The following is a 57,671-nucleotide window of genomic DNA, read 5'->3' as shown; positions in this document are numbered from 1 at the left end:
CGCGAAGATCATGAACCCGCCGTAGTTGCCCCACTTCACCGTGGGCCGCCGCAGAATGTGCACCGGGGCGAGCGGCGCGGGCGAGCGCAACTCGATCATCCAGAACGCGCCCAGCAACAGCACACCGACGACCGCCGCCGGAACGCTCCGCTCGATGACCGCGTAGACCACGGCCAGCAGACCGCCGGACACGGTGACCGCTCCGGGCAGGTCCAGCCGCGTCCGACCGGGCGCCTTGCTCTCACCGATCAGGACGGGTGTCGCCACCAGGATGGCCACGGCGACGGGCACGTTCGCGAAGAACGCCGCCCGCCAGCTCAACAGCCCGACCAGAGTGCCGCCGACCAGCGCGCCGACGGTGAAACCACCGGACAACAGCGCCCCGTTCAACCCGAGGACACGCTCACGCAGCGGGCCCTCGGCGAACATGGTGGTGATCAGCGACAGCGTCGCGGGGATCGTCATCGCGGTCGCGAAGCCCTGCAACGCCCGCGCGGTCAGCAGCATCTCCGGATTGACGGCGAAGCCGCCGAGCAGGGACGCCCCGACGAGCAACACCATTCCGGCGAAGAACAGCCTGCGACGGCCGAACAGGTCCGCGAGGCGGCCGAACACCAGCGTGAACCCGGCGGCGGGCAGCGCGTACGCCGACGTGATCCAGGGCAGTCCCTGCACGCCCAACCCGACACCGGCGCCGACCTCCGGCAACGCGACGTTCAGGATCGAGAAGTCGACGGACAGCATGAATCCGGCGCCGAGCAAGACCAGCAGGACGAGCCGATCCCGGACGCTGAACCGGGTCACGACCTGGTTCCGAGGTCGTCGGAGTGTCCGGCCTCCAGCCGGGGCCACTGCGAGGCGGGACGTCCGTTGACGCGGTGGAAGCCGCCGTCGATCGAGCCGTCATGCGGCCAGCCCTCGGGCGATTCCTCCCATTCCTCCTGGCGCCCGTAGACGGTCATGTCCATGAGCGGATAGGTGTTGTCGAGGGCTTCGACGCCACGGCCGGTCGTCCAGTAGGTCTCGAAGACGCGGTCGCCGTCCCGCAGGTAGCAGACCAGGTGGAACATGCCGACCCGGCGTCCGACGAGCAGTGTCTCGACGGAGTCTTCGGCGGAGTACCAGGGCATGTCCCAGCCCATGAAGTCGCGGTACCGGACGCTCTCCTCGTAGGGGCCCTGGCAGAAGGTCGCATACGTGATACCTGCGGCGTGCAGGTAGGACAGCTCGCGGACCTTTCCGTTGAAGTACGTGCAGCCCTCGCACTGTTCCGCGGCCGGGTGGCCCGTGTGCCACATCATGTAGTACGCGATCAGCTGGCGGCGTCCCTCGAAGGCGTCCAGGAGGGTGACCTGGCCGTCTGTGCCGACCAGCGGCGTGGTGGCGTCGACCTCGACCATCGGCAGCCTCCGCCGGGCCGCCGCGATCGCGTCGCCCGCACGCGTGTGCGCCTTCTCCCGGACCCGAAGCTCGTCCAGTTGGGCCTGGAAGGTCTCGCGGTCGGCGATCTCAGGCATGGCGTCCATCGGGTTTCTCCCTTCCTCTCGGTGGACTTTCGCCCCACCGACGAAGGGCACCCTCCCCGGATCGACATCACCCGGAAAAAAAATCTGAAATCCAACCCCCGACGACATCCGGCCCAGGCAGTACCGCTCGGCCTCGGTAGGCCTGAGCTTCAACGCCTCCTCGTACACGAGCCTCACCTCGGCCGCACGCCCGGCCCGGCGGGCGGAACTCACCTGTCGCCGTCCGCGCCCCGAAGCGGGCCATGCGCCTCGGTGGCGCCCTGGAGGCGCGCTCGACTTGGCGGAGAACTCCTGCCGCACCGTCGAGGTGGAACAGCCCGATGCGATGCCAGGCCCTGGACGGCGGTATACAGTACGAGCGCGCCGACTACGCCGTCCCAGCGCCAAGAAGGACATTCCAAGGCCAAGAGGCGGTCGCTCCGGACGAGTGTCGATCTACGCCGCGACCAATGGTGTGGGGTTCGTCCCGGCCATGATGTCACCCGATGAGGGCTTCGTCTCAGCTCTGGTGTCGATGCGGGATCTGCTCGACATTAACGAGATCCACCTGACCGGAGGAGAACCGACCCTGCACCCTCGGTTACCGGAGTTGATCGCAATCGCCCGCTCGCTTGGGCTGACGGTGGCGATGACCTCAAACGGAGAGAACGGTGCACGACTGATCCCGCGGTGTGTCGCGGCTGGGCTGTCACGCGTCAACTTTTCCGTGTTCGGGACGACAGCGGCCGAACTGGCGGAGGTTCAGGGTACTCGCTACACCTCCGAACGGCTGGGGCGGCGGAAGCTGGACGCCCTAGCCGACTCCATCGACACGGCCATCGGTCTAGAAGTATCCACGAGCGCGAACCTCGTGGTTCCCGACTACTCCCACAAGCAGAGGGTGATCAATCTTCTTGAACACTACTCCACGCGTCTGTCGGTCCGGCTGCTCAATTCCCTTGATGGCGGCGTTGCCTCGATCAAGGGTATTTACGGCGTTCTTCAGGACCTTGGCGCTGTCCCGACAGGGCGGCTTCTGATCGCGGGAACGTCCGGCGCTCGGACCACCTACCGTTTGCCTTCCGGGCGGCTGGTCCATTTCAAGCAGATCCGGCCGGTACGTCTACCACGTACCTGCGCCTCCTGCCGGTTCAACAACGACCGCGAATACCAGGAGGGCTATTACGGGCTGCGCCTGTACTGCGACCGCGATGGCCGCTACCAAGTGGGTGTGTGTATCCAGCGCATGGACCTATGTCAGCCGGTTGAGCAGTTCGTCACCGGTGACGCGGCACGCGAAGTCTTGCGTTTCCGGGAGACCGAGTACGCGACCCTGAGGGAGAATCACGGTGAGCGTCCATCCGACACGGGAGACTGATGACCGACATCGAGCACGAGGCGCGCGTCCTGGCGATCGATCCGGCGCGGGTGGCCGGGCTGATCATTGCCAAGGGCGGTAGACGGACCGTGCCGGATCGGTTGATGCGCCGGTATGTCTACGACATCACGCCCGGAGACAACACACGGTGGATACGGCTGCGGGACACCGGTGCGGAGGTCACGCTCACCGTCAAGGAGATCATCGACGACAGCGTCTCCGGTACTCGCGAAACCGAGGTGGCGGTGTCGGATTTTGAGCGGACCAACGCGATCCTCGGCCTCCTCGGTTACCGGCCTAAGAGCTACCAGGAGAACCGGCGGGAGTCCTTCGTCCTCGACAGGGCGCGTCTGGAGATAGACCACTGGCCGCTCATCCCGCCATATTTGGAGATCGAGGCCGACACCGAGGGCGACGTCCTCCGGGTCGCCGCCTTGCTGGGCTTCAACGCGAACGACCTGACCGGCGAGAACACCATCAAGATCTACCGCCGATACGGGTACGACCTGAACGAGATCCCGGAACTGCGTTTCCGTACAGGTCAGGGCGACACCACGCCCGCAGGGACACCAGGTCGTTGAGAACGGCCGCGGCCTCGATGCGCTTCCGACCGAAGGACGCGCGCTCCCCCACCGCGCACCCCCGTGTCACCAAGCGTTGCCCGGATACATCCGGGACTTGAGAAGCCTGTCGATCTCCTCGGCCGCCCCTTCACGTCTCCGTACGGGGACAGGTATCCCTGCCTGCCGCGCTGAGCCTCGTGGTACGCCCACATCTGGTTCGGTACGACCCGAGCGTTCAGGACCGTTTCGACGGGACTGTACGGACCAGGGACGTACACCCACAGGAAAGGCTCCCACAGCACCGGCAGGGCGACCGGGACCGGAAACTCCTAGGTCGGTAGAGCCGGACCGGCCGGTACCCCAGAGGTTTGAGGGCGACACTGAGCGCGTCCAGATACCTCACGGCTGTTGACCGTCCGAGGTGCGTGCGCAGACGAAGTATTGGCCCTTCCGCCCGGACGGTCAGCGGTCGAGCTCTGCCCATACGATTTTTCCTCCTTCGCTGATCGGTCGCACTCCCCAGTCGCGGACGAGCATTGATATCAGGAACAGTCCACGGCCTGATCCGGCGTTCTCCCCGGCTTCGCAGAGGACCGGCATACCTTCACCCTGGTCCCAGATTTCAATGAGCACGGACCTGTTCTCGCTCTCGATCACTCGGACGACGATGTGTCCGGTCTGGACGTGTTCGCAGACATTGGTCACCAGTTCGCTTACTACGGTGCGACCCGGGTAATCGTCTGCGATTCCCAGATCACAGAAACACTTGGCGACGAAGTCTCTTGCGATCTTCGGCGCATGGACAGTGGGCTCGAGGATCAGTGTCGGCACCTCTGGCGCCTGAGCGATTGCGGACATCGATACGACCTTCGAATCGGCTATTCGTTCCCCACATGAAGACACACGGAGGCATACTGAAAAGGACGGAGAAAGGAACTACCCGCGCCCGTCTAACAGTTACTCACCATTCACTCATCACGAAAGGAAGATCCACATGGCTCTCAACAGCGAAAACAAGATGCAGGTCGACCCTGAGCTGGTCGGATTCGCTCGCGAGTTCAAGCGGCGTCGAGAAGCAGCCGGACTCAACCAGGCCGAGCTGGCACGCCAGGTCAACGTGGCACGCTCCTACATCAGCCACGTAGAGCGAGCGCGGACCAGGTGTCGCCGAGACTTCACTATCCGGGTGGACAAGGCACTCAACGCGAACGGGGAACTCGTCAAGACCTGGGACGAACTACTCGAAAAACTCAAGACCATTAAGTACCCGGCATACTTCGTAGACTTCCCCAAAGCAGAAGTCATGGCTGACATGCTGCGCGGGTACGAAACGATGCTCGTCTACGGCCTCTTCCAGACGGACGCGTATGCCCGGTTCCTTCTCCCGAACGAGGAGGACTTTCAAAGCCGGATGCGGAGGCAGGAAATTCTCAAAAGGAACCCCCCACCCGTCTTCTCTGTGGTAATGGACGAAACCGTCCTGTATCGCGAGATCGACAGCCCGAAGACCATGACCGAGCAGCTCGAATACCTCATCGAGCTGTCTCTACGTGAGGAGATCAATATCCAGATCGCGCCCTTGGCCTACTATCGTGGCGTGCGAACGTCGTTCACCGTCGCCACCCTTCCGGACATGTCGATGGTCGTGGTCACGGACAAGGCATACGGAGGCGAGACGTCAACGAGGCCAGAAGACCTCAAGAAGACCACCGAAGCCTTCGTTACACTCCAAGCGGAAGCGCTCAGCGCAAAGGAGTCGCGAGCGTTGATCAGAAAGGTCATAGACGAGCGATGGACCTGAGCACCGCCACATGGCGCAAGGCCACACGCAGCGGCGACGATGGAGGCAACTGCGTCGAAGTCGCCAGCGTTCCGGGCACTGTCGCACTCCGTGACAGCAAGAACCCGCACGGTGGTCACATCCTCGTGAGCCGTAAGGACTTCCGCCACCTCGCCGAGACCATCAAGAACCTCTAGCACACAACAGAGAGCCCCCAGCAACCCGACATCGGGTTCGGGGGGTTCTCTGCGTCGGCAGCCTGCCAAAATAAACCACTGCACATAAGAGAGCCTGACAGGCCGCTACCCACTCGCGTCTCGTCGAGTATGACGAACTTGTGTTAGGTCAACAGTTCATCGAAGCGCGCCCGGTGACCATAGAGTCGCGCGCACGACGGCCGACCGACTAGGCAGACCTCCATGCTCGGCCGCGGATGCTCCTGACCTGCGTGAGTTGGGCACGCGGGACGCCGGGATCGACTAAGGTTCACACACGTGATCACGGGTGAACTGAGAAGCAAGATCGACCGCCTCTGGAACGCCTTCTGGGCTGGGGGGATCGCCAACCCCCTGGAGGTCATCGAACAAATCACCTACCTGATGTTCCTGCGCCGCCTGGAGGACATCCAGACGGCCAAGGAGCGCAAGGCGGTCCGCGTAGGCGGCGATCCAGTGAGCCCGATCTACACCGAGGACACTGACGTCCTACGGTGGGCTCGGCTCAAGGAACTCGAGCCCGAGGCCATGTTCACCATGATGCGCGACGGCGTGTTCCCCTGGTTGCGCGGCCTCGGCGGGGATGACTCCACGTACGCCCACCACATGAAGGACGCCCGTTTCACCATCCCCACGGCGAACCTGCTCACCAAGGCCGTGGACCTCTTGGACGACATCCCGCTTGGCGAGGGCGACACCAAAGGCGATCTCTACGAGTACATGCTCAGCAAGATCGCTACCGCTGGGCAGAACGGCCAGTTCCGTACACCCCGGCACATCATCCAACTCATGGTCGAGATGATGAACCCCGGCCCGGAGGACGACATTTGCGACCCCGCATGCGGCACGGCCGGATTCTTGGTCGCCGCCGCCGAGTACGTCCAACGCGAGCACAGTGACGCCCTGCTGGATGCCACCAGCCAGAAGCATTTCCACTCCAGCATGTTCCACGGCTTCGACTTCGACAGCACCATGCTGCGCATCGCCAGCATGAATATGCTCATGCACGGTATCGAGCAACCGGACATCCGCTATCGCGACTCGCTGGCCGAGAACGTCGCCGCCGAGGCCGAGCAGTACTCCCTGATCCTGGCAAACCCCCCCTTCGCTGGCAGCCTCGACTACGAGACCACCGCCAAGGACCTTCAGCAGATAGTCAAGACCAAGAAGACCGAGCTGCTCTTTCTGGCTCTCTTCCTCCGCCTACTCAAGCCCGGTGGCCGCGCCGCCGTCATCGTCCCCGAGGGCGTCCTCTTCGGCTCCACCAAAGCCCACAAGGGCCTCCGCAAACTTCTCGTCGAAGGCCAGAAACTAGATGCCGTCGTCAAGCTTCCCAGCGGCGTATTTAAGCCCTATGCGGGTGTCTCGACCGCAATCCTCATCTTCACGAAGACCAATAGCGGCGGGACAGACAACGTCTGGTTCTACGACATGACAGCCGACGGCTTCAGCCTGGACGACAAACGAACCCCCCTCCTCCCCGAAACCCAACTCGGACCCACACCAACTTCGCCACTCAATGAGGCCGAGCACACCAAGAACAACCTCCCGGACCTCCTGGCCCGCTGGAACCGTCGCGGAGGAATCGAGCAAGAACGTGCCCGCACAGAACAGAGTTTCTATGTTTCGAAGCAGGAGATCCTGGACCAGGACTACGATCTGAGCATCAAACGCTACAAAGAGGTTGTCCATGAAACAGTGAAACACCGTCCACCCTTGGAAATCATCGAAGAACTAGAGCATATTGAGAGTGACATCCAACGGAGCCTGTCGAACCTTAAAGAAGTACTGGGATGACCAAACGTACTGCCTGGAAAGAAGTTTCACTGGGAGAATTTTGCGAGTTCAAGTACGGTAAGAGTCTCCCCGCAAAAGAAAGGGTCGCCGGCGCCTATCCAGTCTATGGCTCAAATGGCCAGGTGGACACGCATATATCGCCATTGAGCGACGGTCCGACTGTGATTATTGGACGCAAGGGCTCTTTGGGCGAAGTTGCATATTCCACGACCAGTTGCTGGCCTATCGATACGACATATTATGTCGACTCTTCGGCAACTCATGTCGACCTGAGATGGCTCTATTATCGTCTCCGGTCACTTGGGCTAACTGAACTCAACCGTGCGGCAGCGGTTCCGGGCTTGAGCAGAAGTGACGCTTACCGGAAGCGCCTGCTTTTGCCTCCCATCGAGCAGCAACAAGAAATTGTACGGCTACTAGACCGAGTGGATGCACTGCGGGCGAGACGCCGAGCGGCTACTGCTCTCCTCGACGACCTCACCCAGTCCATCTTCCTCGATATGTTCGGCAGCCCGTTTACCAATCCCAAAGAGTGGCCTACGTCACGGCTGGGCGATCTAGGCGAACTTGATCGCGGAGTTTCAAAGCATCGCCCGAGGAACGACCCAAAACTACTCGGAGGCCCGTACCCATTGATTCAAACGGGAGATGTAGCCAACTCTGGAGGCTATATAACGAGCTTCTCAAGTACGTACTCCGAAATGGGCCTACTGCAAAGTAAGATGTGGCCTAGCGGTACGCTGTGCATTACGATCGCCGCAAATATAGCCAAAGTCGGCATCTTGGAGTTCGACGCCTGTTTTCCCGATAGCGTTGTCGGCTTCACGGCCGATAAATCGATGAGCCAGTATGTACGAGTGTGGCTTCTGCTCGTTCAAGAGTCGATCGAAAGACTCGCACCAGAGTCGGCCCAGAAGAATATTAATCTCCAGATTCTTCGTGGACTTCCTGTGCCCCGGCCGCCGGATGAGCTTATCGCTGCTTTCGCGGAGCGTGTTACTGCAACTCGAGTTGTAGCGGAAAGAAGCCAACGTCAGGTGGCCGAGCTGGATGACCTGTTCAGGTCTGTGCAAGACCGGGCGTTTCGGGGGGAGTTGTGGGAGGATCGGGGGGTCTGAGTCTTCGGGTAGGGGTGGCCTGTGAGCAACTTCGGGTTTCTCAAAGGTGAGTGGCCTGATCTGTACGACGAAGCCGTCCGGGCGGAGGGACTGGCGAATGCCGATCCGCGGGCCTCGTGCTTCTATGCGCGGCGGACGCTCGAACTCGCGGTCAACTGGCTGTATCGCGCCGATGGTGCACTGAAGCTTCCCTATCGCGGTGATCTCGCGGCGCTGATCGCGGAACCGACCCTGACGCAGGTGGTCGGGCCGCCGATCCGGACGAAGATGGACGTGATCCGGCGGCAGGGAAACGCGGCCGTTCACCGGCAGGGGCCGGTCAGTGCCGGTGATGCGGTCCGGACGGTCACCGAGCTCTTTCACGTCATGTACTGGATCGCACGGCATTACGCCCGCAGCCCAGGCGGGGCGCCCGTGTCCGCATTGGAGTTCGACACGTCGCTCATCCCCACCCCCGAGTCCTCAGGGGTGCGGAAGAGGAAGCAGACCGAGCTTCGGGAGCTTGCCGAGCGGTACGCGCGGCAGCAAGAGGAACTGGTCAAAGAACGGCGCAGGACGCAGGACCTGGACAAAGAGGTCGCCAAACTGCGCGCCGAGATCAAGGCCGCCAAGGTCGCGAACACCGTCCAGCCGGACACGCACGACTACGACGAGGCCGAGACCCGCGTTCTCATCATCGATCTCCTTCTCAAGGAGGCTGGCTGGCGGCTCGACAAGGACGACGACCGTGAGTTTCCGGTCACTGGTCTGCCATCGAAGTCGGGGAACGGCAAGGTCGATTATGTCCTCTGGGACGACAACGGCAAGCCGCTCGGGCTGGTCGAGGCCAAACGCACCACGAAGGACGCGACGACCGGCAAGCAGCAGGCCAAACTGTACGCCGACGCGCTTGAACGGCAGTTCGGCCAGCGTCCGGTCATCTTCTACACCAACGGCTACCAGACCTTCATCTGGGACGACGTCACCTACCCGCCACGCGAAATCCAGGGTTTCTACACCAAGGACCAGTTACGGACGCTGATCCAGCGACGCACCAGCCGTCAGGCGCTCGCCGGTGTCGGAATCAACGACGAGATCGCGGGCCGCCACTATCAGAGCCGCGCCATCAGGCGTATCGCCGAAGCGTTCGAGCGTGACAGGCAGCGTGAGGCGCTCCTCGTCATGGCGACGGGTTCGGGCAAGACCCGCACGGTCATCGCGCTCGTGGACCTCCTTCAGCGCGCCCACTGGATCAAGCGGGTCCTGTTCCTCGCCGACAGGCAGGCCCTCGTCACCCAGGCCACCAACGCTTTCAAAGCCCACCTGCCGAGCACACCGATCGTGAACCTTCTGGCCGATCGGAGGGAGGACGGTCGGGTCTACATCTCCACCTATCCGACGATGATGGGGTTGATCAACGAGACGGACGGAGACCTGCGCAGGTTCGGCCCCGGCTATTTCGACCTGGTCATCATCGACGAGGCGCACCGGTCCGTCTACCAGAAGTACGGCGCGATCTTCGACTATTTCGACGCCCTCCTGGTCGGCCTGACCGCGACGCCGAAGGACGAGATCGACCGCAACACCTACCGCCTGTTCAACCTGGAGGACGGTGTCCCGACCGACGTGTACGGGCTAGACGAAGCCGTGTCCGAGGGTTATCTCGTCCCGCCGTACGCGGTGAACGTCCCGCTGAAGTTCCCGCAGCGCGGCATCTGCTACGACGACCTGCCGGAGCAGGAAAAGCAGACGTGGGAACTTCTCGACTGGGACGAGGACGACGGCATCCCCGACCAGGTATCCGCCGACGACGTGAACAGGTTCCTGTTCAACGAGGACACCATCGACAAGATGCTCCAGACGCTCATGGAGTACGGCGCCCGGGTCGAAGGCGGGGACCGGCTGGGCAAGACCATCGTCTTCGCCCGCAACAAGAAGCACGCCGAATTCATCGTCGAACGCTTCGACCGGCTTTATCCCGAGCATCGGGGCGACTTCGCCCGGGTCATCACACATGACGCCGCCTATGCGCAGGACCTCATCGACAAGTTCTCGATGCGGAACTCACCGCCGCACATCGCCGTCTCCGTCGACATGCTGGACACCGGTATCGACATCCCCGAGGTCGTCAACCTGGTGTTCGCCAAACTCGTCCGGTCCAAGACGAAGTTCTGGCAGATGATCGGGCGCGGCACCCGCCTGTGCCCCGACCTGTTCGGTCCCAACAACGACAAGCAGGGATTCCTCGTCTTCGACCTGGGCCGCAACGTCGAGTTCTTCAACCAGGACATCACCACGACGGAGGGCCGCGTCCAACCGTCCCTCAGTGAACGCCTGTTCCGGCAGCGCGCCGAACTGCTCTATGGCCTCGATCTGGAGAACCCGGCCCCGGAGCCGTCCACCGATTCGGACGGCACGCAGAGCGAGGCCGGTCTGCGCCGGGATCTCGCCGCCCGCCTCCAGGAAGAGGTGTCGGGCATGAATCCCGGGAACATCGAGGTGCGCCGCCGCCTGGCCGAGGTCGAGCGCTACCAGGACCCGGCGAACTGGCAGCGGATCACCGCCGAGAAACGCGACGAGCTCACCGAGAACCTGGCCGGTCTGCCCACCGAGTTCCGCGAGGACGAGAACGGCGAGGAGGCCAAGCGGTTCGACCTGCTCGCCCTCCGTCTCCAGCTCGCCGTCCTCAACGGCGATCCCGCCTACGACGCGCTGCGCGACCAGGTTCAGGAGATCGCTGAGGCGTTGCTCGACCCGACCACGCTCAACAACCCGATCGTGGCGCGGGAGCGGGAACTGTTGTCGGACGTCACCATGGATGAATGGTGGCAGGACGTCTCGCTTCCGATGTTGGAGCTGATGCGCCGCCGCCTGCGTGTCCTCGCCAAACTCATCCAGAAGGCCAAGAAGGGCGTCCTTTACACCGACTTCGAGGACGAACTCGGCGAACTCACCCAGGCGGAGCTCAGAGGCGTCTCGCTGGGCACCAATCGGACCCGGTTCGAGAGCAAGGTCCGCACCTATCTACGCAGCCACGAGAACGAGTTGCCGGTACAGAAACTGCTGCGCAACCGTCAGATCACGTCTCTCGACATCCGCCACCTCGAGGACGTCTTCATCAACTCCGGGTTCGGCACGTCCGACGACATCGATCAGGTCAAGGAGGAGTACGGGCAACTCGGCCTTTTCCTTCGCTCCATCACCGGCCTGGAGTACGAGGCCGCGACCGCCGCGTTCGACCGTTTCCAGGCGGGCCGGACGTTCTCAGCCGCGCAGCTCCACTTCCTCCAGATCCTCATCGGTTTTCTGGCGAAGAACGGAATCGTCGACATCGGCGACCTCTACGAGCCTCCGTTCACCGGTCTCGCTCCCGGTGGCCCCGAGGACATTTTCACCAACGCGGAGGTAACATCCATCCAACACGTCCTGGAGCATGTCCGCTCCACCGCCGTCCCGACCGGCTCGCAAGCAGGCTGACCGTAGGCGCCCTCCACCCCCCGAGTGGAGGTGGAGGGCTAGGCCGGAGTGCGGCTGCTCGGCGAGGGATATGGCGGGGGGTCAGCCGGTGTTTTGGAGGCCGGCGGCTACGCCGTTGACGGAGAGGAGGAGGAGTGCTTCCAGGTGGGTGCGTTCTTCGTCGTCTGTGACGCCCTTGCGGAGGGACTTGAGGGCTCGGAGTTGTAGGTGGGAGAGGGCGTCCACGTAGGGGTTGCGGAGTTCTACGGCTCGGGAGAGGACGCGGCGGTTCTCCAGTAGGCGGTCGTGGTGTGTGACCGCTAGGACCAGGCGGTGGGTGCGGTCGTATTCGGTGAGGACGGTTTCGGTGAGGTCGGGGCGTTCGCCCAGGGAGAGGTAGCGTTCGGCTATTGCGCGGTCCGTTTTGGCCAGGCTCATCTCGGCGTTGTCCAGGAGCGTGTTGAAGAGGGGCCAGGTTTCGTAGGCGTCGCGGAGTTCGGTGAGGTCGCGGCCGTCGGCGGAGACGGCGGCGAGGCCGCTGCCGAGGCCGTACCAGCCGGGGAGGTTGACGCGGGTCTGCGTCCAGGCGAACACCCAAGGGATGGCGCGCAGGTCTTCTAGGCCGCGGGCCGCCTTGCGGCGGGCCGGGCGGGAGCCGATGCGGAGGTCGGCGATCTCTTCCAGCGGGCTGACCTGGGCGAACCAGGCGGCGAAGTCGGGGGTTTCGACGAGGGAGCGGAAGGCCGCTCGGGCGGCTTCGCTGATCTTGTCGGCGAGGGGACGGAAGCGGGCGGCGGCCTCGCGGGCGTGGTCCTGGACGGTGCTCGTCGAGGCGAGCAGGACGGCGCTCGTGACCTGTTCGACGTGGCGTTTGGCGATCTCGGCGTGGCCGTAGCGGGCGAAGATGACCTCGCCCTGTTCGGTGACCTTGAAGCGGCCCGCGACGGAGCCGGGGGCCTGGGCGAGGATCGCGCGGTTGGCGGGGCCGCCGCCGCGGCCGAGGGAGCCGCCGCGGCCGTGGAAGAGGGTGAGGGCGATGTCGTTGCGGGACGCCCAGGCGGCGAGGGCCTCTTGGGTGTCGTAGAGGCGGAGGGTGGCGGTGGTGGGGCCCAGTTGTTTCGCCGAGTCGGAGTAGCCGAGCATGACCTCCAGGCGGCGGCCGGTTTCGCTGAGGCGGTTCTGGACGGCCGGGATGCGCAGCATTCCGTCCAGGACGTGGGGGGCGCGTTCCAGGTCCTCGCCCGTTTCGAAGAGGGGGATGACATCGAGGGTGGGGGCTCCGTCGCCCAGGGAGGCCGCGAGGGTGTGGACGTTGGCGATGTCATCGGCGGAGCGGGTGAACGACACGATGTAGCGGTGGCAGGCGTGGACGCCGAAACGCTTCTGGATCCAGGCGACTACGCGGAGGGTTTCGAGGATTTCGGTGGTGGTGTCGGAGTGGTCGCCGTCCAGCTCGGCCAAGGCCTTTTCGTGAAGTTCGGAGTGTTGGCGGATTTCTAGTTCTGCCAGGTGGAAGCCGAATGTTTCGACCTGCCAGATGAGGTGTTGGACGCGTCCGTAGGCCTGGCGGGTCGCCCCGGCTGTCGCGAGGGAGTCTTGGACCAGGCGGAGGTCGATGAGGAGTTCGTCCGGGCTCGTGTAGGCCAGGTCGGCGTCGCGTTCGCGGGTGGCGGCTATTCGGGACGCGGCGTAGAGGAGCAGTTGGCGGTGGGGTTCGCCGGGTGAGCGTTTGGCGATCTCGCCGAGGGGGGTGGGGTGGGCGGTGCGGGCGGCTGAAAGGGCGTTCAGGAGGTCGGGCGAGGCGGGGGTGGTCGATTCATGGACGGTCAGTTCGCGGCCGATCCGCCCGCAGGCCGTCTCCAGGGCGCGCAGGACGTGATCGGCCTGGATCATGATGGCGTCGCGGGTGACCTGGGCGGTGACATAGGGGTTGCCGTCGCGGTCGCCGCCGATCCAGCTGCCGAAGCGCAGGTACGGGCGGGCCTTCGGGGGGCGGGTGCCGTCGCCGCCGAGCGCCCGGTCGAGGGAGCGGTAGATCTGCGGGACCACCCGGAAGATCGTCTCGTCGAACGCGGCCATCGCCGTGCGGACCTCGTCTAGCGGGTCCATCTGGGCGGCGCGGCGCAGCGCCGTCCGCCACAGGAGGTCGATCTCCTCGCGGAGGCGCCGTTCGATCTCCTCGCGTTCGGTCACGCCCGGGGTGATGTTCAGGTTCGTGAGGAGGTCGCTGATGCGTTGGATCGCGGTGACCACGGCGCGGCGGCGGGCCTCGGTCGGGTGGGCCGTGAAGACAGGGCGGAATTCCAAGCCGTTGAGGAGGGCGTCCAAGTTGGGGATCTCCTGGACGGCGGCGGCGATCGAGCCGGGGACGGTGTCTCCGGTGTCGCGGTCGCGGAGCGTCCGGATGCGGTGGTGTTCCTCAGCCAGGTTCGTCAGGTGGAAGTACACGGTGAACGCGCGGGCGACCTGCTCGGCACGTTCCAGTGTCCAGCCGTCGACGAGGGACGCGACGTCGTCGACGGCGGTCTCGCCGCGGCGGGCCGCGATCACGGCGTGCCGGAGGCGTTCGACGTCGTCCAGGAGGTCCTGGCCGCCGTACTCCACCAGGCCGTCGCCGAGCATCGCGCCGAGCAGGCGGACGTCGCGGCGAAGCGGCTCGGGCATGTCCTGCCGGAAGGTGTCGCGTGTCTTCGTGGCCATTCGACCCAGCGTAACGAGTCCCCCGCCGACGGCCGTGGGGGCGGTTCCCGGTTAACCTGACCCGCATGGCGACGGAAGCCCCTGAACCCCCGGTGGACTACGACGTCCACACCACGGCCGGGAAGATCGCGGATCTGGAGCGGCGCCGGTACGAGGCCGTGCACGCCGGTTCGGCGCGGGCCGTGGAGAAGCAGCACGCCAAGGGGAAGATGACGGCGCGGGAACGGATCGACGCGCTGCTCGACCCAGGGTCGTTCGTCGAGTTCGACGAGCTGGCCAGGCATCGGTCGACGAACTTCGGGATGGAGAAGAACCGGCCTTACGGTGATGGCGTCGTCACCGGGTACGGGACCGTCGACGGGCGTCCGGTCGCGGTGTTCAGCCAGGACTTCACTGTTTCCGGTGGGTCGCTCGGCGAGGTGTTCGGCGAGAAGATCTGCAAGGTCATGGATCATGCGATGACCACGGGCTGCCCGGTGATCGGGATCAACGACTCCGGTGGCGCGCGGATCCAGGAGGGCGTCGTCGCCCTCGGGCTGTACGCGGAGATCTTCAAGCGGAACGTGCACGCGTCCGGGGTGATCCCGCAGATCTCGCTGGTCATGGGGCCGTGCGCGGGCGGCGCCGTGTACTCGCCGGCGATCACCGACTTCATCGTGATGGTCGATCAGACGTCCCATATGTTCATCACCGGGCCTGATGTGATCAAGACGGTCACCGGTGAAGAGGTGACGATGGAGGAGTTGGGCGGGGCGCACTCGCACAACTCCCGGTCCGGTGTGGCGCACTACCAGGGGTCGGACGAGGACGACGCGATCGAGTACGTCAAGGCGCTGCTGTCGTACCTGCCGTCCAACAACCTGTCGGACGCGCCGGTGTTCGATGTCGCGGTCGATCCGGAGGAACTCGCCGAGGAGCTCGACTCGCTCATCCCTGATTCGCCGAACCAGCCGTACGACATGCACACCGCCATCGAGCACGTGCTGGACGACGGCGAGTTCCTGGAGGTGCAGGAACAGTACGCGCCGAACATCATCGTCGGGTTCGGGCGGGTCGAGGGCCACTCGGTCGGCATCGTCGCGAACCAGCCCATGCAGTTCGCCGGGACGCTCGACATCGCCGCGTCCGAGAAGGCCGCCCGGTTCGTCCGGACGTGCGACGCGTTCAACATCCCGGTGCTGACGTTCGTGGACGTCCCCGGCTTCCTCCCCGGCACCGACCAGGAGTGGAACGGCATCATCCGGCGGGGCGCGAAGCTGCTGTACGCGTACGCGGAGGCGACCGTCCCGCTCGTCACCATCATCACGCGGAAGGCGTACGGCGGCGCGTACGACGTCATGGGGTCCAAGCACCTCGGCGCCGACGTCAACCTGGCGTGGCCGACCGCGCAGATCGCGGTCATGGGCGCGCAGGGCGCGGTGAACATCCTGTACCGGCGGGAGCTCGCCGCCGCCGACGACCCCGACGCCCGCCGCGCCGAGCTGATCACCGAGTACGAGGACACGCTCGCCAACCCCTACATCGCGGCCGAACGCGGCTACGTCGACAATGTGATCAAGCCGTCGGAGACGCGCGGGCAGGTCGTGCGGGCGCTGCGGGCCCTGCGGGACAAGCGCCGGACGCTGCCGCCCAAGAAGCATGGGAACATCCCGCTGTGACCGCGACCCTCCCAACATGTGGGGAGATCTGGTGACCGCATCGGATCAGCCGTTCCTCCGGGTCGTCCGGGGCGACCCGGGCCCGGAGGAGATCGCGGCGCTCGTCGCCGTGCTGACCGCCCGCGCCCGCGCCGCCGAGGCCGCCGGGAACGCGGCGGACGGCGCGCCCCGGCCGTCCCGATGGGCCGACCGGACCCGGCTCGTGCGCGCCACGGCCGCGGACGGACCGCGACCCCGCGGCCCCGGAGCGTGGCGGGCGAGCGCCCTACCGCGCTGACGGACAACGCTGGTTCACGCCCAGCGACGGCCCGGCACGAATAAGGTGGAAGGCCATGGCCACCTCGGAGTTCGTCCCACAGCCCGCGCGCTACGCCATTTTCGTCGACGCGGGATACCTCTACGCGGCCTCCGGTGCCCTGCTGCTCAGCTGCGGCTCCAGGCGTGAATACCGGGTCGCCGCCGAGAAGCTGATCAAGGCTTTGACCGATCACGCCGACGAGCAACGGCGGGGCGAACTGCTGCGGGTGTACTGGTTCGACGCGGCGCCGAAACGGCAGCCGACGGTCGACCAGCGCGTCATCGCGAACCTGCCGCTGGTGAAGCTGCGCCTCGGGAACCTGAACGCGCAGGGCCAGCAGAAGGGTGTGGACGCCCAGCTCCGAGCCGACCTTGAGGCCCTGGCCCGGCATCGCGCGATCACCGACGCGGTGCTGCTGGCCGGTGACGAGGACATGCTGCCCGCCGTCGAGGCGGCCCAGCGCTACGGGGTCCGCGTGCACCTGTGGGGGGTCGAGCCGACGCACGGTTCGAACCAGGCCGAGTGGCTGGTGTGGGAGTCCGACACGGTCGAGGTGCTGCCCGCCGACTTCCTGCGCCCCTACTTCACCAAGGCGAAACTGCTGCCCGGGCCGGGGACGGCCGCCGCCGTCCGGGACGCCGCGTCCGCCGCGCAGCGCACGAGCCCCGTCCCGTCCCCGTCGCAGGTGTTCGCGGGACGGCCCCCGGCAGTCAAGCCGACGCCCGCCACCGTCCGCGCCAGCGTCCCGGCCCCGACCGGCGCGACGCCCGCCACGGTGGCAGCGTCGATGAACTCCGCCGCGACGGACGGCAAGCTCGCCGAAGGCAAGCTCGGGCCGGAACGCGACCACATGCTGGAGATCGGCGAGCATGTCGCACAGAAGTGGATCTTCGAGCGGGGCCGGGACAACATCCGTGACCTGCTGCCCGGCCCCATCCTGCCGCCGGTCATCGACAAGGAACTGCTGATCGAGGCCGAGAAGGAACTCGGTTCCTCGCTGCGCCCCTACCAGGAGGCCCGCACCTGGCTGCGCGACGGCTTCTGGGAGCGCGTCTACCGCGAGTTCGGCATCGGCATCGGCAAATCCGACTAGCTCTCGACGCGCGTCACGTTTCGCGGTTATCCGAGTACTCGGTGTCGTCTCCCGGTAAGGTCCCCGCCGTGACAGGGGAGGGACGGAGAGCGCGGGCCGCCGTGTTCCGGGTCGCCGCGGCCCTTGCGGTGACCTGCGGTGTGCTCGTCGGCTGCGAGTCGCCCGTCCCGTTCTACCGGCCCGGTCAGGGTTCCCCGGACGGCCCGGCGATCGGGCTCGGTGGGCCGGCGCCGTACCTGCCCCCGCGTCCGGAGAGCGTCCCGCCCGCCGTCCCCGTGCCCGCCGGGCGGGTGGCGACGTCGCGGCTGTACGTCGCGCACGGCCGGGTCATCGACGTCCTCGACCCCGGCACGCTCCAGGTCATGGAACGCGTCCGCGCCGGGGCGGCGGCGGCGCGGATCGTGCCGTCTTCGGATTCGCGGCGGTTGTGGGTCGTCGACCGGGCTCACGGTGTTCTTGTCGCGGTCGGGGTGGACGGTGGTGAGCGGGGGCGGCCGGTGCGGGTGAAGGGTGCCGCCGGGTTGTACTTCACGCGGGACGGGCGGGACGCGCTGGTGCTGTCCCCGCGTCGCCTTGGCGTTCGTGACCCGGTGACGATGCGGGCGAGGGCGGCGGTGCCGCTGCCGTGCGCGGCGGGTCATGCCGACTTCACCGCCGACGGGTCGGCGCTGGTCGCGACGTGCCCGTCGGCGGGCACGCTCGTCCGCGTGGATCTCACCGGGCGCCGTGTCACCGGGACGATCCGGCTCCCGCGCGGGGCCCGGCCCGGTGACCTGCGGTCGGCGCCGGGTGGGGCCGTGTTCCATGTCGCCGATCCCGCTGCGGGGGGCCTGTGGGTCGTGGACGCGCGGCGGTTCGTGCCGCTGGGATTCGTTCCGACCGAGCCGGGCGCGCGGAGCCTGGTCGTCGGTGGGGACGGGCGCCGGGTGTTCGTCGTGGGTGGTGATGTTCTCGCCGTCGTCGACGTCGGGGGCGGGCGGGTCGTGTCCCGGTGGCCGTTGCCGGGGCGCGGACCCGCGACGCCGGGCGGGCTGTCGCCGGACGGGTCGGCGCTGTGGCTCGCCGACCCCGGCGGGCTCGTCTACGCCGTGTCGACCCGGACGGGAAGCGTGCTGCGGAAGGTCGATGTCGGGGGGCGTCCGGCGGCGTTGTGCTTGCAGCCGGGTTCTTGAAGCGCGGCTCAGCGTGATCCGACGCCGCGCCAGTCCGGAAGCAGTTCCTCCACCAGCGCTTCTGTTTGGGGTTGGAGCCGGTCGAACAGCGGGTCCCGGGCGATGCGGCCGCGCATCTCGTCCACGATCACCCGGACCTGCGCGACGTCGCCGGTGGCGTGGGTGGCGCGGAGCAGGTCACGCCACAGGCCCTCGTCGTCCGGTGCGAGCCGCAGCCCGGCGCGCGCCGCGCTCACCGCTCCCCGCGCGTCGCCCTCGTCCAGCCGCAGCACGACCAGCCGGTGCGCGACGTCGATGACCCGCGCGGACGCCTCGTACTCCAGCACATGGTCGGCGAGCCACGCGTACCGGCCGCGCGGACGGCCCGCGAGGAGCGGCCCCCGGACGAGGTCCAGCGCGTACGACATGTAGGCGGTCTCGGACGCGGGCTCGGCCGCCGACCGCCACACCAGCCAGCGGAACACGTCGAGGTCGACCCGCACCTCCGAGCCGAGCCTGATCCGGCCGCGCTCGTCGTAGTACAGGTTCGGGCGGCCCCGCGCGTCCCGGCCGAGCCAGTCCGACACGCGCGCCACGCACGCGTCGCGGACGCCCGCGGGGACCCCGCGCGGCCAGATCGCGCCGGACAGCACCGTCGGGTGGACGCCCTCCGGGTGCGCCGCCAGATACACCAGCAGTTCGGTGCACAGGTCGCGGCGGTCCTCGTCCATCGGGCCGGGCGCGTCCACCTCGATCGGGCCGAGCAGGCGGATGTCGACCGAGGACTGCTGCGCGGTCGGCGGCTCCGCGCCCCCGGCGAGGCCGGGAAGCTGGACGGAATCGTTGCGGCTCGCCGTCCTGAACAGGTCGAACACGTTGCGGTAGGCGTCGTCCTCGACGAGTTGCGCCTCGACCTCGAAGCCGAGGACGCCCGCCTGGAGGCGTCCGGCGTCGTCGACGTCCCAGGTCCAGGTGGCGCCCTGCACGTCGCCGGGGACGAGGTAGCCCGCGGCCATCCGGGTGCCGGTGCGGGCGAGCGCGACGAGCCGGTCCGCGTCCTGTTCCGACGGCTGGTCCGCCATGATCAGGTAGTGCGGCATCCACGCCTCGCCGAACACGCCGCGGCACCGTCCGGTGAGGACCGAGTCGACCCCCGACGCGGCGAGCGCCTGCCGCACCTCCTCGCTGCGTCCCTCCAGTTCGGGCAGCGCGTCCGCAAGCGTCGCGACGGACCGGACCCGGTCCGGCGCGATCTCCCGCAGCCCCTCGCCGAGCCCGCCGTCGAACCCGACGAGCGTGATCCGCATGTGGTCGGACCACCGGTTGGTGGCCAGCTCGATCGCGATCGCCGACAGCGCCGCCCGGCGGACGTCCTCGGGGCCGCGCAACGCGATCAGGCCGTGCGCGGCCTCCAGGTCGACGAGGATGCGGCCGTTGTCGTTCGTGCCGATCGAGACCAGGCCGGGGTAGGGCGCGAGGACGTCACCGAGGTCGGACGACTCGAGTCCGGCGAGGGCGTCGCCGGACAGGCGCCACACCTGCCCGTCGTCGAACGCCTGCCACGGCGCGGGCGGGTTCCGGTCGGCGGGCGCGATCCACAGGTCGAGGCTCTGCGCGCCGGCGAGATGCACGCCGTACACGGTCGGCAGCGGACGGCCGCCCGCCGCCATCGACTTGGACAGGTGCCGCAAACCGAGGTCGAGCAGGCGCGCCGCGTCGTCGTCGGCGCCGAGCCGCAGCGCCCGCTCGGCCAGGGCCGCGCCGCCCCGCGGTCGCGCGATCATGGCGCCGGGTTCGCGGTTCCACATCTGGGCGCGGCGGCGCCGGCCGAGGACGACGAGCAGCCCGGAGCCGATCAGCGCACCGGCCGCGAGCCCGTGCGGCCAGCCGATGTCGAGCCGGTCGGTCTCCTCCTGCGACGCCGACGGCCGCGCGTCGGGCAACTGCGACACCGGGGTCTCCGACGTCGGGGGCTTGGGCGCCGGAGCCTTCGAAGCCGGGGGCTTGGACGCCGGGGGCTTTGAGGCCGGGGGCTTGGCGGCGGGCGGCTGCGACGCCGCCGGAGGTTGTGTGGTGGGTGGTGGTGTGGCGGGCGGTTTGCTGGTGGGTGGTGGGGCGGGCTGCTGTGGCTGCGGGGTCGGCGGCGCCGACTCGCGCGGCGGCTCCGGCTGCGCGGGCCGCTCCGGCTCTTGTGGTCGCTGCGGCTTCTCAGGCTTGGCGGGCTTGTCGGGGACGGCGTGACCGTGCTGGAAGTAGTCCTTGAGGTCCTTGGCCGGAATGACCTTCGCGCCCTTGGCGTCCGCGGGCATCTCCAGGATCCAGCCGGGCCGGATCAGGCTGGCGATGGTGAGCCGTGACCCGTCCGGCTGGACGTGGTCGTTGTTGAGTTTGAAGATCTCCTTGTAGCGGCGCCCGTCCCCCAGGCACTTCTCGGCGATCTCCCACAGGCTCTCGTGGTGGCGTCCCTCCGGCGGCCGCACCCGGTAGATCTTGGTGGTGGCCGACTCGTCCACCGGGTTCTGCGCGGCGACCCGCTCGGCGGGGGTGGCCAGGGCCGGGCCCTGCGGCGCGGCGGCCGGGGGCTGCTGGAGCTCCTCCGCGTGCGCCACGGACCGCGTCAGCCCGCCGACCCCCGACAACGCGGGAACCATCACGGACGTGGCGCTGAACAGCAGCAGCGCGGCCACGACGAGCCGGTGCACCAGGGACTGCGCGCCGCCCGCCAGCGGCACCCGCGCGGGGACGCCGACGCCGCGGATCCCCGCGTACACCTCGACGACCACGCAGACCGCGAGCTGGATCCAGGCGAGCCACACCAGCGCGGCCAGGATGTCGATGAGCGCGCCGGGCCCCACCCGTCCCGTCAGGTCGGACGTGGACGGCACCTGGTCGGGCAGCGGCGACCCGAACATGACCAGCAACGCGATCGGGACGCCCACCACCAGCGCGGTCAGCGCGACGATCGAGCCGATCCCGGCCAGCACGTCGCCCGCGCCGCGCCCGACCTTGACCGGTGCCCTGCGATGGGACGGCCCCCCACGCCCGCCGGAGGTGCCGTGGGTTCTCTGTCCGTGCCGCGTCACCATAGCGCCCCTGCCGTTCGCCGGTCCCTGCCTGCACCACGCGTGGACGTCGCCCTCATCGTAGGACGGTTCGCTTTCCGGCTCACGGCCCATCGCCTCCCGTGACGGGACGCGCGGTCGCGCCGGACGTCAACCGGAACTCCCCGAGCCCGGGAATGATCCCGAGCAACTGCGGCCGGACGGTGATCTGGACGGTCACGGCCACCTCCTGCTCGTCGGCGTCGCACCGCGACGCGGTGACCTGGTCGCGGTAGGCGGTGAGCATGTCGCACGCGGCGGCGCGGGCCCGGCCCGGGTCGAGGACGGGTTCGCCGGTCCGCCGGAGCGCGTCGGTGTCGATCTGGTCGGCGCCCGCGCGGGCGGCCTGCTCGGCCATGTCCGCGGCGCGCTGCCGCGCGTGGATGGCGAGGCCGCCGTCCACCAGCAGCCCGGCCAGCAGCAGGACGATCGGTGTGAACAGCACCGTGTACAGGGCGATCGTGCCCCGGTCCCGCTCGCGATGGGTCATGGTTCGTCTCCGGGGTCGGTGCCGCGGAACGTGAACGTGTCGATGGGCGCGATCGCCTCGCCGCGCAGGCGTTTGGTGCCGGGCAGCCCGATGAACGACAGGTCGCCGAGGTCCACATCGCAGGTGATCGTCACACCGACCCGGCCGCCGGGTCGCCAGTCGGACACGTCGGTCTGGACGCTGGGCCCGCCCGCGCACCATGAGGTGTCCCGCAGGCCGGACGCTGCGGTCTCGGCGGCGAGGCTCCGGGCGGACGCGGCGCTGCGGGCGATGGAGGCGGCGCGCACCGCGTCCCGGGCGGCGCCGTCCATCTGGCTCTGCGCGTCGACCATCCGGCCGACCGCCGTGAGGAAGAGTAAGAACACCACGAAGATGGGGGTGACCAGCACCATCTCCAGGGACATCGAGCCGCGGTCGGAACGTCTCACGGGCCCGCCCCTCGCTGGCACGAGGTGCCGTCGCCGACGTCCGGGCGGAAGCACTCGATCGGTCCCTGGGAGCGTTGCGAGACGTGGAACCGCATGAACGGGATGACCGACACGGCGTATCCGCTGACCTCGACCCAGCGTTCGTCGGCGGCCTCGCCGGTGCGGACCTGAAGGCCGTCCAGCAGTTCGGGGCCGATGGCGCGGGCGTCGTCGCGGGCCTTCACGGCCGCCGCGTCCTGCCAGCCGCCGCCGACGGGCGAGGTCCGCGCGACACGGGCGCCCGACTGCGCCGCCGCGAGCGCGACATGGCGGGCGTGGAACACCATGGCGAACTGCACGACGATGAACATGAGCAGGATCAGGACGGGTGTGAGCAGCGCCCACTCCATCGACGAGACCCCGGCGTCGGAGCGGAGCCTCAGCCGGTGTTGATGGTGTTGGCCTTGTCCGTGACCTTCCGGGTGATGATCGCGCCGATGGTGATCGCGAGTAGCGCCAGGATCGCGGTGATGATCGCCCATTCGATCGCGGAGGCGCCCCGGTCGCGTTCCTCGTCGGAGCGCAGCCGGGCGAGCCGCGTGCCGAGCACGGCGCGCAGATAGGCGACGGCGGGATCGTTGAACGGGTTGTGCTGACTCATCGTGGCACCTCCAGTGGGCCGGTTCGGTGGTGTCGTTCGCGTCGACGGTGTCGGGGGTGGACGTCATGAGGCGAGCACCCGCATCAGGGCCGGGTAGGCCAGGAAGATCAGGAATCCGGCGCAGAGGAACAGTTGCGCGACGAGCATCGACTGGGAGCGCTCTCCCGCCTTGCCCTCCAGTTCCGACAGTTCGCGGCTGCGCATGGACGCGGCGCGCGCCGCGAGGGACTTGCGGATCTGCGCGCCGTCGTCCTGGACGAGGGCGAGCGCGCCGGCGAGGTCGCGCAGTTCGGTGATGTCGAGTTCCTCGCCGAGCCGGCCGAGGGACTGCCAGGGCGTCTGACCGGTGATGCGGGCGTTGGACAGGGCGTCCCGGATGCGGTGCATCGCCCAGCCGGCGCCGACGTTCGAGGCGGTCATCAGCGCCTCGGGGACGCCGCGTCCGCCCGCGAGGTTCATCGAGACGAGGTCGAGGAACGCGCCGACGACGTGCCGGAAGTCCTGCCTGCGGGCCTGCGCCTCCTGCCGGAGCTGCATGTCGGGGAAGAAGAAGACGATCACGGCGAACAGCACGCAGACCCAGACCGGGACCGCGACGGACGAGCCGAGCCCGAGCAGCGTGAAGTAGGCGACGATCAGCGGGATGAACAGCAGCGCGGCGGCGGGCAGCAGGAACTTCGTCGCGAGGAACGCCTCCAGGGACCGTTCGGTGATGGCGAGGTCGGCGCGGATCGAACGCAGCCGCCAGCCCCGCGACTCGCAGAACCGCGCCAGCTCCTTCCCGAGCCTGGCGCGGACGCCGCCGACCTTCTCCAGCGTCGGGGACAGCCGTCCGGCCGCCTGCTCCTCCAGATCGCGGCGGCGGGTGGCGTCGAGCGCGGCCATCCGGGCGGCGAGGCCGGGACGCTGCGGGAACAGCGCCCGGACGAGGAGGTACACGCCGAGGCCGATGACGGAGCCGGCGAGCAGCGCGGCGTTCAGGCCGTTCACGACGTCCCACCGCCTCCCTGCCAGCCCGCGACGGTGCTCGGCACCTCGTCGGGCACGCCCGGCTCAGCCGGTTTGCGGGGCTCGCTGAGGAAACGTCCCGGCAGTTCGTACTTCGACAGGCGCCGCAGCCACAGGAACGCCGCTCCGTACAGGGCGACGACGACGCACAGGACGAGCTGCCCGAGGAAGTCGTCGTACGGTTCGACGTAGGAGTGGTTGAACACGGCGAGGGCCAGGGCGGTCCCGACGGAGACGGCGACGACGATGCGGACGCTGCGCCGCGTGGACCGCCGGTCGGCCTCCACCCGGCGCCGCATGTCCAGCTCGGCGCGGGCGGAGGTGGCGAGCGCGCCCAGCATGTCGCGCAGGCCGGGGCCGCGGAGCTTGGCGTTGAGGATCAGCGCGGCGATCACCAGGTCGGCGGACGGGTCGTCCAGGTCGTCGGCGAACCGGCGCAGCGCCTCCGGCATCGGGACGCGGGTGTGCAACCGGTCGACGAGGTTGCGGAGCGGCTGCTGGAGGGCGGGCGCGGCGGCGCGCTGCGAGGCGGGGATGGCCTGTTCGAGGCCGACCGCCCCGGCGATGGTGTCGCGGAGCGACTCCGTCCACGCGGCGAGGCCCTCCAGGCGCGCCATGCCGCGGCGTTCCTCGGACGCGCCGCCCGCGAGGCCGTTCCAGGCGAGGACGAGCGCGCCGGTGCCCGCGGCGGCGATCGGCCACCGCGTCACGACCAGGACGGCCATTCCGGCGACGACGGCGACGGCCGTGCGGGTCGTGAGCGTCCGGACGAGGTCCTCGCGGCGTCGCCCGCGTGGGAGCCGCCGCCCGCCGGGCAGAGATCCCACCGGCAGCCCGCGCAGCGCCGCGACGAGCAGGATCAGCCCGCCGCCCGCCACGGCGCCCGCGACGATCGCGAGCAGGACGTCCGGCGTGTACATCACCAGCCTCCGGCGGACGGGTCGTATCCGTGTTCGGCGAGTTCCGCGACGCACTGGATCGGGGCGGCCGGGACGACCTGTCCGCCGTTCCCGAGCGCGAACACCTCCGACGACAGGACCCGCCCGTCCACGCCCGTGACCTCCCGGACGCTCGACACGAAGCGGCGCAGCCGCCCGCCGGAGGCGTAGTCGTTGCGCTTCTCGATGAACACGACGAAGTCGATCGCGCCCGCGATCAGCATGTGCGTCGCCTCGACCGGCAGCCGCTCCTCCGACTGGATCGCGTACGTGGCGATGCGGTTGAAGACCTCCACCGACGAGTTCGCGTGGATCGTCGACAGCGACCCGTCGTTGCCCTGCGTCATCGCGTTCAGCATCGTCACGATCTCGTCGCCGAGCACCTCGCCGACGATCACGCGGGACGGGTTCATGCGCAGCGACCGGCGCACCAGCTCCGCCATCGAGATCGCGCCCTGCCCCTCGGGGTTCGGCAGCCGCTGCTCGAAGGCGACACAGTTCGGGTGCAGCTCGGGAAAGGCGTCCAGGCCGAGTTCGAGGGCGCGTTCGACGGTGATGAGCCGCTCGTGCGGCGGGATCTCGTTCGCGACGGCGCGCAGCAGCGTCGTCTTCCCCGCGTTGGTCGCCCCCGCGATCATGATGTTCTTGCGGGCGTGGACGGCGGCGCGGAAGAAGTGCCCGAGTTCCTGCGGGAACGTGCCGTTGCCGACCAGGTCGGCGAGGAACACCTTGCCGAGCCGGGCGCGGCGGATCGACAGCGCGGGACGGACCGTCACGTCCATCACCGCCGACAGCCGCGAGCCGTCCGGCAGGCGCAGGTCGAGCTGCGGGTTCGCGGTGTCGAACGGGCGCGACGACAGCCCGCTGTACGCGGCGAGGATCTGGATCAGCTCGACCAGTTCCTCGTCGCTCTCGGCGACCGGTTCGCCCATGACCTCGCGCCCGTCGGCGTAGCCGAGGAACACGCGGTCGCAGCCGTTGACGTCGATGTTCTCGATTTCGGGGTCCTCCAGCAGCGGCTGGAGCCGGCCCACGCCGAACAGCGCCGCGTGCACCCCGGCGGCGAGCGCCTCCTCCTCTTCGGCGTTGGGCGGACGGCGCCCCGAGGTGATCTCGCCGCGGGCGAACTCCTCCAGGACCTGGCCGATGAGCGCGCGGGCGAACTGCCGCTCGTCCTCGCCGGTCATCGACGGCAGGCCGTTGGCGGCGTCCAGGCGGCGCTGCTGCGCCAGCCGGTCGCCGACCTCCTGCCGCAGCCGTTTGACGAGCCCGTGGTCCATCTACCGCCTCCCCTGCGCGGCCGGGGTCTGACCGGACGCCGTGGCAGGTCCGGACGGGGGTGGTGGCGGTGCCGGCGCGCCGGCGGAGGGGAGGCGTCCGACGAGGTCGCCCGCGACCTCGCGGGCGGAGCGGATCAGCAGCGAACGGTCCAGGCGTCCGCCCCAGCGGCCCGACAGCAGCTCGGCGCCCTTCGGGTCGAGGGCCAGGCCGCCGAGGACGGTCACGTCCGGTGCCGGGGGCTCCCGCGCGGCGTCCGGGTCCTGACGTCTGCGGGCCCCGGCCAGGATGCGGGCGACCTCGGCGATCGAGCCGCGGAAGTCGCGCGGGTCGGCGAGGACGAGCACCCCGACGGGCGGGCCGCCGCGCAGGTCGGAGGCCAGCGCGGCGACGCGTTCGCGCAGGTGCGCGACCTGTTCCAGGGTGGCGCGGGTGAGCAGGACGACCAGGTCGGCCTCCCGCATCAGGTCGGTCAGCGGCGAGTCCGGGCCGAGCCGCCCGCAGTCGGCGATCACGTCGACGGGCGCGAGCCCGGCGAACGCGCGGCCGAGGGGACGCCACAGCCAGGTCATCGCCTGCGCCTGCTCGGCGTTGGTGAGCCCGACGAGCACGTCGAGCCCGCCGACGAGCCGCTGGCAGTGCTCGGCGATCTGGTCGGGGCGCAGGCCGCGGCGGGCGGTCGCGGCGAGGCTGAGCAGGCCGCGGGACGGGTTGAGCACGCCGCCGTCCGCGTCGTCCCCGGTCTCGGCCGGGAGCCGGTACACGAGGTCGCCGCCCGCCTGGTCGCACTCCGCGACCAGCACGGGACGCGGCCACACGGCGCCGAGCGCGACGGCCGCGGTCGTGACGCCCGGTGCCCCCTTGTCGGCCGCGAGCGCGATGAGTGCCACGGTCAGTTACCGCCCGTACCTGGTGCCGGTGCACCGCTCCGACCTGGAACGGGCACCGTGCCGTCGGGGTTCCGCGTGCCGCCGGAGCCGGGCGTCTGCCCACCGGGCCCGGGGGGCCTGGCGGGGTCGGGCTCGGCGGGGTCGGGCTCGACGGTTTTGGCGGGCGGCGGGACGGCCACGCTGGCGCCGGGCGGGATGAGCGCGAGCGCGAGCGTCCCGGCGGAGGCCGCCTGTGTCACCTGCGGCGCGTCCGCCGGGGCGACGGCGACGTCCACGCTGGTCTGCTCGGACCGCAGCCGGGGGCCGCCGAGGCCGGCGCCTCCGCCGTCGTCGGCGCCCACGCCGATCACGATCGCGTCGCGGGAGAGCACGGTTCCGGGACGCGGCCCGCCGTTCGTGCCGCCGCCGACCGCGTAGAGCAGGACGTGCCCGCCGATGTCGAGGCCGTCGGACGGGAACTGTCCCGGTTTCAGCGCGAGCCCGACGATGAGACGTCCGCTCGACGGCGCGTCCATCGGGCTGATCATGCCGTTGGTCAGCAACGCGCCCTTGACGAGCGGGACGGCCGCGGTGTGCCGGGGCACCCTCGCCCGCTCCGACCAGTTGAGGAACTCGATTCCGGTGTCGCCGATCTGGACCTCTTCGAGGGCGCTCGCCGGGATCGGCTGCCCGGCCGCGACCGGTCGCGCGATCCGGATCGCCGACACCCGCTCGCCGCTGGCCATCACGAGGTACGCGCTCGCGAGGGCGCCGCCGAGGATCAGCAGGACCGCGAGCGCCGCGAGCGCCGGTTTGCGTTCGCGGGGGGAGGTGGGGAGCCGCTGCCCTCCCGAGGTGCCGAGCCCCGAACGGCCGAGCCCCGCCGAACCGCCGGACGAGCCCGCCGCACCACCGCCGGAGATGGTCGACTGGTTGGACTTCATCGCGCTGCCCACGCGCTCCTTCCCGCCCTCTCACGGACCCCGTTCCCGGGGGTCCGCGCATCACCGAGCGTTCCATGCTTGCGGGGGCGGCAAGGTCACGTCAATGGATTCGGTGGAGTAGAGCGGCCATTATCCGGACCTGGCGCGATGACCTGCATATTCGTTGATCACGTCGCTACTTACCATCAGTCACATTCGTCACTGACCGCTAGCCCTGCCCCTGGAGCCCGATGAGACGGCCGAGCAGCGTCATGCCGTGGTCGAAGTAGGCGGCCCGTTCGTCGATCACGTTGTTGAATTGCCCGAACAATTCGAAACTGACCGTTCCGTACAAACCGGCCCAGGCCGTGAGGGAGCGTGCGATCACGTCGTCGGGGACGTCCAGGCCCACCGCGGCGCGCACGCGGTCCAGCGACGTCACGAGCGTGGGCGGCACCGGCGGCACGTCCGCCTCGCCCGGTCCGACGGCGCCCGCCACGTACGCCTCGGCGATGATCCGCGAGAAGACGACCTTGTCGCGGGTGGCGGGCGGAACGGTGTCGGTGGGCGCCTGGTATCCGGGGACGGGTGACCCGTACAGCAGGGCGTACTCGTGCGGGTGCGCCAGCGCCCATTCCCGGACGGCCCGGCACACGGCGAGCCATCGTCCGGCGAAGTCGTCGGCGCCGCCCCGGGCGCGGGCGTCGGCGTCGGCGCGCTCGACGGCCTCGCCGACCGCGTTGTACCCGTCGATGATCAGCATGGTGAGCAGGTCGTCGCGGCTCGCGACGTACCGGTAGATCGCCGAGGAGACCATGCCCAGCTCGCGGGCGATCGCGCGCAGGGACAGCCCGGTGGCGCCCGCGGTGGCCAGCTGCCGTCTCGCGGCGTCCGTGATCTCGCGGATCAGCTCCGCCCGAACCCGTTCCCGTGCCGTACGCGCAGCGCTCATGGGCCGAGCGTAGCAGAGCAGCGCACAGAAACGAGAGCACCGCTCTTGACATCGCCGCTCTCAGGCGAGAGCATTGCTCTCATTACGGAGCACTGAGCACAACCGGAGGAGTGGACATGCGCAAGCACGTGATCGTCGGCGCCGGACAGGTCGGCGCCCACCTGGCGAGGCGGCTCGTCGAGAGCGGACACGACGTGGTCGTCGTGACCCGGTCGGGCTCCGGGCCGGCCGGCATCGAGAGGGTCGCCGCCGACGCCGCCGACCGGGCCCGGCTGACCAAGATCGCCGCAGGGGCCGACGCGATCTACAACTGCGTCAACCCGCCCTACCACCGCTGGACCCGGGACTGGCCGCCGATGGCGGCGTCCTTCCTCGGCACCGCCGAGGACACCGGGGCAGTGCTGGTGACGCTGGGCAATCTGTACGGGTACGGGCCCGTGGACGGTCCGATGACCGAGGACCTGCCGCTCGCCGCGCCCGGCGTCAAGGGCCGGGTGCGCGCCGCGATGTGGCGGGACCTGCTGGCCGCGCACGAGGCGGGCCGCATCCGGGCGACCGAGCTGCGCGCGTCCGACTACTACGGGCCGGGGAGCACCGACCAGGCGTACCTCGGCGAGACCCGGTTCGTGAAGCCGCTGCTGGCGGGCAAGCGGGTCATGTTCCTCAGCGACCCGTCCGTCCCGCACGCCTGGACGTACCTGCCGGACGTCGCCGAAGCCCTCGCCATCGCCGGGACCGACGAGCGCGCGTGGGGCCGGGCCTGGCACGTCCCGACCGGTCCGGCCATCTCGGCGGTCGACGTCGCCGAGCGGCTGTGCGAGATCGCCGACGCCCCGGCGCCCCGGGTCCACGAGCTGCCACGCCCCCTCTTCAACGCGATCGGGGTCGTGTCGCCGATGGTGAAGGAGTTGCGGGAGACGCGGTACCAGTTCGACAAGCCGTACATCCTGGACTCATCGACCTTTGAATCAACTTTCGGGATGAGCCCGACGCCGCTGGAGGACGCCCTCCGCACGATCGTCGCCGATCATCGGGAGCGGTCGGCGCGGGGTAATTAAGCTGAGCCCGTTCGCGGACATCGGAGGGCACGGATGCGGATCTCTTTCACGGCGCTGACCGGCGAAGGGCCGCGCGACGTCGTGATGGACGTCGACCCCGAGGCCACCGTGGACGGGGTCGCGCGATCGCTCGGCGCGCTTCTCCTCAACGAACAGGGCGAACCGGACGGACGGGGCGTGCGAGACGGGCCGGCACGGCGCGCCCTGTGGATCGACGGGCGGATGCTGGACCCGCAGGCCCTCGCCGTCAAGGAACTGCGGAACGGCGCGGTCGTCGCCGTGGAGCGGCGCGGCGCCGCCGCCACCGTCCTCACCGAGCCGACCGGGCTGGTCGAGGTCCGTGTCGTCGGCGGTCCCGCGGCCGGGTCGGTGCACCGCCTGGGCATCGGGGTCAGCACGATCGGGTCCGGGCGGGACGTGGACGTCGTGCTGGACGATCCGTCCGTGCCGCCCAGGTCGCTGCGACTCACGGTCGGGCGCGAGTCCGTGCAGGTCGAGGCGTCGGCGGAGGGCGCGGTCCTGGACGGACGGCCGCTGGCGGCGCGAACGACGTGGCCCGTCGCCGGGCTGCTGTCGGTGGGGTCCAGCGTCCTGTCACTCGCGCTGAGCACCGCCCCCGACGCGCACCTGGAACCCCTGCCGGACGGCGGTCTGGCCTTCAACCGGCCGCCGCGAACTGACACCGTCCACCATCCGCGAAGCCTGGAGATCCCGCGACCGCCCGAGCGGGGCCCGCTCGACCTGCTGCGACTGCTCGGACGCCGATCCCTGAAGGAGTACCGGCGCAGGTCCGCCGAGTTCGACGCGGAGGTGGAGCGGCTGCGCCGGGAGGACGAGGCGGAACGGCGCGCGCTGCACCCCGACCCGGCCGAGGTGCTGCTCACCGCGACCGGGCCCCGGCGGCGGCTGTGGGAGCGCCGCCGCGCCGACCCCGACGCGCTGCACCTGCGGGTCGGGCTCGCCGACCTGCCCGCCCACATAGAACTCCACGGGGTTACGACCGAGGTTCCGGTTCCGGAGGCGCGTCTCGTGCCGGTGACGTTACCGCTGCGCGACCTCGGCGTCGTCGGGCTGACCGGCCCGCGCCGCGCGTCCCGCGCGCTGGCCCGGTGGATGGTGGCGCAGGCCGCCGCGCTGCACGGCCCCGACGACCTGGCCGTCGTCGTCCTGTCCGACGACCCGGACGCCGGGGACGAGTGGAACTGGGTGCGGTGGCTGCCGCACTGCCGCCCGCGCGAGGGCGAGGACTGCGTCGCCCTCGTCGGCACCGACCCCGAGTCGGCCGCGCACCGCGTCACCGAACTGGCGATCCGGGTGACCGAACGCCGCCGCGCCGCCAAGGCGGAACCGGCCCCCTACGCCATCCTGATCGTGCTGGACGGTGCCCGCGCGCTGCGCCGCCTGCCGGGCATGCCGATGCTGCTGTCGCGGGGCGCCGAGTACGGGCTCTACGCGATCTGCGTGGACGACGCCGGACTTCCGCTTCCCGAGGAGTGCCGCGCCGTGGCCGCGTGGGAGCCGCGGCGCCCCTCGATGATCCGTGTCCACGGCGCGGGCCTCGACGTCGTCGCGCTCGCCGACCAGGTCTCCCCCACCTGGACCGACCGGGTGGCGCGTGCGCTGGCGCCCGTCCGGGAACAGTCGCCCGCGAACTCCGCGGGCCCCGCCGCCCCGGTGCGGCTGCTGGACCTGCTCGACATGCCGGAGCCCACCGCCGAGCACATCCTCCAGTCGTGGACGCGCGACGGAGGCCGCACGACCCGCGTCCCCGTCGGCGTCGCGTCCGGGCGACCGTACGAGATCGACCTGCGCGCGGCCGGACCGCACGCCCTCGTCGCCGGGGCGACCGGGGCGGGCGTGTCGGAGCTGCTGCGGACGCTCGTCGCGTCCCTCGCCACCGCCAACCGCCCCGACGAGCTGACGTTCGTCCTCATCGACCCGGGAGGCGGCGGCGCGTTCCGTGACTGCGCCCGCCTCCCCCACACGGTCGGCGTGGTCACCGACCTGGACGGGCACGCCGCCGAACGGGTGCTGGAGTCCCTCGCCGCCGAGCTGCGCCGCCGGGAGGAGGTCCTGCTCGACGCGGGCGTCAAGGACGTCGACGACTACGACGGCCTGCGCCCCGGGAGCTCCCGCCTGCCGCCCCTGCCGCGTCTCGTGCTGGTCGTCGCCGAGTTCGCGGCGCTGGTGGCCGAGGCTCCCGGGTTCGTGTCCGGCCTGGTGGACGTCGGGCGGCGCGGCGGACCTCTCGGCGTCCATCTGGTCCTCGCGACGCGGCGTCCGGGCGAGGCCGTGACCGACGACGTCCGCGCCGCCACGGATCTGCGGATCGCGTTGCGCGTCACCGGCGCGGACGAGTCCACCGACGTCCTCGGCTCGCCGGACGCCGCGCGGATCTCCGAGGCCACCCCCGGGCGCTGCTTCGTCCGGTCCGGGGCGTCGCCGCCGCGGCCGGTGCAGGCGGCGCGGATCGGGGGCCGCCGTCCCCGGGCCGGTGCGGGAGCAGGGTCCGCCGAACGCGCCCCCACCGTCGTCCCCCTCCCGTGGCGGCGGCTCGGCCACCCGGTGCCCGTCGTCCGGCAGGCCCCGCGGGAGGGGGACGGCGACGGCGCCGCGGCCACCGATCTCGGCGTGCTCGTCCAGGCGATCGGTGAGGCGGTCCGCCGCGCGGGCATCGCCCGGCAACCGTCCCCGTGGCTGAACCCGCTGCCGGAGCGGTTCACGCTCGCGCCGAAGACGGCCGCGGGCGGTTCCGTGGTGGACGTGCCGCCGATCCCGTTCGGCGTGACCGACCTGCCCACCGTCCAGTCCCGCGAGGACCTGGCCCTGGACCTCACGTCCGGCGGCCACCTGTACGTGGCCGGGTCCGCGCGGTCGGGCCGTTCGACCGCGTTGCGCACCATCGCCGGGTCTCTCGCCTCGGCCTGCTCCCCCTACGACGCGCACCTGTACGCGATCGACTGCGGCGCGAACGCGTTGCTGCCGCTGACCGCCCTTCCGCACTGCGGCGCGGTCGTCACCCGCGACCAGCCCGACCGCTGCGAACGTCTCCTCGGCGCGCTGACCGCCGAGGTCGAGCGGCGCGTCCGGGTGTTCGCCGAGGCGGGCTTCGCGTCGCTGGCCGAACAGCGCGCGGCGGTCGCCGCCACCGACCGTCTCCCCTGGATGGTGCTGCTGCTCGACGGCTGGGAGGGCTTCCTCGACGCGTCCGAGCGGGCCGACCACGGTCGTCTCGTCGACCAGGCGACGCGGCTGCTGCGCGAGGGCGCCGCGGTGGGCCTGCGCGCCGTCCTCACCGGCGACCGCTCCGGTCTCGGCGGGGAGCTGTCCACCGTCGTCGACCGGAACCTCATCCTCCACATGACCGACCCGGACGACTACGGCTACGGCGGTCTCCACGCCAGGCAGGTTCCCGCCGCGATGCCGCCCGGCCGGGCTTTGGAACCGGTCGCGCCGGGCGCGGCGCCGCGCGAGTCGCAGATCGGCCTGCTCGGCGCCGATCCGTCCGCGGCGGCGCAGGTCGCGGCGCTCCAGGAGATCGCGCGTGGCTGCGTGTCCCGCTACGGGCGGCTGCCGCCGCGGCGGCGTCCCCTGCGGGTGGACGAGCTGCCCGTCCGCGTCACCTACCGCGAGGCGATGTCGCTGGACCGGGAGTTCCTCGCCCCGTCCGCCCTGTGGGCGCTGGTCGGCGTCGGCGGCGACACCCTCGCCCCGGTCGGCGTCGACCTGCGCCACGACGGCCCGGGGTTCGCCGTCGCGGGCCCGCCGCGTTCCGGGCGCTCCACCACGCTCCGCACGATCGCCCACGCGTTGCTCGACCCGGCGGTCGGGGGCGGGCTCGTCCCGGTCGTGCTGGTCACGCCGCGCCGTTCGCCGCTGCGGCTGCTGTCCGGGCATCCGGGCGTCCTCGGTCTCCTGACGTCCGGGGCGGGCGCGGACGACCTCGTCGAGGCCATCGGCGACGAGCACCGGTACGCCGTCGTCGTGGACGACGCCGAGCTGCTCGACGGCACCGATCTGGACGGCGCGCTCCGCGACGTCCTGCGCGCCGCCCGCGACGGCGCCCACGCCGTCGTCATCGGCGGCGCCACCGACGGCCTGGGCGGGGACGGCCGCGGCTTCCTCGCCGAGACGCGCCGTTCCCGCTCCGGCGTGCTGCTGTCGGTCGAGTCGCCGGACGACGGGGAGCTGTTCGGCCTGCGCCTGCCCCGGAGCGTCCCGCGGGGCGGCCCCACCGGTCGCGGACTGTTCGTCGCGGCGGGAGTCCCCACGCGGATCCAGGTGGCGTTGCCGCCTCCGGCCGGCGCCGACTGATCGACGCGCCCGGTCGTCCGGATGCGGGTCCCGGCCTCGGGGGGATGGGCCGGGACCCGCGGCTCATGGGGAGACTTTGTTCGAACGGCAACCCCGTGGTCGGGCCTTCGCCGCCGTTCCGTGGAACGTTTCCATACGCGGCCCGAAGAATGGCGACAGCTTACGCCCCGACGATCACCTTGATCCAGTGCCGGAAGGCGGATCGTCCTCGGTTCCGACCACATTCCGCCCATCACGACGTGTCCGGATGTGGCCACATCGGCCTGTCCGGCACGCGTTGTGACGATGTTAGTTACTCCTCGTCAAGACTTTTTCAGAAAATTCTTCATGTTTCTGTGCCGAACGGACCCGGGCGCCCCGGGCCCGCGGACGCGCGTCCCGGCGGGCGGGTCCGCGGCCCGACGGCCGCGACCTCATGGGGAGGGGCTTACGAAAGCCTGAAACGGCGATTATCTAGACTGCGTCAGGTCGTAGGGGAGGAGACCCACGTGCGCAAGGTCCTCATCGCCAACCGCGGCGAGATCGCGGTCCGGATCGCCCGCGCCTGCCGCGACGCCGGCCTGGCCAGCGTGGCCGTGTACGCGGAACCCGATCTGGACGCGCTGCACGTGCGCGTGGCGGACGAGGCGTTCGCGCTCGGCGGCCGGACCGCCGCCGACAGCTACCTGGACATCGAGAAGCTGCTCAAGATCGCCTCCGGGGCGGGCGCGGACGCCGTCCATCCCGGCTACGGGTTCCTCGCCGAGAACGCCGACTTCGCGACGGCCGTGCAGAACGCCGGACTGACCTGGATCGGTCCGCCTCCCGCCGCGATCACCGCGCTGGGCGACAAGGTGCAGGCCCGGCACATCGCCCAGAAGGTCGGCGCGCCGCTCGTCGCCGGGACCACGGACCCGGTGTCCGGCGCCGACGAGGTCGTCGCGTTCGCCGAGGAGCACGGGCTGCCCATCGCGATCAAGGCCGCGTTCGGCGGCGGTGGCCGCGGCCTGAAGGTCGCCCGGACGCTCGACGAGGTCCCCGAGCTGTACGAGTCGGCGGTCCGCGAGGCCGTGGGCGCGTTCGGGCGCGGCGAGTGCTTCGTCGAGCGGTACCTCGACAGGCCGCGGCACGTGGAGACGCAGTGCCTCGCCGACCGGCATGGGAACGTGGTCGTGGTCTCCACGCGCGACTGTTCGCTGCAACGGCGGCACCAGAAGCTCGTCGAGGAGGCTCCGGCGCCGTACCTGTCGGACGAGCAGGTCGAACTGCTGTACAGCTCGTCCAAGGCCATCCTCAAGGAGGCCGGATACGTCGGCGCGGGCACGTGCGAGTTCCTCGTCGGCCAGGACGGGACGATCTCGTTCCTGGAGGTCAACACCCGCCTCCAGGTCGAGCACCCCGTCACCGAGGAGGTCGCCGGGGTCGACCTCGTCCGCGAGATGTTCCGCATCGCGAGCGGCGAGGAACTCGGCTACGGCGACCCCGAGCCGCGCGGCCACTCGATCGAGTTCCGGCTGAACGCCGAGGACGCCGGGCGCGGGTTCCTCCCGGCCGTCGGGACGCTGACCGCCTGGGAGCCGCCGACCGGTCCCGGCGTCCGCCTCGACACCGGCTACGGGGCCGGGCAGACCGTCCCGCAGGCGTTCGACTCCCTGATCGCCAAGCTGATCGTGACGGGCGCGACCCGCCGCCAGGCCGTCGAGCGGTCGCGCCGGGCGCTCGCCGAGTTCGTCATCGAGGGGATGCCGACCGTCCTGCCGTTCCACCGCGCGGTGCTGGACGACCCGGCGTTCGTCCCGGCCGACGACACGACGCCGTTCTCCGTCCACACCAGGTGGATCGAGACCGAGTTCGACAACCGCATCCCTCCCCACGAGCCGCCCGTCGCGGCCGAGACCGAGGAAGGCGAGCGGGAGCGCGTCACCGTGGAGGTCGGCGGTCGCCGCATCGAGGTCGTCCTCCCGTCGGGCCTCGGCGCCCTGCCGGGCGGCGCCGCCCCGGGTAAGGCGCAGCCCGCGCGGCGGCGCGGCGGCGGCAAGGGCGGCGGCGCGCGGGCGTCCGGCGACTCCCTGGTCAGCCCCATGCAGGGCACCATCGTGAAGATCGTCGTCGAGGACGGCGCGGCGGTGCAGGCGGGCGACACCATCGTGGTCCTGGAGGCCATGAAGATGGAGCAGCCGCTCACCGCGCACAAGTCGGGGACGCTCACCGGCCTGTCCGCCGAGGTCGGCCAGACCGTCTCCGCCGGCGCCGCCATCTGCGAGATCAAGGACTGACCGGGCTCGCCGAGTACGTCCGTAACGGTAAAAATGCGTGGTCCCGGGCCGGTTGCCTGGGCGGACGGCGAGGCAGACTGGAGGCATGAGCACCGACAACCGGGCCATGCGGGCGGCACGCCGGGGCGCCGTCTCGACGATCGTCGCCGCCGTCGCCCTGCCGGCGTTCGCCTTCTCCGCCCCCGCACAGGCCGACACCGCACCGACCACCACAGGAAACGCGGCCATCGTCCGGGCCGCCGCGCCCAACGACACCGTGGGGCAGATCGCCAAGAGTCTGACCGACTCGCGGCTCCATGTGACGAGCGAGGCGGGGAACGTTCTCTCGCCCGCCGACCAGAACGAGATCAAGACGGCCCTCGGCGGGGACAGCGACGCCGACATTCGAGCCGTCGTCGTCAGCAACAGGGTCGACAGCGCCGAGGTCAGGCAACTGCTTCCGGCCATCGCCGACCGCGTCGGCAAGGGCGAGACGTTCGTGGCGATCACCGCGGACGGCAGCCGGATGGGCGGCATCTCCAAGAAGCTCGACGCCTCGGAGATCAACCAGCTCGTCACCCGCACCAACGGCGAGTCGCTGAAGAACCGGCTGATCCAGTTCGGTGATCTCGCGGAGCAGAAGGTCGACGACGAGTCCCGGTCGAACGCGATCGCCGGGTTCGTGATGCTGGGCGTGCTCGTCACGGTCGTCGCGCTGGTGACCGGCGGATTCCTCGTCGCCCGCGGGCGGCGCCGCGAGCGCGAGGCCCGGGAGATGGCCGACCTCAAGGCCGGTGTGCAGGAGGACGTGACACTCCTCGGCGAGGACATCGCCCGCCTCGACCTCAACGTCATGGACTCCGGGCTCGATCCGGACATCCGCGCCGACTACGAACGCGCGATGAACTCCTACGACGACGCCAAGCGAGCGACCGAACGCGCCGCCAGACCCCATGACATGCAGGCCGTCACGACCGCGCTGGAGGACGGCCGCTACTACATGACCGCGACGCGCGCCCGGCTGGCCGGTGAACCCGTGCCGGAACGCCGCGCGCCGTGCTTCTTCAACCCGCAGCACGGGCCGTCCGTCCAGGACGTATTGTGGGCGCCGCCCGGCGGCACGGAACGTTCCGTCCCGGCGTGCGCGGCCGACGCCCGCGCCGTCCAGCACGGGACCGACCCGGACGTCCGCATGGTCCCCTACGGCGGCGGGCGGCGGCCCTACTGGAACGCGGGCCCGGCGTACGCGCCCTACGCGGGCGGCTACTACGCCGGCTACGGCGGGCTCGACCTGCTCAGCGGCCTGATGATCGGCACCATGCTCGGCTCCATGATGAGCGGCGGCTGGGGCGGCTACGGCGGTGACGCCGCGGGCGGTCTCGGCGGCGACGGCGACATCGGCGGCGGCTGGGACTTCGGCGGGGGCGACTTCGGCGGCGGTTTCGGCGGCGGCGGCGACTTCGGCGGCTTCTGATCGTGCGGACGGACCGGGACCGTCACGTCGGTGAGGGACACCAGGACGGCGACCACTCCCAGGGGCCGCGTGACCCGGTTGACGCGCCGGACCGTCCCGGGATCGTCCCCGCCGTCCGCCAGCAGGGCGGGCAGGTCCGCCAGGTCCCGATCCGCGATCACATCGCGCAGCGCGGCCTCGACGGCCGCCTGCGCCGCCGCGTGCGGCGACCCCGTCCGGGCGTACCGGACGGGGTCGTCGACCCGCATCGTCGCGAGCGCCCGGCCCCGGACGGGGACGGCGTCCCGCGTCGTGGCCCGGAACCAGACGTGAAGCGGCTGGAGGCGCACAGGGACGCGGACGCCGCTGTCGGCGAGCGGCAGCAGATACCGCACCCCGGGCCCGCGTATCTCCGGCGCCCGCCCGAACCGCCGGACGACCAGCCGCTCGGACGTCTCGACGACCCGCAGGCCCGACGCCACGACGGTGACCATTCCCAGCCCCATGACCACCAGGGCCGCAGCGACGACGTTCATCCGCCCCACCTCCGGTTCGGCCGCGCGTGCGATCCCCTTCCACAGTCGGCGACGGAACACGGTTCCACCATCGGGCCCGTCGCCCATATTGGCCGGGGCGCACCGTGCATTCGCGCCCGGGGAGTCACGCATGGACAACACGAGGTCTCATGCGGTGACGTGGACCCATGAGCAGGACACCCGCGTCGGCCCTGTACTGGCGCATCCTCGGCATCAACGGGCTGATCTTCGCGGTGGGCACGGCCGCGCTGGCCGTCGCGCCCGTCACCGTGTCCTCGTTCGTGCTGCTCCGCGAGCTTCCCGTGCTGGTCGTCGGGCTCGCGGTGATGATGGCGGCGAACGCGATCCTGCTGCGCGCCAGCCTCGCGCCCCTGGAGCGGCTCACGGCGCTGATGGCGCGGCTCGACTCGCTGCGGTCCGGTGACCGCCTTGAGGCGGGCCGCAACGGCGACCTGTTCCACCTGGTCGACGAGTTCAACGCGATGCTCGACCGGCTGGAGGCCGACCGCAGCATCAGCACCGCCGTCGTCCTGGACGCGCAGGAGGCCGAACGCCGCCGCATCGCGCAGGAACTGCACGACGAGATCGGGCAGAGCCTGACCGTCGTCCTGCTGGAGCTGAAGTCGGTGGTGAACCGGGCGCCGGACGAGGTGGCGGACGAGCTGCGCAACGTCCAGGAGACCGTCCGGTCGAGCCTGGACGAGGTCCGCCGGGTCGCCCGGCGGCTGCGTCCAGGCGTCCTCGACGATCTCGGGCTGACCAGCGCGCTCACCGCGCTCGCCGGGGACTTCTCCGGAACCGGCGGCCCGCGCGTGACCCGCCGCGTCCAGACCGGCCTCGCCGGGCTCGGCCCCGACGCCGAACTGGTGATCTACCGGATAGCGCAGGAGGGCCTGACGAACGTGTGGCGGCACTCCGGCGCACGGAACGCGGAACTGTCACTGACCCAGGATGACGACGGCCGTGTCGTCCTACGGGTCGTCGACGACGGCTCCGGCCCGCCAACCGAGGTCGGCGCCGGCATCCACGGCATGCGGGAACGCGCGATGCTCATCGGCGCGCAACTCACGATCGGCCCGGCGAACGGCGGCGGCACCAAGGTCGAACTCATCGTCCCCCCGCGCGGCGCTGTGTTCAGTTGCAGGCCCGGCCCACTCCGCTCGCCTGGCGGCTCGCTACGTGACCGTTCCTGAGGCGAACGCGACATCGCTTCGCGATCCGCCCGGCTCCGCTCGCCTCCGGCATCGCTCCACCGGGCGGGGCACGCGTTCGCGTGCGGGGCTGAGGTTACTTCGCAACAGGCTCTAGGGTTCGACGAGGCCGACGCGGATGGCGTACTTCGTCAGTTCCAGGCGGTCGCGCATGCCGAGCTTGCCGAGGATGTTCGCGCGGTGCCGGTCGACGGTCTTGACGCTGATGGTGAGCGTCTCCGCGATCCGTTTGGACGAGTACCCCTCCGCGATCAGTTTGATGATCTCCTCTTCGCGGGGGGTGAGGAGGGTGGCGGGGGCGTCGCCGTCCCGGTCCCGGGCGAGGTACTCGCGGATCAGCGCGGTGACGGCCGCCGGGTACAGGAACGGCTCGCCGCGCATCGCGGCGCGGATGGCGCTGAGCAGGTCACGGTCGGCGACGGACTTGAGCACGTACCCGGACGCGCCCGCCTTCAGCGCCTCGAACAGGTACTGCTCGTTGTCGTACATCGACAGCATCAACGTCCGGACGTTGGGAAACCGGCGGGAGATCTCCCGGGCGGCCTGGAGGCCCGTCATGCGCGGCATGGCGATGTCCAGGATCGCGAGGTCGACGCCGTCGCCGCACGCCTCGATCGCCTCCGCCCCGTCGGCGGCCTCGGCGACCACGGTCAGGTCGGGTTCGGCGTCCAGGATCAGCCGCAGCCCGCGGCGCACCAGCGCGTGGTCGTCGGCCAGCAGAATCCGGGTGGCGGACCCGCGAGTGTGCACCCGATCACCTCCGGTCTCGTCCTCATCCTAGGCTCGGCATCGCGCGGGACCTCCCCGCCGACTGCGAATACATGATTCCTCCAGGCCGATATGGGGTCCGGACCCGATATCGGCTCGGCCCGCCGCCGCAAAGACTGGACAGCGTACGCGGAAAGGGGCGGACGTATGGCACCACGATCTGGCGGAGCACACCGTCCCCTGCCCACGGCGCGGCGGCGCCCGTCCTGCGACGGGCCCTTCCCGGGCGCCAGGAGGAGGGATCTATCAGCGCGAGGAACGAGGCTCTCCGGGAGCCGGAAGGACACCACCAGCATGCAAGCGCGGGACATCGCCGTACAGGTGCCGACCGTGGCGTTGGGCGACTCGATCGCCCACGCGATCCAGGTCATGGCGCTGGGCCGCCTGCCCGGCCTCATCGTGATCGACGGGGAGCAACGGCCCCGCACGGTCCTGCCGGGCACGCAGGTGCTGCGGCTGGCGGTGCCACCGGCCTACCAGGACGACCCGGCGCTGACCAGGGCCGTGGACGAGGCGCACGCCGACGTCTTCTGGCACGAGCTGCGCGACCGGACGGTCGGCGACTGTCTCGGCGCGCACCCTCCCCGTCCCACGGTCGTCAAGGCGTCCGCGACGCTGCTGGAGCTCGCCACCCTGATGGCGCGGCAGCGCAGCCCCCTCGTCGCCGTGGTCGACGACACCGGGCTCCTGGCGGGCGCGATCACGCTGGACCGGCTCCTGTCGGCACTCGCGCTGGCCAGGCCGGACGAGGGCTGACCGACCATCCGCCTCTCGGCACCGCGCACCCAGGGGGTGCGCGGTGAGCGCTGTCGTGGCGCTCGCGATCTTCGTCGTCGCGTTCTTCTTCATCGCGACGGAGCGGGTCGACAAGGTCAAGGTCGTGCTGGTCGCGGCCGGCCTGATGACGGTGCTCGGGCTGACCTCGGGCGCCGAGATCTTCTTCAGCGAGCACGAGGGCATCGACTGGAACGTCATCTTCCTGCTGCTCGGCATGATGGTCGTCGTCGGGGTCATCAAGGGCACCGGGCTGTTCGAATATCTGGCGATCTGGGCGGCCAAACGCTCGCGGGGCAGGCCGTACCGGCTGCTGGTGATGCTGATGGGCATCACCGCCGTCGCCTCGCCGTTCCTGGACAACGTCACCACGATCATGCTGGTGGCGCCGGTGACGGTGGTGGTCTGCAACCGGCTGCGCATCCCCGCCCAGCCGTACCTGATCGCCGAGGTGCTGGCGTCCAACATCGGCGGCGCCGCCACCCTGATCGGCGACCCCCCGAACATCATCATCGGCAGCCGCGCGGGCCTGACGTTCAACGACTTCCTCATGCACATGACGCCGATCGTCGTGCTCGTCTTCGTCACTTTCGTGGTGCTCTCGCGGTGGATCTTCCGCAAGTCGTTCAGCTACGACGAGCGGTACGTGGACGAGGTGATGGCGCTCGACGAACGCAAGGCCATCACCGACCCCCGGCTGCTGGTCCGATGCCTCGTCGTGCTCGGGCTGATCATCATCGGGTTCTCGTTGCACTCCGTGCTGCACGTGGAGCCGTCGATCGTGGCGCTCATCGGCGCGGGCGTCATGCTGCTGGTCACGAACGTCGAGGTCGGGGACGTCCTCAAAGAGGTCGAATGGGGCGTCCTGGTCTTCTTCATGGGACTGTTCGTGATGGTGGCGGGCCTCGGGCACACCGGCGTCATCGAGAACATCGGCACCTGGGCCGCGGACTCGATCGGCGACAACTACTTCGCCGCCGCGACCAGCCTGGTGTTCGGCTCCGCCGTCCTCGGCGCGTTCTTCGACAACATCCCGTACACGGCGACGATGGCGCCGATCGTGGAGGGGATGGCCGAAGGCGCCGACCCGCAGACCGCGGACGCGCTGTGGTGGTCGTTCGCCCTCGGCGCCGACTTCGGCGGGAACGGCACGGCGGTCGCCGCGAGCGCCAACGTCGTCGCCATCGGCATCGCCGCCCGGACCGGTCACCCGATCAGCTTCTGGCAGTTCACCCGCTACGGGATCGGCATCACGGTGTTGAGCACCCTGATGGCCTGGGTGTACGTGGCGCTCCGGTACTTCTCCTAGTAGGCGTGCTCGGCCATCAGGCGGCGGGACGCCTCGGTGATGCTGCCCGACAGCGACGGGTACACCGCGAACGTCTGGGCCACCTGGTTGACGGTGAGGTGCTGCTGGACCGCTATCGACACGCCCAGGATCAGTTCGCTCGCCCGGGGCGCCACGATGACGCCGCCCAGCACGATCCCGGTGGACGGACGGCAGAACAGCTTGACGAAGCCGTCCTCGAAGCCCTGCATCTTGGCGCGTGCGTTGGTGAAGAGCGGCAGCATGACCGTCCGGGCGTTGACGTCACCGGAGTCGACCATCTGCTGCGTCACACCGACCGACGCGACCTCCGGGTCGGTGAAGATGTTGGACGCGACCCAGCCGAGTTTCAACGGCTGCACCGCCTCGCCCAGCGCGTGCCACATGGCGATACGGCCCTGCATGCCCGCGACCGACGCCAGCATCAGCACGCCCGTGCAGTCACCTGACGCGTAGATGTGCGGGACGGACGTCCGCGACACCTTGTCGACCTCCACGAATCCGCGCGGATCGCAGCGGACGCCGACGTCCTCCAGGCCGATGCCGCGGGTGTTCGGGATCATCCCGACCGTCATCAGGCAGTGGGTGCCCTCGACCTTCGTCCCGTCCTCCAAGGTGACGATCACGCCGTTGCCGGACCGTTCGACGCTCGCCGCCCGGGACCGCGACATCACGTTCATCCCGCGCCGCAGGAACACCTCTTGGAGGACGGCCGCGGCGTCCGCGTCCTCCGTCGGCAGAATCCGGTCGCGCGACGACACCAGCGTCACCCGCGACCCGAGCGACAGATACGCCCCCGCCAGCTCGACGCCCGTCACACCGGACCCGACGACGATCAGTTCTTCGGGCAGCTCCGGCAGGTCGTACAGCTGGCGCCAGTTCAGGATGCGCTCGCCGTCCGGTTCCGCGCCGGGCAGCACCCGCGGTGTCGCGCCCGTCGCGAGCAGCACGATGTCGGCGCGGATACGGCGATCGCCGACCGCGACGACATGCGGCTCCACCAGCCGCGCCTCCCCGCGGACGATCTTGACCTCCTCGTAGGCGAGGCGTTCGGCCACATCGAACGACTGGGCCCGCGCGAGGTCCTTCACACGCTTGTTCACGGTCGCCAGGTCGGCCTCCAGCGCGCCGACGATCCCGTCCGGGCCGCCGTTGAAGCGCAGGCCGAGGCCCGCCGACTCCGACATGACCGCGATACGGGTCGAGGTGGCGATGAGCGTCTTGGAGGGCACGCAGTCGGTGAGCACGCAGGCGCCGCCCGGACCGTCCCGTTCCACGACGGTCACGTCGGCGCCGAGCTGCGCCGCGACGAGCGCGGCCTCGTATCCGCCCGGTCCTCCGCCGATGATCACGATTCGGGTCACGTCTTCCATTGTTTCCTACTCATCGCACTGAAAAGTCCCGCCCCCTCCCCTGAACGCCCGGGGCGCGCCATCCCGAGGGGACACCCCCCGCCACCCCCGCGTGGCGTAACGTTGGCAAGCGTGGCACTGTACGCGGCGTACGCCTCCAACATGGATCCCGAGCAGATGGCGAGCCGGGCTCCGCACTCGCCCATGCGCGGCACCGGCTGGCTGACCGGATGGCGGCTGACCTTCGGCGGGCAGGACAAGGGCTGGGAGGGCGCCCTCGCGACCGTCGTCGAGGACGAGTCCGAGCAGGTCTTCGTCGTGATCTACGACGTTCCGGCCTGGGACGAGAAGGAACTCGACGCCTGGGAGGGGGCCGCGCTCGACGTCCACCACAAGATCCGGGTGCGGGTGCAGACGCTGGACGGCGACGTGCTGTGCTGGACGTACGTCCTGGACGACTACGAGGGCGGGCTGCCGTCCGCGCGCTACCTCGGCATCCTCGCCGACGCGGCGGAGAAGGCGGGCGCCCCCGACGACTACGTCAAGGACCTGCGGACCCGCCCCTGCACGTCGCTCGGCGACTGACGCGGCGACGCACGCCGGTAATGTCGGCCCCGTGAGCATCGACGCTTTCGCGGTGGCGGCCGAGGCCGCGGACGAGTTGCGGGCCCGGACGTCCATCGATTCCTTCGACGTCGCACTGGTGATGGGTTCGGGTTGGGTTCCGGCCGCCGACGCGCTCGGTGAGTCCGCCGCCGACCTGTCGGTCACCGAGCTGCCGGGTTTCGCGCCGCCTGCCGTCGAGGGGCATGCGGGACGCATCCGGGTGGTGGAGGTGGCGGGGCGCCGCACCCTGGTGTTCCTCGGCCGCACGCACCTGTACGAGGGGCACGGTGTCGACGCGGTGGTGCATCCCGTCCGGACGGCACTGGCCGCCGGGGTCCGGACGGTCGTGCTGACGAACGCGGCGGGGGGCCTGAGGCCCGAGCATCAGCGGGTCGGTGACCCGGTGCTGATCGGCGACCATCTGAATCTGTCGGGCGCGAACCCGTTGACCGGTGCGACGTTCGTCGATCTGACCGAGGCGTATTCGAGGCGGTTGCGGACGCTCGCCAAGGAGGCGGACCCGACGTTGTCAGAGGGGGTGTACGCGGCGCTGCGCGGTCCGTCGTATGAGACGCCCGCCGAGATTCGGATGCTGCGCACGCTGGGCGCGGACCTGGTCGGCATGTCCACGGTGCTGGAGGCGATCGAGGCACGGCGGAGCGGCGCGGAGGTTCTGGGGATCTCCCTGGTCACCAATATCGCGGCCGGGTTGGCGGCCGAGCCCCTGGACCATGAGGAGGTCCTGGCGGCCGGACGCGCGTCCGCCGGTCGCATGGGCTCCCTGCTGGCGACCCTGGTACCGAAGCTGTGAGCGATCTTCGCCGGTCGGCCGAGGAGTGGCTCGCGCAGGATCCCGACCCGGGTACGCGCGCCGAACTGCGCGCGATCTTGGACGGTGGGGACGAGGCGGCCTTGGTCGCTCGGTTCGGGGCGCGGTTGGAGTTCGGGACGGCGGGGTTGCGGGGGGAGTTGGGCGCGGGTCCCAATCGGATGAACCGGGTGACGGTGATGCGCGCGGCGGCGGGTCTGGGGCGGTGTCTGCCCCCGGGCGGGCGGGTGATCGTCGGGTTCGACGCCCGGCACGGCTCACGGCGGTTCGCCGACGACACCGCCGCCGTCCTCAGCGGAGCGGGACTGCGACCGGAGGTGTTCGCCGATCCCGTCCCCACCCCGGTTCTGGCGCATTTCACGCGCGCATTCGATGACGTGGTGGCGGGAGTGATGGTCACCGCCAGCCACAACCCCCCACGCGACAACGGCTACAAGGTGTACTGGGCCGACGGCGCACAGATCATCCCGCCCACCGACGCCGACATCTCCGCCGCGATCGACGCCGTCGGCCCCGTGGACGCGCTGCCGCTCGGCGACTCCTGGCCCGTCCACGACGGCGCGGACCTCTACCTGGACGCGGTGGCGTCCCTGAACCTCGGCCCGTCCGATCCCGACCTGTCGGTGGTCTACACGCCCCTGCACGGGGTCGGTGGGGAGGTTCTCCTTTCGGCGTTCGAGCGTGCCGGGTTCGCCGCCCCGGCGGTCGTCGCCGAGCAGGCCGAGCCCGACCCCGACTTCCCGACCGTCGCCTTCCCCAATCCCGAAGAACCCGGCGCCCTCGACCGCGCGCTGGAACTGGCCACCGCCCGCGACGCCGACCTGGTGATCGCCAACGACCCCGACGCCGACCGCTGCGCCGTCGCCGTCCCCCACGACGGCGGATGGCGCGTACTCACCGGCGACGAGATCGGCGCGCTGCTGGCCGAGCACGTCCTGCGCCACACCACCGGCCCCGACCGGCTGGTCGCCACCACCATCGTGTCCTCCTCACTGCTGCGCTCGATCGCGACCGCGCACGGCGTCCGCTGCACCGAGACCCTCACCGGCTTCAAATGGATCATGAAAGCCGGAAAGCCGTCCGACCGGCTGGTGTTCGGGTACGAAGAAGCCCTCGGCTACAGCGTCGGCGACGACCGGGGTGTCCTGGTCAACGACAAGGACGGCATCACCGCCGCACTGGCGGTCGCCGCGCTGGCCGCCCAGGCTCGCCGCGACGGCCGCACCCTGCCGGACCTGCTCGACGACCAAGCCCGCCAACACGGCCTGCACACCACCACACAACTGTCCGTCCGGGTGGACGACCTCGCCCAGATCACCGCCGCGATGACCCGGCTACGCACCGATCCCCCGACCCGGCTCGGCGGACGCGCGGTCGATTCTTTCGACGACCTGGCCCACGGCATCGACGGCCTGCCCCCGACCGACGGCCTACGGTTCCGCCTGTCCGGACACGCACGCGTCGTCGTCCGTCCCTCCGGGACCGAACCGAAGCTCAAGTGCTATCTGGAGATCGCCGTGCCCGTCCACGGTGACATCACCACGGCCCGCGCACGCGCCGCCGCCGAACTGGACGCCCTTCGCTCGGACGTCGCCGCCGCCATCAGCGGACCGCCTCCACGATCGGGATGACGATCACCGCCACCAGCGGGACGACCAGCGACACCACCGCCGGAACCGACCACGTGACCGCCCCACGGGCGGACTTCTCCGCGTCCTTCTCCTTCGGGCGGCGCCGTTCGCGGATCTCGTTCAGCTGTTCCGCCGCGAAGCCCGCCGGTGTCCGGCCCCGCAGGTCGACGCCCGGTCCCCGGTTCTGTTCCTTGCGGGCGCGGGCCTCCGCCTTCGCCTGGGCGCGCGGCGACGTCTGATGCACCCAGGCCCGGGTCTCCAGCTCCGCGCCGTCCGGGCCCGTGAACCGCACCGTCAGCGCGTTCGTGCCCTCGATCCGGCGGACCGCGCTCCAGGGCGCCCGGGTCTCCCGCAGCGGGTTCCGGATCGTGACCGCCTCGTCGTCCCCGATGATCGCGGGCCGCAGCCCGACCGTGTACGCGATTCCGCAGCCGAGGAGCAGCACCATCCCCATGGTGAGGACCGTCAGCGAGTACGTGGGGTCACCGGTGATGCCGAACATCAGGTCGACGAGGTTGAGGACGGCGAACGTCAGCCACGCGAACGCCGCGACCCGCGCGCCCGTGGAACGAATGGTCATGGGCTCGATCATGCCAGGGGGCGGGTGCCGCTCCACTTGAGCTGCGCGAAACCGGGCTTGATCACGCCGTTGATCAGTTCGAGCCGGTCGGTGAACGGCGCGAACGCCGACTTCATCGCGTTCACGGTGAACCATTGGAGGTCGTCCCACCCGTAGCCGAACACCTCGACGAGTTTCGCGAACTCCTCCGACAGGCTCGTGCCGCTCATCAGCCGGTTGTCGGTGTTGACCGTGACGCGGAAGCTGAGCCGACGCAGCAGCCCGATCGGATGCTCCGCGATCGACTTCGCCGCGCCCGTCTGGACGTTGGACGTGGGGCACATCTCCAGCGGGATCCGCTTGTCCCGCACATAGTCGGCGAGGCGTCCGAGCCTGGCCCGGTCGCCGTCCACCTTGATGTCGTCGATGATCCGCACGCCGTGGCCGAGCCGGTCGGCCCCGCACCACTGGATCGCCTGCCAGATCGACGGGAGCCCGAACCCCTCCCCCGCGTGGATGGTGAAGTGCGCGTTCTCCCGCTGGAGGTACTCGAACGCGTCCAGATGCCGGGTCGGTGGATATCCGGCCTCGGCGCCCGCGATGTCGAACCCGACGACGCCCGCGTCCCGGTACCGGACGGCCAGTTCCGCGATCTCCATGCTGCGCGCCTGGTGCCGCATGGCGGTGACCAGCGTTCCGACCCTGATGCCGAACTCCCGGCCGCCCCGTTCGAAACCGTCGAGGACGGCCTCGACCACCTGTTCCAGCGACAGCCCGTCCCGGAGATGCTGCTCGGGCGCGTACCGAACCTCCGCGTAGACGATCCCGTCATTGGCGAGGTCCTCGGCGCACTCGTAGGCGACCCGCGTCAGCGCCTCGACGGACTGCATCACGCCGACGGTGTGCGAGAACGTCTCCAGGTACCGCTCCAGAGATCCCGAGTCGGCGGCGGCCTCGAACCATTCCCGCAGGTTGTCGGCGTCCGTGGTCGGCAGGTCCGGGTACCCGGACTCCCGCGCCAGATCCGCGACCGTTCCGGGCCGCACGCCGCCGTCCAGGTGGTCGTGCAGCAGCACCTTCGGCGCCCGCCGGATTTCCTCAAGAGTCGGCCGAACGTTCATGCGTCGAACCTACCCCGGCCTCGCGCGGGAGGCCCGCGCCATCGCCGGAACCGTCGGGATGGCGCGGGCCACGCGTCTCAGCGGCTGAGGCGTTGGAAACGGCGGACGGCGAGCGGCAGGAAGATCAGCGTGATGACGACCGGCCAGACGACCGCCATGAGCAGCGCGTGCTGCTCGATCCAGGTGTCGCCCGTCGCGACGGGGTTGCCGAACAGTTCGCGGGACGCCGTCACCGTCGAGGAGACCGGGTTCCACAGCGCGATCGCGCCGAGCCAGTCCGGCATCAGGGACGGCGCCGTGAACGCGCTGGAGATCATTCCGAAGGGGAACGCGACCGCGAACAGGCTCCCGGCCGCCTCCTCGTTGGGGACGAGGAGGCCGAGGACCACCCCGATCCAGATCAGCGCGAAGCGCAGCAGCAGCAGGAGCCCGAAGGCCGCGAGGGTGTCGAGCACGCCGCCGCTGGAGCGCCAGCCGATCGCCAGCGCCGTCAGGCCCAGCACCACCAGGTCGAGGGACGCGCCGATCAGGTCGCCGACGCCGCGTCCGGTGACGACGGCGGACGGCGCCATCGGCATCGACCGGAACCTGTCGGTGACGCCCCGCGCCTTGTCGTACACGACGATGTACGCGGTGTTCATGAAGCCGAACGCCATCGTCATGCCGAACATGCCGGGCATCAGGAACTCTTGGTAGTCGCCGCCGCCGGGAACCGACATCGCGCTGCCGAAGACGTAACCGAACAGCAGCACCGACACGATGGGAAAGCCGAGCTGCCAGGCGATGTTGCTCGGCTGTCGGACGTAGTGGGTCAGGCCCCGCAGGACGATCGTCCAGGAGTCCGCGACGGCCCAGTAGAGCCGGGTGCCGACGCCCTCGTCGTCGGCGATCTTGGCGTCGACGCTCACGCTTGCACCTTCTCCTTCGTCGCGGGCTCGTCGTCGTCGGCGCGGTGCCCGGTGAGACGCAGGAACACCTCGTCCAGCGTGGGGCGCCGCAGACCGATGTCCTCGACGGCGATGCCGTCGTCCTGGAGTGTGCGGGCGACCTCGGTCAGCGCGGCCACCCGTTCGGCGACCGGCGCGTGCACCCGTCCCGCCGTCTCGTCGATCTCCGGTTCGGCGGACGCGACGCGGGCGACGACCGCCGCGGCGGCGGACAGGTTCGCGGGGTCGCGCACCACGACCTCGATCCGGTCGCCGCCGATCAGCCGTTTCAGCGACTCGGGCGGGCCGTCGGCGATGACCCGGCCCCGGTCGATCACGGCGATGCGCCCGGCGAGCTGGTCGGCCTCGTCCAGGTACTGCGTCGTCAGCAGGACGGTCGTGCCCCGCGCGACCAGTGAACGGACCGCGTCCCAGACCTCGTTGCGACCGCGCGGGTCCAGGCCGGTGGTCGGCTCGTCGAGGAACAGCACGTCCGGCGCGAAGATCATGCTGGCGGCCAGGTCGAGGCGACGGCGCATACCGCCGCTGTAGGTCTTGATCCCCTTGTCGGCGGCCTCCAGCAGGTCGAACTGCTCCAGCAGTTCCTCGGCGCGCTCCGCCGCGCGCTTCTTGCCCAGGTGGAACAGGCGGCCGAACATGCGCAGGTTCTGCCGCCCGGTGAGGATCTCGTCCACGGCGGCGTGCTGCCCGGCGAGTCCGATGCGCCGCCGCACCTGCCGTGCCTGGGTGGCGACGTCCAGCCCGGCGACCTCGGCGCGGCCGCCGTCCAGCCGGACGAGCGTCGTCAGGATGCGGACGGCGGTGGTCTTCCCGGCGCCGTTCGGGCCGAGCAGTCCGTAGACCATGCCCTTCGGCACCTGTAGGTCGAACCCGTCGAGTGCCCGTTTCTCCCCGTAGTTCTTGCGGATCCCCTCGGCGAGGATCGCGTGCTCCGGCATGCCGCCTCCTATTTCGCGTATGCCCTACGCAAATTAGCGTACACTATACTCGAAGTGGGTGCGGGGCTTTTTCTCGGCGGCACGGTAGCGTTCTGTCAAGCGACCCGCCGGGAGTCCGGACACGGGTAGATCAGGACGGATGATGACGACGGAGCACGGCGACGACCGTGATCTCGGGCTCAGCCTGAGACTGCTGTGGACCGGCCGCACCCGGCCGCCCCGTGGCCGACCGCCCGCGCTCACCCTCGACCAGATCGTCGAGGCCGCCGTCGAGGTCGCCGACGAACTCGCCCTCACCGAGGGGATCGAAGCGCTGTCGATGCGCCGCGTCGCGAACCGGCTGGGCGTCGGCACGATGACGCTCTACCGCTACGTCCCGGCCAAGAGCGAACTGCTCGACCTCATGCTCGACCGGGTCATCGAGGCCCCCGATCCGACGTGTGACATCGACGACGAGACGGGCTGGCGCGAGATCCTCACCGAGGAGGCCCGCTGCTACTGGCGGCTCTGCGTGAACCATCCCTGGTATCCGTACGTCGACCAGAGCCGTCCGATCCTCGGCCCCAACGCCCTGCGCGGCCTGGACCGGGTCCTCGGCCTGCTACGCCGCACCGGCGCCCCCGACCGGACGCTGATGATGATGCTCGCCGTACAGCACGACTACACGAACGGCGTCGCCCGCAGCCACATCAACGAACTGCGAGCCGAGGCGCGGACGGGCGTCAGCAACGAGGAGTTCTGGGCGCAGCAGGCACCGACGCTGGAGACCGTCCTACGCAGCGGCGACTTCCCGACCATGCTCAGCATGGACGAGAAGACCTTCGACTTCACCTACGAACAGCTCTTCGAGTTCGGCCTGAACCGCCTTCACGACGGCTTCTCAAGCATCCTGGACGCCACGCCACGGTGAGTGCCGACGATTGCGGCAACAACTAACCAGATAGGTTCGGGACCATGGCTGTCATCCACAAAACCACCATGACGCCCGGCAAGCTGGAACTCCTCGCCGCATGGCTGCCCGCCCGCCCCTGGTACGCGGGCGCTCCGGACGGGCCCGAGCTGGGCAAGGCCGGGGGCTTCCGGCTCGACGACCCGGACGGCGAGGTCGGCATCGAGTTCATGGTGGTCACGGACACGTCCGGTGAACGCCCTGACGCCCACCACGTACCGGTCGCCTACCACGTACCGGTCACCTACCGGGGCGCGCCGCTTAACGGGGCCGAGGACGCGCTCATCGGCACGGCGGAGCACGGGGTGCTCGGACGACGCTGGGTGTACGACGGGACGCGCGACCCGGTTCTGCTGGCACAGTTGCTCGCCCTCCTCCAGGGCCGTGCCGAGCCGCAGCGGCAGAGCGTAAGCAACACCCCCGACCCGTCCGTGACCAGCCACTTCACCGGCGACGGCCACTCGACCACGGTCACGTTGAGTTCCGTGCAGGACAATCGGGACGGCACCGACGTCCTCCTGGAGACCCAGCCGCACGGACGGCTCACCCTCCAGGTGAAGCGCGTCCTCAGCAGCGACGAGCCGCCCAAGGCCAGGGGCCACGTCGAGGCCGCCTGGACCACGCCGGACGGCACCGAACACCGCGGGCCCTTCGTCGTCCTGCACGCGTAGTCGCGCATCTCGGTCGGAGGCTAGGCGACGCGCGGCGGGCGGGCGCAGCGGCGGTGCTGGGAACGAGACCGGGAATCTGGTGTGGGGTGTGGTGGCGACGGTGGGGTTTCCCCCGACCCCGGGTCCGCGCGGCGACCCCGATCGACGACGCGCTGATCGAGAGACTTCGTCAACTTGGCTGATACGTCCTGATAATGCCCCGCTGCCACCCTGTGTCCGTCCCCGTCGAGGCCCGAAGCTGGTCGGGCTCGCCATGACCGGCGAGCCCGACCACGGGAGACGAAACACCGATGACCCTCACTGTCAGGAAGGCGTTCGGCATCGCCGCCGCTGGAGTCGTGATGGCGACCGGCCTCACCGGGCTGAGCGGAACGGCCCACGCCGACGATCCCGTCAAGCCCAAGGCGGGCACCGTGCGCCCGAACGCCGACGTGTACGGCGTGTACGTCTGGGCGACCAACGTCAATATCCGGTGGAACCCGGGAGACGCGTGCGATGACTATCCGTCCGTCGCCAACTGCGCCCGGATCGTGAGAAAGGTTTCCCGCCAGGAAATCGCCGTCTACTGCCAGAAGCTTGGACAGCGGGTCAGTGAAGGCGGCTACTCCAGCGACTGGTGGAGCTACGCGCCCAACCCTCACGCCCCTGCCGGATACCTCAGCAACGTCTACATCCGGGGCAAGGCCAAACTCGACGGAGTTCCGGTCTGCCCGTGGTGACCTGACGGGCGCCGGGGGCGGAACACCGCCCCCGGCAAGGCCGGTCAGCGTCCGCCGGACTTCGCGTACTCGCCGATGCCGCCCGCGAAGTCGAACACCACGCACGGCTCGTCCCCGACGACCCACGCGTCATGACCCGGAGGCACGACGAACACGTCGCCGGGGCCGACCTCCCCTTCGGACCCGTCCCGCATGAGGATGCGCATCCGGCCCTCGGCGCAGTAGCCGTTGTGGTGGACCTCGCAGAGGTCCGTGCCCGCGATGTCCTTGACCGACTCGGTCCACCGCCAGCCGGGCTCGAACGTCGCCATGCCGAACACCAGCCCGGTCAGGTTGACGACTTCGAGGTGCCCCCTGGGAAAGTCGCGCCGGTCGTCCGGCTTCTCGATGCTCTTGATCTCCGTCATGATGGGTCCCCCTTTTTCACCATCAGTTTCACGCTCGCACCGGGCCTGACCTGCGTCAAGACGTCCGGGCAGACGATCGGGCACGGGACGCGCGGACCCTGCCGCCCACCCTCCCGCCCCTGTTGCGATACTGCTGCATCAGCAATGCGGTCGCAGCGGGAGGCGCCGATGGAACGGCTTGACGGTCAGCGCGCGATGGCGATCAGCGAGCAGATCATCGACCTCTATCACCGGTGCTACAGCCGTCCGCCGTGGTCGGAGACGCCGCAGCAACTCTCCGACTACCCGGGCAAACTGGCCGACGCGACCGCCCGGCCCGGCTTCACCGCGATCACGGTCATGGACACGGAACAGCTGGTGGGCATGACCTATGGCTGGCCCACCCGGAACGTCCGGCACGACGATCGCATGGAGCGCGCGGTGGTCTCCGCGTTCGGCCCCGACCGTGCCGACGAGCTCATCGGCGGGGCCTTCGCCGTAGCCGAACTGTTCGTCGATCCCGACGCCCAGGGGCGGGGCATCGGCCGCCGCCTCATGGAGAACATCGTCGACGGCCGGGACGCCGCCTGGCTGGTCACCCACGCCCAGGCACCCGCCGCCCACCTCTATCGCAGCCTCGGCTGGAAGGAACGGGGGCCGCTGCCCGGCGACGTCTACCGCCTACGCCTGTCGCTCTTCACGCTCCGCGCCTTCGACAACGGCGACACCTGACAGGCAACTCAGGATTGCCTCTTGGTCGTCGCCGTGCCGCAAGCGCGTCGGCCGGTACGTATCGTCGCCGTGTGAAGCTCCTTTCGGTCAACATCGGCAGGCCCCGGGCCAATCCTTGGCAGGCCGTCGCGGTGACGGGCATCGACAAGCGACCGACCACCGGGCCGGTCATGGTCACCGCGCCGAACCCCGGGGAACCGGGGGACGTCGGCTTGGCGGGTGACAGGACTTACAGCCCCGGCCATGGCGGCCCCGACCAGGCCGTCTACGCCTATGCGCGCGAGGACCTCGACTTCTGGCAGGACGAACTGGGCAGGCCGCTGCCCGACGGCGTCTTCGGGGAGAACCTGACGACCGCCGGGATCGAGGTCAACGGCGCCCTGATCGGTGAGCGGTGGCGGGTGGGGGCCGAGGTGGTCCTGGAGGTGAGCTGCCCGAGGATTCCCTGCGCCACCTTCCAGGGGTGGCTGGACGAGACAGGGTGGATCAAACGGTTCACCGAGGTGGCTCGTCCCGGCGCCTACCTGCGCGTCATCGCGCCCGGGGAGGTCCGTGCCGACGATCCCGTCGGCGTCGAGGAGCGGCCCGACCACGATGTCACCGTGGCCGTCGCCTTCCGCGCCCTCACCGGCGAACCCGACCTGTTGCCGCGCCTGCTGAGGGCCGACGCCCTGCCGCAGGAGCTGAAGGATTTGGCCCGCCGCCGCATCGCCTGAGCGTCCCGGGACAGGGTGCCCGCAGGTGCCCGGGGGTCGGCTCGACCCCCCGGGCGGACGGGTGCGACGTCACCGGCGCGGCACCGCGCCGGGCGCCGTCACGGGGCGGGTATCTCCCTCAACAGGCGGGACGTCCAGGGGCACCACACCAGGCCGGGGAGGAACGCGCCGCCCGCCTCGTCGAGATGGTCTTCGACGTACGGGATGGTGGCGTCGCAAACCTCGATGGCGAAGTCGAAGAAGTCGACCGTGGCGGGGTCGTAGTGGAATGTCCAAGGGGGGTTGTAGGGGGCGGGGCGCTTGTTGATCCGGCCGACGAGGTGCGGTCTTTCGGTGGTCTGGCCGTTGACGAGCGCCCGCGCGTGCTCGATGTCGGCCGGGTCGGTGAGCTGGACGACGGCCTCCCGCCGGGTGACGTCGGTGAAGACGAAGTACGCCGCCGGGTCGGCTCCGGCGGGCCGGGCGGTACCGAGCAGGAGCAGCGGCGCGGCGACCGCCAGGGCGACCGCCCCGGCGAGGACCCGCAGGCGCGACATCGCCTGACGCGGCGCGGATCGGGAGGTGAAGACGTGCACGGTTCCCTCCGTGGGAGTTCGGTGGGGCGCCCTGGTGCGACCCGAACTCTGATTACCCAGAGTTTGTGATCGACTACTCTTCGTGTCCGCTATCGGCAATCCTCTGTCCTCCGCGCTCCCCATGGTGTAGGCGGCACCGGGTCCCGACCTCTTGGACGCGAGGGGAGCTCAGCCGTCCGGGTCGAGCACGGTCAGGTAGTGGTCGAGGCTCGCGGCCGCTTTCAGCATGGCCACGCCCTGCGCGGTGAGTTTGCGGTGCCAGTCGTCCAGGGAAGCGGCCAGGGCGTCGGTGCCGCCCGCCGACCGGACCTGCCGGACGACGGTGGCGATGTGCTCCAGGGGATAGCCGCCGCGTCTGAGGAGGTGGGCCAGTTCGGCGTCCCGGACGTCGCTCGCATGGAAGACGCGGTAACCGGTGCGCGGGTCCCGTTCCGGGGCCAGGATCCCGACGCTCTCCCACTTCCGCAGGGTCGCCGGGGTGACGTCGAGCCGATGGGCCAGCTCGCCGATGATCCACGTTTCGGGGCCCGCCGGTGGTTCGGGTGGGGTGCCGGGCTCGGCCGTCAGATGGCCGACCGCCGTGCGCACCGCGGCGAGGGTGTCCCGGTCGCGGAGCAGCCGACCATGGCCCCGGTCGATGATCGTCAGAGCCCGGTCGAGCTCGTCGTCGTGGAGCGCGTGCATGATCTGACCGGCGGCCGCGTAGCCGTACGCGGGGACGAGCGAGAGGTAGGCGTGCAGCGCCGCCGCGTGCACCTCGGTGAAGATCCGGTAGCCGCTCGGGGTGCGATCGGCCCGCGGGATGAAACCGTCCCGCTCGTAGTTGCGGACCGCCTGGGTCGAGATCCCGTGCCGGCGCGCGAGGTCGGCTGGTCGCAAGGTGATCACCGTGCGGTGACTCTACCTTACGGGCGGGCCTTCGACCCGCCTCGGTCTCAACCCAATTCCAATGGCACGATTGAGACATCTGCATAGAGACAGGAGCCGGAATGGACGTATCCATCGCACGGGACTTCTGGTCGGCCCTCGAACCCCTGCACGCGGTGACGTACTTCGCCCCGGAGTGCCTGGCCGCGAACAAGGAGGTCGGGCTCAGGGGATTCTGGATGGGCTACTTCGGCAGTCGCGGGGCTCCGCTGGGACCCGTCCCCGCCGCGGTGATCGAGGCGTCCTTCTACGGGTTCCACCCGGCACGAGTCCGCCGCGCGGTGCCGGACGCCTGGGGTTTCGCCTCCCCCGCGAGCATCCTGGCGGTGCGCGGCGTCGCCGCGGCGAAGGCGCTCCGGCGGGCGGCGCCCGACATCGACGGCGTGGCGGCCGAGGCGGTGCCGAGGCTGCGCGCGGTCGTCGAGGCCGCGGACGGGGCCGGACGGGTGCTGTTCGCCGCGAACCGCGACCTCGACCCGCCCGAGGACCCGGTGGAGGCGCTCTGGCAATTGGCGACGGCGCTCCGCGAGCATCGCGGCGACGGGCACGTCGCGGTGCTGACGGCCGAGGGTCTGAACGGTCTGGAGTGCAACGTCCTGGCGTGCGCCGTGAGCGGCACCCCCGGGGAACTGTTGAGGTTCAGCCGCGGCTGGTCGGAGGAGGAATGGGACGAGGCGTCCGCCGCCCTCGCGGCGCGCGGGCTCGTCGACGGGGAGAGCGCCACCGACGCGGGCCGAACCCTCAAGGCGGAGATCGAACGCCGAACGGACGCCCTGGCCGCGCCCCCGTACCAGTCCCTGGACGACCCGGCCGCCCTCCACCGGCTGCTCGCGCCCGTCGCCCGCGCCGTCGCCGAGAACGGCGACATCCCGTTTCCCAACCCGATCGGACTTCCCCGTCCGGCCGGGTAGGTCAGGCCCACACCGCGTCGGCCAGTGCGGCGCCGACGAACACCGCGCCCAGCCCCGCGACGACGCTGACGACCACGTTGGCGGCGGCGAAGAACCGTTCCCCGGTCTC

Annotated in this window: 52 protein-coding genes and 1 pseudogene (2 of these 53 cut by a window edge); 27 read left to right on the top strand and 26 right to left on the bottom strand. The window is 70.1% G+C overall.

Annotated features, from left to right (window positions below; all coding sequences use genetic code 11):
* Positions 1-804: the 5' portion of an MFS transporter gene (locus tag D0T12_RS07060; protein WP_233525882.1), read on the bottom strand. It extends 600 nt beyond the left edge of the window; only the first 804 of its 1,404 coding nucleotides appear in the window; its start codon is at positions 802-804; the stop codon falls past the left edge of the window.
* Positions 801-1,526, bottom strand: coding sequence for a DUF899 family protein (locus tag D0T12_RS07055; RefSeq protein WP_117398635.1), 726 nt, complete (start codon positions 1,524-1,526; stop codon positions 801-803). The genes D0T12_RS07060 and D0T12_RS07055 overlap by 4 nt, the downstream gene beginning before the upstream one ends.
* A 427-nt stretch (positions 1,527-1,953) precedes the next feature.
* On the opposite strand from D0T12_RS07055, the gene D0T12_RS07050 reads away from it, so the two are divergent.
* Positions 1,954-2,883, top strand: a complete 930-nt coding sequence (locus D0T12_RS07050; protein WP_158581433.1) for a radical SAM protein — start codon at positions 1,954-1,956, stop codon at positions 2,881-2,883.
* Positions 2,883-3,464 carry a class IV adenylate cyclase gene (locus D0T12_RS07045; RefSeq protein WP_117398633.1) on the top strand — a complete coding sequence of 194 codons (582 nt, stop codon included), beginning with the start codon at positions 2,883-2,885 and terminating at the stop codon, positions 3,462-3,464. The genes D0T12_RS07050 and D0T12_RS07045 overlap by 1 nt, the downstream gene beginning before the upstream one ends.
* Positions 3,465-3,908: 444 nt before the next feature.
* Here D0T12_RS07045 and D0T12_RS07040 read toward each other — a convergent pair whose 3' ends face one another.
* On the bottom strand, positions 3,909-4,304 hold the full coding sequence (locus tag D0T12_RS07040) for an ATP-binding protein (RefSeq protein WP_117398631.1): 396 nt from the start codon (positions 4,302-4,304) through the stop codon (positions 3,909-3,911).
* A gap of 136 nt (positions 4,305-4,440) precedes the next feature.
* Here D0T12_RS07040 and D0T12_RS07035 point away from each other — a divergent pair, with 136 nt between their 5' ends.
* The 5 genes from D0T12_RS07035 (at position 4,441) to D0T12_RS07015 (ending at position 11,812) form a co-directional block, all read left to right on the top strand.
* Positions 4,441-5,247: a helix-turn-helix domain-containing protein gene (locus tag D0T12_RS07035; protein ID WP_117398629.1), complete on the top strand. Its 807-nt coding sequence runs from the start codon at positions 4,441-4,443 to the stop codon at positions 5,245-5,247.
* Complete coding sequence (locus D0T12_RS07030; protein ID WP_117398628.1) at positions 5,238-5,423, top strand: DUF397 domain-containing protein; 186 nt, start codon at positions 5,238-5,240, stop codon at positions 5,421-5,423. Before D0T12_RS07035 ends, D0T12_RS07030 begins: the two co-directional genes overlap by 10 nt.
* Positions 5,424-5,720: 297 nt before the next feature.
* Positions 5,721-7,238, top strand: a complete 1,518-nt coding sequence (locus D0T12_RS07025) for a type I restriction-modification system subunit M (RefSeq protein WP_117398627.1) — start codon at positions 5,721-5,723, stop codon at positions 7,236-7,238.
* Complete coding sequence (locus D0T12_RS07020; RefSeq protein WP_117398626.1) at positions 7,235-8,356, top strand: restriction endonuclease subunit S; 1,122 nt, start codon at positions 7,235-7,237, stop codon at positions 8,354-8,356. Before D0T12_RS07025 ends, D0T12_RS07020 begins: the two co-directional genes overlap by 4 nt.
* Positions 8,357-8,377: 21 nt before the next feature.
* Complete coding sequence (locus D0T12_RS07015) at positions 8,378-11,812, top strand: DEAD/DEAH box helicase family protein (protein WP_117398625.1); 3,435 nt, start codon at positions 8,378-8,380, stop codon at positions 11,810-11,812.
* Positions 11,813-11,893: 81 nt separating this feature from the next.
* Here D0T12_RS07015 and D0T12_RS07010 read toward each other — a convergent pair whose 3' ends face one another.
* Positions 11,894-14,491, bottom strand: a complete 2,598-nt coding sequence (locus tag D0T12_RS07010; protein ID WP_117398624.1) for a phosphoenolpyruvate carboxylase — start codon at positions 14,489-14,491, stop codon at positions 11,894-11,896.
* Positions 14,492-14,556: 65 nt separating this feature from the next.
* Here D0T12_RS07010 and D0T12_RS07005 point away from each other — a divergent pair, with 65 nt between their 5' ends.
* The 4 genes from D0T12_RS07005 (at position 14,557) to D0T12_RS06990 (ending at position 18,712) form a co-directional block, all read left to right on the top strand.
* Positions 14,557-16,149: an acyl-CoA carboxylase subunit beta gene (locus D0T12_RS07005; RefSeq protein WP_117398623.1), complete on the top strand. Its 1,593-nt coding sequence runs from the start codon at positions 14,557-14,559 to the stop codon at positions 16,147-16,149.
* A gap of 16 nt (positions 16,150-16,165) precedes the next feature.
* Complete coding sequence (locus D0T12_RS07000) at positions 16,166-16,426, top strand: acyl-CoA carboxylase subunit epsilon (protein WP_117398622.1); 261 nt, start codon at positions 16,166-16,168, stop codon at positions 16,424-16,426.
* A 55-nt stretch (positions 16,427-16,481) separates the two neighbouring features.
* Entirely contained in the window at positions 16,482-17,540 is a 1,059-nt protein-coding gene (locus D0T12_RS06995) for an NYN domain-containing protein (RefSeq protein WP_117398621.1), read from the top strand.
* A 68-nt stretch (positions 17,541-17,608) separates the two neighbouring features.
* Positions 17,609-18,712: a YncE family protein gene (locus D0T12_RS06990; protein WP_147339418.1), complete on the top strand. Its 1,104-nt coding sequence runs from the start codon at positions 17,609-17,611 to the stop codon at positions 18,710-18,712.
* 8 nt (positions 18,713-18,720) lie between these two features.
* On the opposite strand, the gene D0T12_RS06985 is transcribed toward D0T12_RS06990, so the two are convergent.
* The 11 genes from D0T12_RS06985 to D0T12_RS06935 all read right to left on the bottom strand — a co-directional run bounded on the left by D0T12_RS06985 (position 18,721) and on the right by D0T12_RS06935 (position 29,318).
* Positions 18,721-21,777, bottom strand: coding sequence for a bacterial transcriptional activator domain-containing protein (locus D0T12_RS06985; RefSeq protein ID WP_117398965.1), 3,057 nt, complete (start codon positions 21,775-21,777; stop codon positions 18,721-18,723).
* Between the two features lie 79 nt (positions 21,778-21,856).
* Positions 21,857-22,282, bottom strand: a complete 426-nt coding sequence (locus tag D0T12_RS06980) for a TadE/TadG family type IV pilus assembly protein (protein WP_117398619.1) — start codon at positions 22,280-22,282, stop codon at positions 21,857-21,859.
* A complete protein-coding gene (locus tag D0T12_RS06975) occupies positions 22,279-22,710 on the bottom strand; it encodes a TadE family protein (RefSeq protein WP_233525880.1) in 432 nt (143 codons plus the stop codon). The genes D0T12_RS06980 and D0T12_RS06975 overlap by 4 nt, the downstream gene beginning before the upstream one ends.
* Entirely contained in the window at positions 22,707-23,099 is a 393-nt protein-coding gene (locus tag D0T12_RS06970) for a TadE family protein (protein WP_233525879.1), read from the bottom strand. Before D0T12_RS06970 ends, D0T12_RS06975 begins: the two co-directional genes overlap by 4 nt.
* Before the next feature lie 29 nt (positions 23,100-23,128).
* Entirely contained in the window at positions 23,129-23,350 is a 222-nt protein-coding gene (locus D0T12_RS06965) for a Flp family type IVb pilin (RefSeq protein ID WP_117398617.1), read from the bottom strand.
* Positions 23,351-23,413: 63 nt separating this feature from the next.
* A complete protein-coding gene (locus D0T12_RS06960; RefSeq protein WP_233525878.1) occupies positions 23,414-24,340 on the bottom strand; it encodes a type II secretion system F family protein in 927 nt (308 codons plus the stop codon).
* Positions 24,337-25,278 carry a type II secretion system F family protein gene (locus D0T12_RS06955; protein ID WP_117398615.1) on the bottom strand — a complete coding sequence of 314 codons (942 nt, stop codon included), beginning with the start codon at positions 25,276-25,278 and terminating at the stop codon, positions 24,337-24,339. The genes D0T12_RS06960 and D0T12_RS06955 overlap by 4 nt, the downstream gene beginning before the upstream one ends.
* Positions 25,278-26,576: a CpaF family protein gene (locus D0T12_RS06950; RefSeq protein WP_117398613.1), complete on the bottom strand. Its 1,299-nt coding sequence runs from the start codon at positions 26,574-26,576 to the stop codon at positions 25,278-25,280. The genes D0T12_RS06955 and D0T12_RS06950 overlap by 1 nt, the downstream gene beginning before the upstream one ends.
* On the bottom strand, positions 26,577-27,464 hold the full coding sequence (locus D0T12_RS06945) for a hypothetical protein (RefSeq protein WP_233525877.1): 888 nt from the start codon (positions 27,462-27,464) through the stop codon (positions 26,577-26,579).
* Between the two features lie 2 nt (positions 27,465-27,466).
* On the bottom strand, positions 27,467-28,399 hold the full coding sequence (locus D0T12_RS06940; protein WP_117398611.1) for a CpaB family protein: 933 nt from the start codon (positions 28,397-28,399) through the stop codon (positions 27,467-27,469).
* Between the two features lie 196 nt (positions 28,400-28,595).
* Positions 28,596-29,318, bottom strand: a complete 723-nt coding sequence (locus tag D0T12_RS06935) for a TetR/AcrR family transcriptional regulator (RefSeq protein WP_117398610.1) — start codon at positions 29,316-29,318, stop codon at positions 28,596-28,598.
* 116 nt (positions 29,319-29,434) lie between these two features.
* Here D0T12_RS06935 and D0T12_RS06930 point away from each other — a divergent pair, with 116 nt between their 5' ends.
* The 4 genes from D0T12_RS06930 (at position 29,435) to D0T12_RS35820 (ending at position 38,398) form a co-directional block, all read left to right on the top strand.
* Positions 29,435-30,376 (top strand): NAD-dependent epimerase/dehydratase family protein, encoded by a 942-nt coding sequence (locus D0T12_RS06930; protein WP_117398609.1) that lies wholly within the window; start codon positions 29,435-29,437, stop codon positions 30,374-30,376.
* A 33-nt stretch (positions 30,377-30,409) separates the two neighbouring features.
* On the top strand, positions 30,410-34,690 hold the full coding sequence (locus tag D0T12_RS06925) for an FtsK/SpoIIIE domain-containing protein (protein WP_117398608.1): 4,281 nt from the start codon (positions 30,410-30,412) through the stop codon (positions 34,688-34,690).
* A 488-nt stretch (positions 34,691-35,178) separates the two neighbouring features.
* Positions 35,179-36,945, top strand: coding sequence for an acetyl/propionyl/methylcrotonyl-CoA carboxylase subunit alpha (locus D0T12_RS06920; RefSeq protein WP_117398607.1), 1,767 nt, complete (start codon positions 35,179-35,181; stop codon positions 36,943-36,945).
* 85 nt (positions 36,946-37,030) lie between these two features.
* Positions 37,031-38,398, top strand: a complete 1,368-nt coding sequence (locus D0T12_RS35820) for a hypothetical protein (RefSeq protein ID WP_199487329.1) — start codon at positions 37,031-37,033, stop codon at positions 38,396-38,398.
* Positions 38,399-38,430: 32 nt separating this feature from the next.
* Here D0T12_RS35820 and D0T12_RS36395 read toward each other — a convergent pair.
* Positions 38,431-38,871 (bottom strand): annotated as a pseudogene (locus D0T12_RS36395) (SPFH domain-containing protein); the annotation flags it as partial.
* Positions 38,872-39,080: 209 nt separating this feature from the next.
* Between D0T12_RS36395 and D0T12_RS06910 the strand changes: the two are divergent.
* The gene (locus tag D0T12_RS06910) at positions 39,081-40,106 is read left to right on the top strand and encodes a HAMP domain-containing sensor histidine kinase (protein WP_117398605.1); all 1,026 of its coding nucleotides are present in this window, start codon (positions 39,081-39,083) and stop codon (positions 40,104-40,106) included.
* Between the two features lie 111 nt (positions 40,107-40,217).
* Here the strand turns inward: D0T12_RS06910 and D0T12_RS06905 are convergent, their stop codons facing one another.
* Positions 40,218-40,874: a response regulator gene (locus D0T12_RS06905; protein ID WP_117398604.1), complete on the bottom strand. Its 657-nt coding sequence runs from the start codon at positions 40,872-40,874 to the stop codon at positions 40,218-40,220.
* A 312-nt stretch (positions 40,875-41,186) separates the two neighbouring features.
* Here D0T12_RS06905 and D0T12_RS06900 point away from each other — a divergent pair, with 312 nt between their 5' ends.
* Positions 41,187-41,648, top strand: a complete 462-nt coding sequence (locus D0T12_RS06900; protein WP_117398602.1) for a CBS domain-containing protein — start codon at positions 41,187-41,189, stop codon at positions 41,646-41,648.
* 43 nt (positions 41,649-41,691) lie between these two features.
* The gene (locus tag D0T12_RS06895; RefSeq protein WP_117398601.1) at positions 41,692-42,975 is read left to right on the top strand and encodes an ArsB/NhaD family transporter; all 1,284 of its coding nucleotides are present in this window, start codon (positions 41,692-41,694) and stop codon (positions 42,973-42,975) included.
* On the opposite strand, the gene D0T12_RS06890 is transcribed toward D0T12_RS06895, so the two are convergent.
* A complete protein-coding gene (locus D0T12_RS06890) occupies positions 42,972-44,357 on the bottom strand; it encodes an NAD(P)H-quinone dehydrogenase (protein WP_117398962.1) in 1,386 nt (461 codons plus the stop codon). The genes D0T12_RS06895 and D0T12_RS06890 overlap by 4 nt on opposite strands.
* Before the next feature lie 120 nt (positions 44,358-44,477).
* Between D0T12_RS06890 and D0T12_RS06885 the strand changes: the two genes are divergently transcribed.
* Genes D0T12_RS06885 through D0T12_RS06875 form a run of 3 tightly spaced genes read left to right on the top strand, consistent with a single transcriptional unit; the run spans position 44,478 to position 47,411 of the window.
* Positions 44,478-44,930 carry a gamma-glutamylcyclotransferase gene (locus D0T12_RS06885; protein WP_117398599.1) on the top strand — a complete coding sequence of 151 codons (453 nt, stop codon included), beginning with the start codon at positions 44,478-44,480 and terminating at the stop codon, positions 44,928-44,930.
* Positions 44,931-44,961: 31 nt separating this feature from the next.
* Positions 44,962-45,762, top strand: a complete 801-nt coding sequence (locus tag D0T12_RS06880; protein ID WP_117398597.1) for a purine-nucleoside phosphorylase — start codon at positions 44,962-44,964, stop codon at positions 45,760-45,762.
* A complete protein-coding gene (locus tag D0T12_RS06875) occupies positions 45,759-47,411 on the top strand; it encodes a phospho-sugar mutase (RefSeq protein ID WP_117398595.1) in 1,653 nt (550 codons plus the stop codon). The genes D0T12_RS06880 and D0T12_RS06875 overlap by 4 nt, the downstream gene beginning before the upstream one ends.
* Here the strand turns inward: D0T12_RS06875 and D0T12_RS06870 are convergent.
* The 4 genes from D0T12_RS06870 to D0T12_RS06855 form a co-directional block, all read right to left on the bottom strand.
* Positions 47,383-47,991 carry a PH domain-containing protein gene (locus D0T12_RS06870; protein WP_233525876.1) on the bottom strand — a complete coding sequence of 203 codons (609 nt, stop codon included), beginning with the start codon at positions 47,989-47,991 and terminating at the stop codon, positions 47,383-47,385. The genes D0T12_RS06875 and D0T12_RS06870 overlap by 29 nt on opposite strands.
* An 8-nt stretch (positions 47,992-47,999) precedes the next feature.
* Positions 48,000-49,091 (bottom strand): adenosine deaminase, encoded by a 1,092-nt coding sequence (locus D0T12_RS06865; protein ID WP_117398591.1) that lies wholly within the window; start codon positions 49,089-49,091, stop codon positions 48,000-48,002.
* A 77-nt stretch (positions 49,092-49,168) separates the two neighbouring features.
* Entirely contained in the window at positions 49,169-49,999 is an 831-nt protein-coding gene (locus D0T12_RS06860) for an ABC transporter permease (protein ID WP_199487328.1), read from the bottom strand.
* Complete coding sequence (locus D0T12_RS06855; RefSeq protein WP_117398589.1) at positions 49,996-50,976, bottom strand: ATP-binding cassette domain-containing protein; 981 nt, start codon at positions 50,974-50,976, stop codon at positions 49,996-49,998. Before D0T12_RS06855 ends, D0T12_RS06860 begins: the two co-directional genes overlap by 4 nt.
* 139 nt (positions 50,977-51,115) lie before the next feature.
* Between D0T12_RS06855 and D0T12_RS06850 the strand changes: the two genes are divergently transcribed.
* From D0T12_RS06850 to D0T12_RS06840, 3 genes are all read left to right on the top strand, one after another.
* Positions 51,116-51,886, top strand: a complete 771-nt coding sequence (locus tag D0T12_RS06850; RefSeq protein ID WP_199487327.1) for a TetR/AcrR family transcriptional regulator — start codon at positions 51,116-51,118, stop codon at positions 51,884-51,886.
* A 44-nt stretch (positions 51,887-51,930) separates the two neighbouring features.
* Complete coding sequence (locus tag D0T12_RS06845) at positions 51,931-52,596, top strand: maltokinase N-terminal cap-like domain-containing protein (protein ID WP_117398588.1); 666 nt, start codon at positions 51,931-51,933, stop codon at positions 52,594-52,596.
* A gap of 290 nt (positions 52,597-52,886) precedes the next feature.
* Positions 52,887-53,315, top strand: coding sequence for a hypothetical protein (locus D0T12_RS06840; protein ID WP_117398586.1), 429 nt, complete (start codon positions 52,887-52,889; stop codon positions 53,313-53,315).
* Between the two features lie 44 nt (positions 53,316-53,359).
* On the opposite strand, the gene D0T12_RS06835 is transcribed toward D0T12_RS06840, so the two are convergent.
* Positions 53,360-53,722 carry a cupin domain-containing protein gene (locus D0T12_RS06835; protein ID WP_117398584.1) on the bottom strand — a complete coding sequence of 121 codons (363 nt, stop codon included), beginning with the start codon at positions 53,720-53,722 and terminating at the stop codon, positions 53,360-53,362.
* Positions 53,723-53,890: 168 nt separating this feature from the next.
* On the opposite strand from D0T12_RS06835, the gene D0T12_RS06830 reads away from it, so the two are divergent.
* Together D0T12_RS06830 and D0T12_RS06825 are read left to right on the top strand one after the other, a co-directional pair.
* A complete protein-coding gene (locus tag D0T12_RS06830) occupies positions 53,891-54,433 on the top strand; it encodes a GNAT family N-acetyltransferase (protein WP_158581431.1) in 543 nt (180 codons plus the stop codon).
* Positions 54,434-54,504: 71 nt separating this feature from the next.
* Positions 54,505-55,149: an MOSC domain-containing protein gene (locus D0T12_RS06825; RefSeq protein WP_117398580.1), complete on the top strand. Its 645-nt coding sequence runs from the start codon at positions 54,505-54,507 to the stop codon at positions 55,147-55,149.
* A gap of 98 nt (positions 55,150-55,247) precedes the next feature.
* Here D0T12_RS06825 and D0T12_RS06820 read toward each other — a convergent pair whose 3' ends face one another.
* Together D0T12_RS06820 and D0T12_RS06815 are read right to left on the bottom strand one after the other, a co-directional pair.
* Positions 55,248-55,724: a BP74-related protein gene (locus D0T12_RS06820; RefSeq protein WP_199487326.1), complete on the bottom strand. Its 477-nt coding sequence runs from the start codon at positions 55,722-55,724 to the stop codon at positions 55,248-55,250.
* 168 nt (positions 55,725-55,892) lie between these two features.
* A complete protein-coding gene (locus D0T12_RS06815; protein ID WP_117398579.1) occupies positions 55,893-56,612 on the bottom strand; it encodes a TioE family transcriptional regulator in 720 nt (239 codons plus the stop codon).
* A 101-nt stretch (positions 56,613-56,713) separates the two neighbouring features.
* Between D0T12_RS06815 and D0T12_RS06810 the strand changes: the two genes are divergently transcribed.
* Positions 56,714-57,562, top strand: coding sequence for an SCO6745 family protein (locus D0T12_RS06810; RefSeq protein WP_117398578.1), 849 nt, complete (start codon positions 56,714-56,716; stop codon positions 57,560-57,562).
* A 1-nt stretch (position 57,563) separates the two neighbouring features.
* Here the strand turns inward: D0T12_RS06810 and crcB are convergent, their stop codons facing one another.
* A protein-coding gene (gene crcB, locus D0T12_RS06805; RefSeq protein ID WP_117398577.1) for a fluoride efflux transporter CrcB crosses the window boundary here: on the bottom strand, positions 57,564-57,671 show its 3' end. 267 nt of this gene lie beyond the right edge of the window; 108 of the gene's 375 nt are visible here — the last part of the coding sequence; its start codon lies off the right edge, out of view — the gene reads right to left on this strand; it ends in the stop codon at positions 57,564-57,566.

This window comes from Actinomadura spongiicola (genome assembly GCF_003432485.1).
GTDB lineage: Bacteria > Actinomycetota > Actinomycetes > Streptosporangiales > Streptosporangiaceae > Spirillospora > Spirillospora spongiicola.
The sequence above is the reverse complement of the archived record's forward strand: the minus strand, read 5'-3'. Positions and strand labels throughout refer to the sequence as shown.

Coding starts and splice junctions, on each gene's coding strand:
- D0T12_RS35820 (WP_199487329.1), top strand. CDS start 37,031: ATGAGCACCGACAACCGGGCCATGCGGGCGGCACGCCGGGGCGCCGTC.
- D0T12_RS06925 (WP_117398608.1), top strand. CDS start 30,410: ATGCGGATCTCTTTCACGGCGCTGACCGGCGAAGGGCCGCGCGACGTC.
- D0T12_RS07020 (WP_117398626.1), top strand. CDS start 7,235: ATGACCAAACGTACTGCCTGGAAAGAAGTTTCACTGGGAGAATTTTGC.
- D0T12_RS06935 (WP_117398610.1), bottom strand. CDS start 29,318: ATGAGCGCTGCGCGTACGGCACGGGAACGGGTTCGGGCGGAGCTGATC.
- D0T12_RS06910 (WP_117398605.1), top strand. CDS start 39,081: ATGAGCAGGACACCCGCGTCGGCCCTGTACTGGCGCATCCTCGGCATC.
- D0T12_RS06980 (WP_117398619.1), bottom strand. CDS start 22,282: ATGACCCATCGCGAGCGGGACCGGGGCACGATCGCCCTGTACACGGTG.
- D0T12_RS06865 (WP_117398591.1), bottom strand. CDS start 49,091: ATGAACGTTCGGCCGACTCTTGAGGAAATCCGGCGGGCGCCGAAGGTG.
- D0T12_RS07035 (WP_117398629.1), top strand. CDS start 4,441: ATGGCTCTCAACAGCGAAAACAAGATGCAGGTCGACCCTGAGCTGGTC.
- D0T12_RS07045 (WP_117398633.1), top strand. CDS start 2,883: ATGACCGACATCGAGCACGAGGCGCGCGTCCTGGCGATCGATCCGGCG.
- D0T12_RS07055 (WP_117398635.1), bottom strand. CDS start 1,526: ATGGACGCCATGCCTGAGATCGCCGACCGCGAGACCTTCCAGGCCCAA.
- D0T12_RS06950 (WP_117398613.1), bottom strand. CDS start 26,576: ATGGACCACGGGCTCGTCAAACGGCTGCGGCAGGAGGTCGGCGACCGG.
- D0T12_RS06930 (WP_117398609.1), top strand. CDS start 29,435: ATGCGCAAGCACGTGATCGTCGGCGCCGGACAGGTCGGCGCCCACCTG.
- D0T12_RS07040 (WP_117398631.1), bottom strand. CDS start 4,304: ATGTCCGCAATCGCTCAGGCGCCAGAGGTGCCGACACTGATCCTCGAG.
- D0T12_RS06830 (WP_158581431.1), top strand. CDS start 53,891: ATGGAACGGCTTGACGGTCAGCGCGCGATGGCGATCAGCGAGCAGATC.
- D0T12_RS06995 (WP_117398621.1), top strand. CDS start 16,482: ATGGCCACCTCGGAGTTCGTCCCACAGCCCGCGCGCTACGCCATTTTC.
- D0T12_RS07005 (WP_117398623.1), top strand. CDS start 14,557: ATGGCGACGGAAGCCCCTGAACCCCCGGTGGACTACGACGTCCACACC.
- D0T12_RS06835 (WP_117398584.1), bottom strand. CDS start 53,722: ATGACGGAGATCAAGAGCATCGAGAAGCCGGACGACCGGCGCGACTTT.
- D0T12_RS06870 (WP_233525876.1), bottom strand. CDS start 47,991: ATGACCATTCGTTCCACGGGCGCGCGGGTCGCGGCGTTCGCGTGGCTG.
- D0T12_RS06900 (WP_117398602.1), top strand. CDS start 41,187: ATGCAAGCGCGGGACATCGCCGTACAGGTGCCGACCGTGGCGTTGGGC.
- D0T12_RS06965 (WP_117398617.1), bottom strand. CDS start 23,350: ATGAGTCAGCACAACCCGTTCAACGATCCCGCCGTCGCCTATCTGCGC.
- D0T12_RS06845 (WP_117398588.1), top strand. CDS start 51,931: ATGGCTGTCATCCACAAAACCACCATGACGCCCGGCAAGCTGGAACTC.
- D0T12_RS06850 (WP_199487327.1), top strand. CDS start 51,116: ATGATGACGACGGAGCACGGCGACGACCGTGATCTCGGGCTCAGCCTG.
- D0T12_RS06955 (WP_117398615.1), bottom strand. CDS start 25,278: ATGTACACGCCGGACGTCCTGCTCGCGATCGTCGCGGGCGCCGTGGCG.
- D0T12_RS06840 (WP_117398586.1), top strand. CDS start 52,887: ATGACCCTCACTGTCAGGAAGGCGTTCGGCATCGCCGCCGCTGGAGTC.
- D0T12_RS06810 (WP_117398578.1), top strand. CDS start 56,714: ATGGACGTATCCATCGCACGGGACTTCTGGTCGGCCCTCGAACCCCTG.
- D0T12_RS07000 (WP_117398622.1), top strand. CDS start 16,166: ATGTGGGGAGATCTGGTGACCGCATCGGATCAGCCGTTCCTCCGGGTC.
- D0T12_RS06985 (WP_117398965.1), bottom strand. CDS start 21,777: ATGGTGACGCGGCACGGACAGAGAACCCACGGCACCTCCGGCGGGCGT.
- D0T12_RS06855 (WP_117398589.1), bottom strand. CDS start 50,976: ATGCCGGAGCACGCGATCCTCGCCGAGGGGATCCGCAAGAACTACGGG.
- D0T12_RS07010 (WP_117398624.1), bottom strand. CDS start 14,491: ATGGCCACGAAGACACGCGACACCTTCCGGCAGGACATGCCCGAGCCG.
- D0T12_RS07030 (WP_117398628.1), top strand. CDS start 5,238: ATGGACCTGAGCACCGCCACATGGCGCAAGGCCACACGCAGCGGCGAC.
- D0T12_RS06970 (WP_233525879.1), bottom strand. CDS start 23,099: ATGGAGTGGGCGCTGCTCACACCCGTCCTGATCCTGCTCATGTTCATC.